Annotated in this window: 49 protein-coding genes and 1 tRNA gene (1 of these 50 running past the window's edge); 17 read left to right on the top strand and 33 right to left on the bottom strand. The window is 63.9% G+C overall.

The annotated features are described in order from the left end of the window. The 3 genes in view from ACH107_RS00250 to ACH107_RS00240 are tightly spaced (at most 11 nt apart) and all read left to right on the top strand, a layout consistent with a single transcriptional unit that may run on beyond the window. Positions 1-1,275, top strand: the 3' portion of a protein-coding gene (locus ACH107_RS00250) for an amino acid ABC transporter permease (protein WP_412504162.1). 27 nt of this gene lie to the left of the window's left edge; only the last 1,275 of its 1,302 coding nucleotides appear in the window; its start codon lies off the left edge, out of view; its stop codon occupies positions 1,273-1,275. A 1-nt stretch (position 1,276) separates the two neighbouring features. Next, the gene (locus ACH107_RS00245; RefSeq protein WP_310691105.1) at positions 1,277-2,593 is read left to right on the top strand and encodes an amino acid ABC transporter permease; all 1,317 of its coding nucleotides are present in this window, start codon (positions 1,277-1,279) and stop codon (positions 2,591-2,593) included. 11 nt (positions 2,594-2,604) lie between these two features. Then, positions 2,605-3,396, top strand: a complete 792-nt coding sequence (locus ACH107_RS00240; protein WP_310691106.1) for an amino acid ABC transporter ATP-binding protein — start codon at positions 2,605-2,607, stop codon at positions 3,394-3,396. 24 nt (positions 3,397-3,420) lie between these two features. Here ACH107_RS00240 and ACH107_RS00235 read toward each other — a convergent pair whose 3' ends face one another. From ACH107_RS00235 to rpmH, 9 genes are all read right to left on the bottom strand, one after another. Beyond that, positions 3,421-3,927: a SixA phosphatase family protein gene (locus ACH107_RS00235; RefSeq protein WP_412504161.1), complete on the bottom strand. Its 507-nt coding sequence runs from the start codon at positions 3,925-3,927 to the stop codon at positions 3,421-3,423. Next, positions 3,924-4,553, bottom strand: coding sequence for a ferredoxin (locus tag ACH107_RS00230; protein WP_412504160.1), 630 nt, complete (start codon positions 4,551-4,553; stop codon positions 3,924-3,926). Before ACH107_RS00230 ends, ACH107_RS00235 begins: the two co-directional genes overlap by 4 nt. Beyond that, positions 4,550-5,416, bottom strand: coding sequence for an acetylglutamate kinase (gene argB, locus ACH107_RS00225; RefSeq protein WP_412504159.1), 867 nt, complete (start codon positions 5,414-5,416; stop codon positions 4,550-4,552). Before argB ends, ACH107_RS00230 begins: the two co-directional genes overlap by 4 nt. 7 nt (positions 5,417-5,423) lie before the next feature. After that, complete coding sequence (gene yihA / locus ACH107_RS00220; protein ID WP_412504169.1) at positions 5,424-6,074, bottom strand: ribosome biogenesis GTP-binding protein YihA/YsxC; 651 nt, start codon at positions 6,072-6,074, stop codon at positions 5,424-5,426. Positions 6,075-6,138: 64 nt separating this feature from the next. Beyond that, the gene (yidC, locus tag ACH107_RS00215; protein WP_412504158.1) at positions 6,139-7,998 is read right to left on the bottom strand and encodes a membrane protein insertase YidC; all 1,860 of its coding nucleotides are present in this window, start codon (positions 7,996-7,998) and stop codon (positions 6,139-6,141) included. A gap of 115 nt (positions 7,999-8,113) precedes the next feature. Next, entirely contained in the window at positions 8,114-9,637 is a 1,524-nt protein-coding gene (locus tag ACH107_RS00210) for a putative bifunctional diguanylate cyclase/phosphodiesterase (RefSeq protein ID WP_412504157.1), read from the bottom strand. Positions 9,638-9,943: 306 nt separating this feature from the next. Beyond that, positions 9,944-10,165: a membrane protein insertion efficiency factor YidD gene (yidD, locus tag ACH107_RS00205; RefSeq protein WP_412504156.1), complete on the bottom strand. Its 222-nt coding sequence runs from the start codon at positions 10,163-10,165 to the stop codon at positions 9,944-9,946. Beyond that, entirely contained in the window at positions 10,162-10,545 is a 384-nt protein-coding gene (gene rnpA / locus ACH107_RS00200) for a ribonuclease P protein component (RefSeq protein ID WP_412504155.1), read from the bottom strand. The genes yidD and rnpA overlap by 4 nt, the downstream gene beginning before the upstream one ends. A gap of 28 nt (positions 10,546-10,573) precedes the next feature. Further along, on the bottom strand, positions 10,574-10,708 hold the full coding sequence (gene rpmH, locus ACH107_RS00195) for a 50S ribosomal protein L34 (RefSeq protein ID WP_310691114.1): 135 nt from the start codon (positions 10,706-10,708) through the stop codon (positions 10,574-10,576). 298 nt (positions 10,709-11,006) lie between these two features. On the opposite strand from rpmH, the gene ACH107_RS00190 reads away from it, so the two are divergent. The 5 genes from ACH107_RS00190 to ACH107_RS00170 all read left to right on the top strand — a co-directional run bounded on the left by ACH107_RS00190 (position 11,007) and on the right by ACH107_RS00170 (position 15,315). After that, entirely contained in the window at positions 11,007-11,729 is a 723-nt protein-coding gene (locus ACH107_RS00190; RefSeq protein WP_310702814.1) for a TVP38/TMEM64 family protein, read from the top strand. Between the two features lie 3 nt (positions 11,730-11,732). Continuing rightward, entirely contained in the window at positions 11,733-13,115 is a 1,383-nt protein-coding gene (locus tag ACH107_RS00185; protein ID WP_412504154.1) for a dihydrolipoyl dehydrogenase family protein, read from the top strand. Positions 13,116-13,133: 18 nt separating this feature from the next. Continuing rightward, positions 13,134-14,528 carry a HAMP domain-containing sensor histidine kinase gene (locus tag ACH107_RS00180; RefSeq protein ID WP_310691124.1) on the top strand — a complete coding sequence of 465 codons (1,395 nt, stop codon included), beginning with the start codon at positions 13,134-13,136 and terminating at the stop codon, positions 14,526-14,528. Between the two features lie 98 nt (positions 14,529-14,626). Then, positions 14,627-14,703, top strand: a tRNA-Arg gene (locus ACH107_RS00175). A 219-nt stretch (positions 14,704-14,922) separates the two neighbouring features. After that, positions 14,923-15,315: a hypothetical protein gene (locus ACH107_RS00170; protein ID WP_412504153.1), complete on the top strand. Its 393-nt coding sequence runs from the start codon at positions 14,923-14,925 to the stop codon at positions 15,313-15,315. 333 nt (positions 15,316-15,648) lie between these two features. On the opposite strand, the gene ACH107_RS00165 is transcribed toward ACH107_RS00170, so the two are convergent. After that, positions 15,649-15,930 (bottom strand): hypothetical protein, encoded by a 282-nt coding sequence (locus ACH107_RS00165; RefSeq protein WP_412504152.1) that lies wholly within the window; start codon positions 15,928-15,930, stop codon positions 15,649-15,651. A 478-nt stretch (positions 15,931-16,408) separates the two neighbouring features. On the opposite strand from ACH107_RS00165, the gene ACH107_RS00160 reads away from it, so the two are divergent. The 3 genes from ACH107_RS00160 (at position 16,409) to ACH107_RS00150 (ending at position 22,955) form a co-directional block, all read left to right on the top strand. Next, complete coding sequence (locus tag ACH107_RS00160) at positions 16,409-20,959, top strand: autotransporter outer membrane beta-barrel domain-containing protein (protein ID WP_412504151.1); 4,551 nt, start codon at positions 16,409-16,411, stop codon at positions 20,957-20,959. Between the two features lie 148 nt (positions 20,960-21,107). Beyond that, positions 21,108-22,283 carry a TIGR03032 family protein gene (locus ACH107_RS00155; RefSeq protein ID WP_412504150.1) on the top strand — a complete coding sequence of 392 codons (1,176 nt, stop codon included), beginning with the start codon at positions 21,108-21,110 and terminating at the stop codon, positions 22,281-22,283. A 66-nt stretch (positions 22,284-22,349) separates the two neighbouring features. Then, positions 22,350-22,955 (top strand): peptidoglycan-binding domain-containing protein, encoded by a 606-nt coding sequence (locus ACH107_RS00150; RefSeq protein ID WP_412504149.1) that lies wholly within the window; start codon positions 22,350-22,352, stop codon positions 22,953-22,955. A gap of 521 nt (positions 22,956-23,476) precedes the next feature. Here the strand turns inward: ACH107_RS00150 and ACH107_RS00145 are convergent. The 3 genes from ACH107_RS00145 to ACH107_RS00135 form a co-directional block, all read right to left on the bottom strand. Continuing rightward, on the bottom strand, positions 23,477-26,203 hold the full coding sequence (locus ACH107_RS00145; RefSeq protein ID WP_412504148.1) for a DUF5906 domain-containing protein: 2,727 nt from the start codon (positions 26,201-26,203) through the stop codon (positions 23,477-23,479). Between the two features lie 165 nt (positions 26,204-26,368). Then, the gene (locus ACH107_RS00140; protein ID WP_412504147.1) at positions 26,369-26,647 is read right to left on the bottom strand and encodes a helix-turn-helix transcriptional regulator; all 279 of its coding nucleotides are present in this window, start codon (positions 26,645-26,647) and stop codon (positions 26,369-26,371) included. Positions 26,648-26,893: 246 nt separating this feature from the next. Further along, a complete protein-coding gene (locus ACH107_RS00135; protein WP_412504146.1) occupies positions 26,894-28,171 on the bottom strand; it encodes a tyrosine-type recombinase/integrase in 1,278 nt (425 codons plus the stop codon). 953 nt (positions 28,172-29,124) lie between these two features. Between ACH107_RS00135 and ACH107_RS00130 the strand changes: the two genes are divergently transcribed. After that, the gene (locus ACH107_RS00130; protein ID WP_412504145.1) at positions 29,125-29,790 is read left to right on the top strand and encodes a response regulator transcription factor; all 666 of its coding nucleotides are present in this window, start codon (positions 29,125-29,127) and stop codon (positions 29,788-29,790) included. A 121-nt stretch (positions 29,791-29,911) separates the two neighbouring features. Here ACH107_RS00130 and ACH107_RS00125 read toward each other — a convergent pair whose 3' ends face one another. The 3 genes from ACH107_RS00125 to ACH107_RS00115 all read right to left on the bottom strand — a co-directional run bounded on the left by ACH107_RS00125 (position 29,912) and on the right by ACH107_RS00115 (position 33,602). Next, a complete protein-coding gene (locus tag ACH107_RS00125; RefSeq protein ID WP_310703064.1) occupies positions 29,912-30,367 on the bottom strand; it encodes a hypothetical protein in 456 nt (151 codons plus the stop codon). Between the two features lie 142 nt (positions 30,368-30,509). Next, positions 30,510-33,053: an ATP-binding protein gene (locus ACH107_RS00120; protein ID WP_412504144.1), complete on the bottom strand. Its 2,544-nt coding sequence runs from the start codon at positions 33,051-33,053 to the stop codon at positions 30,510-30,512. A gap of 18 nt (positions 33,054-33,071) precedes the next feature. Beyond that, positions 33,072-33,602, bottom strand: a complete 531-nt coding sequence (locus tag ACH107_RS00115) for an oxidoreductase (protein ID WP_412504143.1) — start codon at positions 33,600-33,602, stop codon at positions 33,072-33,074. Between ACH107_RS00115 and ACH107_RS00110 the strand changes: the two genes are divergently transcribed. After that, a complete protein-coding gene (locus ACH107_RS00110) occupies positions 33,601-33,873 on the top strand; it encodes a hypothetical protein (RefSeq protein WP_310691121.1) in 273 nt (90 codons plus the stop codon). The genes ACH107_RS00115 and ACH107_RS00110 overlap by 2 nt on opposite strands. A 529-nt stretch (positions 33,874-34,402) precedes the next feature. Here ACH107_RS00110 and ACH107_RS00105 read toward each other — a convergent pair. From ACH107_RS00105 to ACH107_RS00045, 13 genes are all read right to left on the bottom strand, one after another. Beyond that, positions 34,403-35,428, bottom strand: a complete 1,026-nt coding sequence (locus tag ACH107_RS00105; RefSeq protein WP_412504168.1) for a LarC family nickel insertion protein — start codon at positions 35,426-35,428, stop codon at positions 34,403-34,405. 170 nt (positions 35,429-35,598) lie between these two features. Continuing rightward, positions 35,599-35,841, bottom strand: coding sequence for a hypothetical protein (locus ACH107_RS00100; protein WP_412504142.1), 243 nt, complete (start codon positions 35,839-35,841; stop codon positions 35,599-35,601). Between the two features lie 94 nt (positions 35,842-35,935). Beyond that, entirely contained in the window at positions 35,936-37,213 is a 1,278-nt protein-coding gene (locus ACH107_RS00095; RefSeq protein ID WP_412504141.1) for a hypothetical protein, read from the bottom strand. Positions 37,214-37,282: 69 nt separating this feature from the next. After that, positions 37,283-38,044: a hypothetical protein gene (locus tag ACH107_RS00090; protein WP_412504140.1), complete on the bottom strand. Its 762-nt coding sequence runs from the start codon at positions 38,042-38,044 to the stop codon at positions 37,283-37,285. Positions 38,045-38,337: 293 nt separating this feature from the next. After that, positions 38,338-40,239, bottom strand: coding sequence for a beta-galactosidase (locus tag ACH107_RS00085; RefSeq protein WP_412504139.1), 1,902 nt, complete (start codon positions 40,237-40,239; stop codon positions 38,338-38,340). A 23-nt stretch (positions 40,240-40,262) separates the two neighbouring features. Continuing rightward, complete coding sequence (locus tag ACH107_RS00080) at positions 40,263-40,868, bottom strand: 2-dehydro-3-deoxy-6-phosphogalactonate aldolase (RefSeq protein ID WP_412504138.1); 606 nt, start codon at positions 40,866-40,868, stop codon at positions 40,263-40,265. Then, on the bottom strand, positions 40,865-41,773 hold the full coding sequence (locus ACH107_RS00075; RefSeq protein ID WP_412504137.1) for a 2-dehydro-3-deoxygalactonokinase: 909 nt from the start codon (positions 41,771-41,773) through the stop codon (positions 40,865-40,867). Before ACH107_RS00075 ends, ACH107_RS00080 begins: the two co-directional genes overlap by 4 nt. 20 nt (positions 41,774-41,793) lie before the next feature. After that, positions 41,794-42,561, bottom strand: coding sequence for an SDR family NAD(P)-dependent oxidoreductase (locus ACH107_RS00070; protein WP_412504136.1), 768 nt, complete (start codon positions 42,559-42,561; stop codon positions 41,794-41,796). After that, positions 42,561-44,276, bottom strand: coding sequence for an IlvD/Edd family dehydratase (locus ACH107_RS00065; protein WP_310691761.1), 1,716 nt, complete (start codon positions 44,274-44,276; stop codon positions 42,561-42,563). Before ACH107_RS00065 ends, ACH107_RS00070 begins: the two co-directional genes overlap by 1 nt. A 22-nt stretch (positions 44,277-44,298) precedes the next feature. Beyond that, on the bottom strand, positions 44,299-45,642 hold the full coding sequence (locus ACH107_RS00060; RefSeq protein ID WP_412504135.1) for an alpha-glucosidase/alpha-galactosidase: 1,344 nt from the start codon (positions 45,640-45,642) through the stop codon (positions 44,299-44,301). Next, the gene (locus tag ACH107_RS00055) at positions 45,639-46,487 is read right to left on the bottom strand and encodes a carbohydrate ABC transporter permease (protein ID WP_310691763.1); all 849 of its coding nucleotides are present in this window, start codon (positions 46,485-46,487) and stop codon (positions 45,639-45,641) included. Before ACH107_RS00055 ends, ACH107_RS00060 begins: the two co-directional genes overlap by 4 nt. Before the next feature lie 17 nt (positions 46,488-46,504). Further along, entirely contained in the window at positions 46,505-47,431 is a 927-nt protein-coding gene (locus tag ACH107_RS00050) for a carbohydrate ABC transporter permease (protein ID WP_412504134.1), read from the bottom strand. Positions 47,432-47,553: 122 nt separating this feature from the next. Next, positions 47,554-48,783 (bottom strand): ABC transporter substrate-binding protein, encoded by a 1,230-nt coding sequence (locus ACH107_RS00045; protein ID WP_412504167.1) that lies wholly within the window; start codon positions 48,781-48,783, stop codon positions 47,554-47,556. 177 nt (positions 48,784-48,960) lie between these two features. Here ACH107_RS00045 and ACH107_RS00040 point away from each other — a divergent pair, with 177 nt between their 5' ends. From ACH107_RS00040 to ACH107_RS00030, 3 genes are all read left to right on the top strand, one after another. Next, entirely contained in the window at positions 48,961-49,752 is a 792-nt protein-coding gene (locus ACH107_RS00040) for an IclR family transcriptional regulator (protein ID WP_412504133.1), read from the top strand. A 21-nt stretch (positions 49,753-49,773) separates the two neighbouring features. Continuing rightward, complete coding sequence (locus ACH107_RS00035) at positions 49,774-50,835, top strand: ABC transporter ATP-binding protein (RefSeq protein ID WP_412504132.1); 1,062 nt, start codon at positions 49,774-49,776, stop codon at positions 50,833-50,835. Positions 50,836-50,987: 152 nt separating this feature from the next. Beyond that, positions 50,988-51,212 carry a hypothetical protein gene (locus ACH107_RS00030; protein ID WP_310691767.1) on the top strand — a complete coding sequence of 75 codons (225 nt, stop codon included), beginning with the start codon at positions 50,988-50,990 and terminating at the stop codon, positions 51,210-51,212. 69 nt (positions 51,213-51,281) lie between these two features. On the opposite strand, the gene ACH107_RS00025 is transcribed toward ACH107_RS00030, so the two are convergent. The 3 genes from ACH107_RS00025 to ACH107_RS00015 all read right to left on the bottom strand — a co-directional run bounded on the left by ACH107_RS00025 (position 51,282) and on the right by ACH107_RS00015 (position 55,789). Next, positions 51,282-53,570, bottom strand: coding sequence for a glycosyl hydrolase family 28-related protein (locus ACH107_RS00025; protein WP_412504131.1), 2,289 nt, complete (start codon positions 53,568-53,570; stop codon positions 51,282-51,284). Positions 53,571-53,694: 124 nt separating this feature from the next. Beyond that, a complete protein-coding gene (locus tag ACH107_RS00020; RefSeq protein ID WP_412504130.1) occupies positions 53,695-54,090 on the bottom strand; it encodes a DUF4864 domain-containing protein in 396 nt (131 codons plus the stop codon). Between the two features lie 58 nt (positions 54,091-54,148). Then, positions 54,149-55,789 (bottom strand): lysine--tRNA ligase, encoded by a 1,641-nt coding sequence (locus ACH107_RS00015; RefSeq protein WP_412504129.1) that lies wholly within the window; start codon positions 55,787-55,789, stop codon positions 54,149-54,151. A gap of 116 nt (positions 55,790-55,905) precedes the next feature. Here ACH107_RS00015 and ACH107_RS00010 point away from each other — a divergent pair, with 116 nt between their 5' ends. Continuing rightward, positions 55,906-56,322: a tellurite resistance TerB family protein gene (locus ACH107_RS00010; protein WP_310692183.1), complete on the top strand. Its 417-nt coding sequence runs from the start codon at positions 55,906-55,908 to the stop codon at positions 56,320-56,322. Between the two features lie 62 nt (positions 56,323-56,384). Here ACH107_RS00010 and dacB read toward each other — a convergent pair. Continuing rightward, a partial coding sequence (gene dacB, locus ACH107_RS00005) for a D-alanyl-D-alanine carboxypeptidase/D-alanyl-D-alanine-endopeptidase (RefSeq protein WP_412504128.1) occupies positions 56,385-57,671 on the bottom strand: 1,287 nt, incomplete at its 5' end.

Raw genomic sequence — 57,671 nt, 5'->3', positions numbered from 1 at the left:
GAGCCCTTTCAGCTCCGCCAGCTTATCTACGACACCCGGTATCGCTCGATTACCATCCAGGTCATTGCCTTGGTGCTGTTGGTCGCGGCGCTTTGGTGGCTGGTCAATAACACCGTCCAGAACCTCGAAACCCTGGGCAAGGATTTCGATTTTGGGTTCCTGACCCAGCCGGCCGGCTATGACATCAACCAACGCCTGATCGACTACGACAGCCAAAGCACGCATGGCCGCGCCGCCATGGTCGGCATCCTCAATACCCTGCTGGTCGCGCTGCTGGGGTGCACCCTGGCGACGATCGTGGGCGTTCTGGCCGGCGTGTTGCGGCTGTCCAAGAACTGGCTGGTCAGTAACCTGACGGCCGTTTACGTCGAGGGGTTCCGCAACGTTCCCCTGCTGCTGTGGATCATCCTGATCTTCGCGATCATGACCGAAAGCACTCCCGAGCCACGGGACTTCCGCGGCGATGATGCGGCGGCCTCCATGATCATGGGCGAGAGCGTTGCCGTGACAAACCGCGGCGTCTACATCCCGCGCGTCGGCTTCGAGAATTCGCTGGGGGCGGCCGGGGCCGACTGGCGGGCCGAGACCGCCACCCTGGAAGAGGGTGCTGAGACCACACCGCCACCGTCGGCGACCTGGGACTGGCTGATCGTGTTCGGTGTTCTTTTGGCCTCGATCCTGGGCGCGCGCTGGAACACGCGCCGCGCCGACGCCATCCTGGAGGCAACGGGCGACCGCCCGGCCATATGGTATGTCAACCTCGGTATCATCGTCCTGCCCACGCTCGCGGTTCTCTTGGCGTTGGGGGCGACCGTCGTGGCACCCGCCTTCCGCGGGTTCAACTTTGCCGAAGGGGTCCACCTGCGCAACTCGCTGATCGCGCTCTGGCTGGCGCTTGCCCTCTATACCGGGGCCTTCATCGCCGAGATCGTCCGCGCCGGCATCCTGTCGGTCAGCAAGGGCCAGACCGAGGCCGCCAGCGCGCTGGGCCTGCGCCCCGGGCGGATCATGAACCTGGTTGTCCTGCCGCAGGCGCTGCGGGTCATCATCCCGCCGCTTATCTCGCAGTACCTGAACCTGACCAAGAACAGTTCGCTCGCCATCGCCGTGGGCTACATGGACGTGCGCTCGACGCTGGGCGGGATCACCATCAACCAGACCGGTCGAGAGCTGGAGGGCATGCTGCTGCTGGGCCTGTTCTACCTGGTGCTGTCGCTGGTCATCTCGGCGCTGATGAATGTCTACAACAATGCCGTGAAGCTGAAGGAGCGGTGACATGAGCGAAGTCCACGCCGAAACGACCCGCTTCGTGCGCACCGAAATGGTGGCCCAGCAGGCCCCGCCGATCACCGAAAAGGGTGCCGTCAAATGGGTGCGCGAGAACCTCTTTTCGGGGTGGCTCAACGTGCTTCTGACGGTTGTGTCGCTGTTCGTCATCTACGCGGTGCTGTCGGCGCTGCTGCCCTGGTTCGCCAATTCGGTCTGGACCGCCGACAGCCTGGACGGATGCCGTGAGGTGCTGGCCGAAAAGGGGCTTTCGGGCCATGGCGGCGCCTGTTTCTCGGTCATCACGGAGCGCTGGAACCAGCTGATCTTCGGCTTCTACCCGCCCGAGCTCTACTGGCGTCCGATCCTGGCCTTCGTCGTTTTCCTGCTGGGCATCGCGCCGGTGCTGTTCCAGGGCACGCCACGCCGGGCGCTTTGGGGATCGATCGCCGCGCCTTTCATCGTCTACTGGCTCATCTGGGGCGGCAGCCTCTGGGGGCCCATCCTGACGGCCGCCGGCTTCGGCGTCGGCGCGGCGAGCTTCATCCTTGCCGCGCGTCTTGCGGGCAACATCCCCGGCGTGCTTGCTGCCATACTGCTGCCGGTCCTGTACTGGATGTTTCTTGTCGGTCCACTGGTCTCCGGTTTTGCCGCGATCCTGCCGCTGGAGATCACCAAGATCGAGTCCAACGACATCGGCGGCTTCATGCTGGCGCTGATCATCGGCATCTCGGGGATCATCCTGTCGCTGCCGCTGGGGATCCTGCTTGCGCTGGGGCGCCAGTCGCACCTGTTCATCATCACCAAGGTCTCGGTCGCCTTCATCGAGGTCATCCGCGGCGTGCCGCTGATCGTCTGGCTGTTCACGGCCTCGCTGCTGCTGAATTACTTCCTGCCGCCGGGCACCGATTTCGACCTGATGCTGCGGGTCATCATCATGGTCACCCTCTTCGCCTCGGCCTATATCGCCGAGGTGGTGCGCGGTGGCCTCGCCGCCCTGCCTAAGGGCCAGTACGAGGCCGCCGACGCGCTGGGGCTGGACTATGCCAAGTCCATGCGCCTGATCATCCTGCCGCAGGCGCTCAAGATATCGATCCCGGGGATCGTCAATACCTTCATCGGCCTTTTCAAGGACACGACGCTGGTGGTTTTCATCGGCCTGCTGGACCCGATCGGCCTGACCAATGCGATCCGCTCTACGACCGCTTGGAACGGCATCTACTGGGAGCTGTTCATTTTCATCGGCCTGATGTTCTTCATCTTCTGCTACAGCATGGGGCGCTACTCCATCTATCTCGAAAAGAAGCTCCAGCGTGAGCATCGTTAAGGAAACCTGACATGACCGACATTGTTACCGACCGCGAGATCGATCGCAGCCAGATGCAGGTCTCTGACGAGGTCGCGATCCAGATCAGTGACATGAACAAGTGGTTCGGCGCGTTCCACGTGCTGCGCGACATCAACCTGACCGTCTATCGCGGCGAGCGGATCGTGGTCTGCGGGCCCTCGGGCTCGGGCAAGTCGACGCTGATCCGCTGCATCAACCGGCTGGAGGAACACCAGGCCGGGCAGATTGTCGTGGACGGCACGGAACTGTCCAACGACCTCAAGAACATCGACAGGATCCGCTCCGAGGTCGGGATGTGCTTTCAGCACTTCAACCTGTTCCCGCACCTTACGATCCTGGAAAACTGCACGCTGGCGCCGCTCTGGGTGCGCAAGACGCCCAAGAAAGAGGCCGAGGAGGTGGCGATGCACTACCTCGAAAAGGTCAAGATCCCCGAACAGGCCGACAAGTACCCTGGCCAGCTGTCGGGTGGCCAGCAGCAGCGGGTGGCCATTGCCCGGTCGCTGTGCATGCGCCCGCAGATCATGCTTTTTGACGAGCCGACCTCGGCGCTTGACCCCGAGATGATCAAGGAAGTGCTCGACACGATGATCGAGCTGGCCCAGGAGGGCATGACCATGATCTGCGTCACCCACGAGATGGGCTTTGCACGGCAGGTGGCCAACCGGGTGATCTTCATGGACCAGGGCCAGATCGTGGAACAGAACGAACCCGAAGAGTTCTTCAACAATCCGCAAAGCGACCGGACCAAGCTGTTCCTGAGCCAGATCCTGGGGCACTGACAGACAACCGGGCTGGGGTGCGGGTCAGCCCGTGAGGTCGCGCGGGACAATGACATCGACAACACGACCGGAGCCGGGGGCGACCTCGGGCCAGCCACCGCTATCGAAGTCTATCACGGTCGTGGCGCCGGTGGGGTATCGGTGAAAATCCGGATGCGCGGGCGGCTCAGCGGCCATGGCTGCGGCAAAGTCCCCGAGCCCCGGATTATGGGCCACCAGCGCGACGCGCGGGACGGTAGCAGTGCGCAGGGCCTCCAGCAGGATTTGTGGTGGCGCGTGGTAGAGGGCTGGCAGATATCTGACGGGCACCAGATCCCGCCAGGCCGACTGCATGAGGTCCACCGTTTCCGTCGTCCGCGCGCTGTCGGAGCTGAGAATCGCATCGGGACGATACCCCTTGTCGCGCAGCCAGGCACCAATGGCCCGCGCCGATTGGCGCCCCCGTGCGTTGAGCACCCGTGCATGATCCTCCGCCCGCGAGTCGTCCCAACTGGACTTGGCGTGGCGGATCAGGATCAGGCGGCGTTTCACAGGAAGGCCTCCATGTGAAAGGCCGATTGACGGGCATCGCGCGGGAAGGACTGGCTGACAGGACAGGCGGCCCGCACGGCGCAGCCGCCACTCATGCAGTCGGCCCCGCTGCGCAGGTAATCCTTGCAGACGGCCACGTCATAGCCCTCTGGCGTCAGGGCCGAGACGGGGCAGGCGGTGCGGCAGGGCTGGTCGGCGCAGCTGTCGCAGGGCTTGGCCATGGCCGGTGGCAGCGCCAGAACGGTCTCGAACACCAGTGCACCGCGGAAGGACACCCAAAGGCCCTGTTCGCCGTGCACCAGAAAATTGACCGGCGAGGGCCAGATGCGGCCGGTGCGCGTGGCCCAGGTCAGGAAGGGATGAAAAGGTGGCGGGCCGAAGGGGAAAAGCGGCTGGGCGCCCACGACCTGAGCGATGCGGCGCACGACGCGGCGCGACCAGCGATCAAGCGGGTCGGCCTGCCCGTCGCGCATTTCCGGGGATTGCGTGAAGTGGTGCCAGAAGTCCGGGCCCGGCCCCAGCAACATCAGCGTGCGCCCCAGCCCTTCGCCCGCATCGGGATGAAAGCCGCCCAGAACACTCAGCCGGGCCGCGCCCGCTGCTGCCTGAACCTCGGACAGGCTCACCGCGGCGTGCGGATCAGCGAACCCGCCCCGTGGTCTGTGAACAACTCGAGCAGCACCGCGTTGGGTGCACGCCCGTCCAGGATCACCACCGCATGCACGCCCCCCGCGATGGCGCCAAGCGCCGTCTGGGTCTTGGGGATCATGCCGCCCGCGATCACGCCGTCTTCGGTCAGTGTGCGGATCTGGTCGGGCGAAAGCTCGGTCAAGAGGTGGCCCTCTGCGTCCTTGACGCCCTCGACATCCGTCAGCAGCAGCAGCCGGTCGGCCTTGAGCGCGGCGGCCACCGCCCCGGCGGCGGTGTCGCCGTTGATGTTGAGCGTCTCGCCATTGCGGCCCGCGCCCAGTGGCGCGATCACCGGAATAGTGCGGGCCTCGAACAGGGTGTGCAGCAGGCCTGGATCGACCTCGGCCGGGGTGCCCACCAGGCCAAGCTCGGGCGCGTCCTGGTCGCAGGTGATCAGGTGGGCGTCCTTGCCGGACAGGCCCACGGCACGGCCGCCTTGCTGGTTGATGGCATGCGTAATCCATTTGCTGACCGTGCCGGCCAGCACCATCTCGACCACCTCGACGACCTTGGCGTCGGTGACGCGCTTGCCGCCGACGAAGTCGCTGACGATGCCCAGCCGATCGAGCATCTCGTTGATCATCGGCCCGCCGCCATGGACGATCACCGGGTTCACGCCGACCTGCTGCATCAGCACCACGTCGCGGGCGAAATCCTCCATCGCCGCCTGGCTGGACATGGCGTGCCCACCCAGCTTGATGACAACGATCGCCCCGGCATAGCGCTGCATGTAGGGCAGCGCCTGGTTGAGGGTCTTGGCTGTGGCGATCCAGTCGCGGTTCATATCCGGTGTCTTCATGTTGGGGTCAGTCTATTCCAGCAATGATGCTGCGCAAGACGTCGATCCCGAGGCCCTTGTCCGACGAGGTCAGGACCAGTTCCGGAAATGCGGCGGGATGCGTGGTAAGCCGCTCGCGCACCTGGGTCAGCACGCGCCCCAGGTCCTTTTCCTTGACCTTGTCCGTCTTGGTCATGATGCACTGGAATGTCACGGCGGCCTGGTCGAGCAGGCTCATGATCTCCTCATCCACAGGCTTGATCCCGTGGCGGCTGTCCACCAGAACGAAGGCCCGGCGCAGGGTCTGGCGGCCGGCGAGATAGTGCCGGAGCAGCGCCTGCCATTTCTCGACGACCGTGACCGGCGCATTGGCGAAGCCATATCCGGGCAGGTCCACCAGGTAGTGGCTGCTGCCCAGCTCGAAATAGTTGATCTCCTGGGTGCGCCCGGGCGTGTTCGAGGCGCGCGCCAGCCCCTTGCGCCCGGTCAGGGCATTGATCAGGCTTGACTTCCCCACGTTCGAGCGCCCGGCAAAACAGACCTCGGGGCGGTCGGGTGTGGGCAACCCGGACATGGCGACTACACCCTTGAGGAACTCTGTCTGACCTGCGAAGAGCTTGCGGCCAGCCTCACGGCGGGCGTCTGTCTCGATCTCGGCAATGGGGAAGGGCAGGTGCATCACAGTGCCCCGCCGGTGCTGTGCCGGCGACATGGGGCTGGCCCCTGCGGCGCCTGCGATGACATCACTTTTCCTCCGATGCCCCGTCCCCCTTTTTTCGGAACGAGCCTATGATGTTGCCGACCAGGTCGGGCTTGTAGCCCTGGCTGCGCATGATCGTGTATTGCTGCAGGAAGGTGATCACGTTGTTGGAAATCCAGTAGAGCACCAGCCCGCTGGCAAAGCCGCCCAGCATGAACATGAAGACCCAGGGCATCCAGGCGAAGATCATCTTCTGCGTCGGGTCCGTGGGCGCAGGGTTCAGCTTCTGCTGAAGGTACATCGAGATGCCCAGCAGGATCGGCAGGATACCCAGGCTGAAGATGAAGAAGATCGAACCGGGCTCCGGCGTGGACCAGGGCAGCAGGCCGAAGAGGTTCAGGATCGACGAGGGGTCGGGCGCCGAAAGGTCCCTGATCCAGCCGAACCATGGGGCGTGGCGCAGTTCGATCGTGACGAAAATCACCTTGTAGAGCGAGAAGAAGATCGGGATCTGCAGCAGGATCGGCAAGCACCCCGAGGCCGGATTGACCTTGTTCGTCTTGTAGAGCTCCATCATGCCCTTCTGCATCTCTTCGCGGTTGTCGCCCGCGCGCTCCTTGAGCTTTTCCATCTCGGGCTGAAGCTCGCGCATCTTGGCCATCGAGACATAGGATTTGAAGGCAAGCGGGAAGAGAACGGCCTTGATGAGAAGGGTCAGGCCGATGATTGACCAGCCCATGTTGCCGATCAACTCGTTCAGCCAGTGCAGCACGGCGAAGATCGGCTTTGTCAGGAAGAAGAACCAGCCCCAGTCGATGGAGTCTATGAAGCCCTCGATCCCGGCCTGTTCATAGTCCCGGATCGTGCCCCATTCTTTGGCGCCGGCAAAGAGCTGGGTTTCCGCCGATAGCGTCTCGCCCGCCGCGACGGTCTGTTGGGCGTAGATCGTCTCGGTCTGGTAGACGCCGCTTTCAGGGTTGTCGTCGTCCACACCCGCGGCCCGGGCGACCGAGCGGAATTCCGTGCCGGGCTCGGGGATCAGTGTGGTCATCCAGTATTTGTCGGTGAAGCCGACCCAGCCATTCTCGGCGACCTCGACGCGGCTCTCGTCCGCGGTCAGGTCGGGCATCTTGCCGTAGCTGGTTTCCTCCAGCGTGCCGTCCGACATGCGCACGACGCCCTCGTGCAGGATAAAGAAGCCGATGGTCTCGGGCTCGCCGTGGCGGGCGACGAGGCCGTAGGGGCGCATGGCGACATCCGCCTCGCTGGCATTCTCGACCGACTGGCGGATCGTGAACATGTAGTCCTCGTCCACCGAAATGGTCTTGCGGAAGGTCAACCCGGCGTCATTGCTCCAGGCCAGGGTGACCGGGTCGCCGGGGGCCAGTGTCGAGCCGCTCTCGACCGACCAGATCGTGTCGGGGCCGGGCACCTGGCCCTGCTCGACGCCAACCGTGGCGATCCAGCCATGCAGGGCGTAATACGGGTCGGCGCTGCCCACCGGGGACAACAGGCGCACCAGGTCGGAGTCCTCGGCCAGGTCCTCGCGATAGTCCGAAAGCGACAGGTCGTCGATCCGCCCGCCCTTGAGCGAGATCGAGCCGGTCAGGCGCGGGGTGGCGATCTCGACCCGCTCGGCCTCGGCCAGGCCGGCGTCGACCGTCTGGCCCGAGGCCTGTCCGGTGCCTTGGGCCGGGGTGTCGGCGACCGAGGGGGCGGCGGTCTCGTCGTCGCTGGCGGTTGCGCGCGCAGATTCGGGGGCGGACTCGGGTGCGGTGATCTCGCCATCGGCGTCGGTGATGCCGGGGGACTGTTCCGGCGGTGGGAACAGCAGGAACCAGACAAGGATCACGACAAAGCTGAGCGCCGTCGCGAGAATGAGGTTCTTGTTCTGATCGTCCATCGAAACCGCCCGGAATTGCTGATCTTGGGTCAGGGGCGTTCAACAGGTCGGGGGGGCAAAGGTCAAGCGATTTTGCCCCCGATCAGGGCCCGATGCCGCCTTGCGCAACTGGGCCTCAGGCGCTTTTGCGGCGCAGGGTCACCGGCGGGGCAGGGGCGGTGGCTTGTCCGGCCAGCCAGGTGTCCGCCTCCTCCAGCGGCATCGGCCGGGCGAAAAGAAAGCCCTGGGCATATTCGCACCCCAGCTGCGTCAGCTTGGCCTGTTCGCCCGGGGTTTCCACGCCCTCGGCCAGGGTCTGCAGATGCAGCCGGTCGGCCATGGTCAGGATCGCGGCGATCATGTCCTGTTGCTCCGGGTCCGCGTCGGCACGCCCGATGAAGCTGCGGTCGATCTTGATGCGGTTGATCGACAGCTTGCGGATATTGGAGATCGAGGCGTAGCCGGTGCCGAAGTCGTCCAGGTCGATGCCACAGCCCAGCCGGGACAACCCGGCCAGGTTGCGCGCGACCTGGTCGTCGCCACAGCGGGCCACGACCGTTTCCAGCACCTCGATCACCAGGCGATGGGGGACGATGCCGCGCGCTTCCAGGGTCATCGCCAGCTGGTCGACCAACTGTGGCGCGCGCAGGTCCTCGGTCGAGAAGTTGACGCCGACCTGGGGCACTTGGTGGCCGAGGTCATCCCAGCGGCGCAGCGCGTCCAGTGCGCTGGACACCATCAACTGTCCCAGATGCTCCATGCGGCCTGTCTCCCGCAGGATTGGCAGGAACTCGGCGGGTGAGATCAGGCCCAGCCTGGGGTGATGCCAGCGGGTGAGCGTCTCGAACCCGGCGAGGCGGCCCGAGCGTAGCTCGAATTGGGGCTGGAAAAACGGGCGGATCTGGCCCGATGTCAGGCCGGTTTCGATATCACGCGTCAGCTCGCAACGCGCGGCGATCCGCTTGCGCATCCCGTCCGAATAGGACCGGATCGCCGCCGGGGCGTTGCGTCGGGCCTCGACGAGGGCGCAGGTCGCCGCCTGCATCAGGTCATGCGGGTCGGATGACCCGATCCTGTCGGACAGGGCAAAGCCGACCGAGGCCGTGGCCTGGATCGCCCCGCAGGAGGACCGGAACGGTGTTGAAAGCGCCTGCTGCAGCCGCGTGGCACACTGCAGCGCTGTCTCGAGCGTGCGCGCATCGACGCCCGTCGCGGCGACCGCGAAGCGCGACCCGTCGAGGTGCGCGGTCAGGTTCCCCGGGGCCAGCAGATCGACAAGGCGATCGGCACAGTGGCGCAAAAAAGCCTCGATCACGGGGCGGGCGTGCCGTTCCTCCAGCTGATGGAAGTCGTCGATCTCGGCCAGGATCACGAGGACCGGCGTGGTCGACGCCAGGGCCGCGGGCCGGCGCATCCGGGCCAGCAGCCCTGCCCGCGTGTGCAACCGGGTGATCGGGGCGTCGCGTCGCGCCAGCGCGGGCAGGGTCCCGGCGCGCCACGCGGCGGCCCCGGTAGCCACAAAGGCGAGACCGGCGACCATGGCCGCGGCGCCACTGGCCCCAGCGCCCACCAGGGTACCGGCCACGGCCGTTGCCAGGCCCGGCGCCAGGAGCCGCGCCCGCGTGCTTGAAAGATGGAACGCCCCGGCCCCCTTGGTCATTCCTGTCGTTCCTCTGACGCGCCCGAACTCGGGCAGGTTCGGGGGCAGACTGGGGCAGCCCCTTGCAAGGACCGTTAATGGCGCTTTGGAAAATCGCTATAATTTTCATGACCCCCCACGCGCCGGCCCGGCGAAATCGGGAAACCGCTGGGCCAGCAGACGGGACAGGCCCCCCTTCATCAGCGCCCGGTACGCTCATGCGGCCATTCCGGCACATTCACCGCGCACAAGGTCTGTCGCGCCTCGGGCACCTGGTCCTTTGCCATGGAATGGGAGTCTTGCGGTGCGACGCGGTGCGGCCGGAAATCAGTCCGGCACGTTGTCCACGCCATGCCCGCCCCAGGGGTGGCAGCGCCCGATGCGCCGCATGGCCAGCCAGCTGCCCTTGAGCGCGCCATGTTTCTCGAGCGCCTCCATGGCGTAGGCGGAACAGGTCGGCTGATAGCGGCAGCCATGCCCGACCCAGGGACTGAAGATCAGCCGATAGGCCCGAACGGGCAATGAGACGATATAGGCGGGTGGTGTCATGAATGCACCTCGGCCAGGGCCTTTCCGAGATCGTCGCGCAGGCGCCTGAAATCAAGCGTCGCGGTGGCCTCGCGCCGTCCGATCAGGACGTAGTCCCAGCCGGGGCGGGCCTGGTCCGGCAATTCGAGCCGGGCGATCTCGCGCAGGCGGCGCTTGGCGCGGTTTCGGGCCACGGCATTGCCGACCTTCTTCGAGCAGGTAAAACCGACGCGGGCCGGGCCATCATCGCCCCGGTCGCGGGCCTGCAGCACGAACCCCTTGGAATGGGCCACGCGGGCCCGGGCTGCGGCCAGAAAATCGGCGCGTTTCTTGAGGCCGTTCACACGAAGGGAAACCGCCGCAGCGTGGGCCGGGGCGGTTGTCTTATTGTCAGAGGTCATGATGACCCCGTCCCGACCTGGCGGCCGGTCAGGCGCTCAGGTTCTTGCGGCCGCGGGCGCGGCGCGCGTTCAGGATCTTGCGGCCGGCCTTGGTGGCCATACGGGCGCGGAAACCATGACGGTTCTTGCGAACACGGTTGGACGGCTGATACGTGCGCTTCATCGCGACAACTCCGGTCTTGGGGGCGAGTCCCGTAAGGGTGTCGAGCCCCGGTCACATCTCGAAGCCCATCGTTTAGAGCCCGCCCGCCCACCTGTCAACGCGGCAGCCGGGGGTTTTCTGCAACAAACCCGGCGTGACCGGCCCGGGATGTTACAGATCGGGGTGCCGGCCGACGGATTTCCAACGAAACCTTCACCGCCCATCAAGGCGGCGTGACCCCCCTATCGCGCGCCGCGCCGCTGCGCCATCTATACCCCACGCTTGTTCCCGGCCAGAGAGGATGCCCGACGTGCGCGACATGACAGAGACACCAAGCCGCCCCTGGCTGAAACGCCTGCCGATCCTGGTCATCTTCGCGGTGGCCGCGCTGGGCGCCGTCTACCTGCGCGACTACCTGAGCTTTCAGGCGCTGGCCGAGAACCGCGAAGCTCTGATCGCCTTCCGCGACGCGAACTACTTGGTGACGGCGGGGGTCTTCGTCCTGCTCTACGCGCTCATCGTCGCCTTTTCGCTGCCCGGGGCCACGGTCATGACCCTGACCGGCGGGTTCCTCTTTGCCATCTTTCCCGGCGCCTTGTTCAATGTCACCGGTGCCACCATCGGGGCGGTTGGCATCTTCCAGGCCGCGCGCTGGGGCTTTGGCGAGCAATTGGGCCGCAAGCTCGAGGGCGCGGAAGGCACCGTCAAGAAGATCAAGGACGGCATCGACCAGAACCAGTGGTCGATGCTGTTCCTGATCCGCCTGGTGCCGGCGGTGCCGTTCTTCCTGGCCAACCTGATCCCCTCGTTCCTGGAGGTGCCGCTGCGCCGCTTCGTGGTTTCGACCTTCCTCGGCATCATTCCCGGCGCGGTGGTCTATACCTCGGTGGGGGCGGGGCTGGGCGAGGTTTTCTCGCGCGGCGAGACGCCGAACCTGGGCATCATTTTTGAGTCGCAGATTCTGCTTCCGATCCTCGGGCTTTGTGCGCTGGCGCTGTTGCCTGTTATCCTCAAGGCCCTGCGCGGCAAGAAGGGGCTTTGATTCATGACCCGTATCAAGACTGACCTGTGCATCATCGGCGGCGGTTCGGGCGGGCTGTCCATCGCGGCCGGCGCGGCCCAGATGGGCGCTGACGTTGTCCTGCTGGAAGGCCACAAGATGGGCGGCGACTGCCTCAACTATGGCTGCGTGCCCTCCAAGGCGCTCCTGTCCGAGGGCAAGCGGGCCAAGGCGGGTCAGGAGGTCGCCTTCAAGGTCGCCAAGGACCACGTGGCAAATGTCATCGCCACCATCGAACCGCACGACAGCGTCGAACGTTTCGAAGGGCTGGGGGTGAAGGTGATACAGGACTATGGTCGCTTCATCTCGCCGACCGAGGTGCAGGCAGGCGACACGGTGATCGCCGCGCGCCGCTTCGTCGTCGCGACGGGGTCTTCCCCTCTCGTGCCCCCCATAGACGGGATCGCGGATGTCACCGTCCACACCAACGAGACGATCTTCGAGTTGCGCGAACGGCCCGAACACCTGCTGGTGATCGGCGGCGGCCCCATCGGCATGGAGATGGCGCAGGCGCATCGGCGGCTGGGCTCCAGGGTCACGGTGATCGAGGGTGCCAAGGCGCTGGGCAAGGACGACCCCGAGCTTGCCGCCATTGTGCTGGACAAGCTGCGCGCCGAGGGGATCAAGACTGTCGAGGGCGCGCAGGCCAGCAAGGTCTCCGAAACCGATGGCCTGATCACTGTGAAGACCGAAAAGGGCGAATTCACCGGCTCGCATCTGCTGGTGGCCGTGGGCCGCAAGGTCAATGTTTCGGGGCTGGACCTCGACACCGGTGGCATTGATTGGGACAAGTCCGGGGTCAAGGTGGGCGACACGCTGCGCTCGACCTCCAACCGTCGGGTCTACGCGGTGGGCGACGCGGCCGGGGGGCTGCAGTTCACTCATGTCGCGGGCTATCATGCGGGCGTCGTGATCCGCTCGGCGCTGCTGGGGCTGCCTGCCAGGCAAAAGACCCATCACATCCCCTGGACCACCTATACCGATCCCGAGCTTGCCCAGGTGGGCCTGACCGAGGCGCAGGCGCGCGCGGCCCACGGCGCCAAGCTTGAGGTGGCCGAGGCCGAATTCGCCAGCAACGACCGTGCCGTGGCCGAGGGCCGCACGGCCGGCCGGATCAAGGTCATGGTGGTCAAGGGGCGGCCCGTGGGCGCGAGCATCGTCGGGCCCATGGCTGGCGAACTGATCGCCATGTGGGCCATGGCCATCGCCAACAACCTCAAGATGTCGGCGATTTCCAGCACGGTTCTGCCCTATCCCACCTTCAGCGAGATTAACAAACGCGCCGCGGGCAATTACTTTGGCCCCAGGCTCTTCGAGAACGACACGGTGAAACGGCTGGTCCGGCTTGTGCAAAAGTTTCTGCCGTAGTCTGGTGCAGGCATGCGGCTGTTGAACACACTTTCGGGGCGGTTCCTGATCCTGACCACCATCTTCGTGATGCTGGCAGAGGTCTTGATCTTCGTGCCGTCGGTGGCGCGTTTTCGCGAGGATTACCTCCTCACCCGGCTGGAGCGGGCTCAGATCGCCTCGCTCGCGCTGTTGGCCGACGACATGATCAGCGAAGACCTGGAAGAGGAGCTGCTAACCAATGCGGGCGTGTTCAACGTGGTGCTGCGGCGCGACGAGGTGCGGCAACTCGCGCTCAGCTCGCCCATTCCGGCGCCGATCCACGCCACCTACGACATGCGCGATCCCGCCGCCTGGGTGCTGATTCGCGATGCCATGGTCCGGCTCTGGGACGCCGAAGGCCGGATCATACGGGTGCTTGGCAACCCAGTGCGCGGCGGCGGGCAGCTGATCGAGGTCACCATGGAGACCGCGCCATTGCGTGCGGCCATGATCGACTACGGATTGCGTATTCTGCTGCTCTCGGCGGTGATCTCGATCGTGACAGCAACGCTGCTGTTTCTCGCCGTGCGGGTTCTGCTGGTCAAGCCGATCAAGGGCGTGGTGCGCAACATGCAGCACTACGCCCAGGCCCCCGAGGATGCGCGCTCGGTCATCACGCCCAATTCCTCGGTGGTCGAACTGCGCGAGGCCGAGGAGTCGCTGGCCAGCCTGCAGACTCAGCTGACCGGGGCGCTCAAGCAGAAGGAACGGCTGGCGCAGCTTGGCGGCGGAGTATCAAAGATCAGCCACGATTTGCGCAACATCCTGACCTCGGCGCAGCTGTTCACCGACCGGCTGGAAAATTCCGAGGACCCCACCGTGCGCCGCCTCGCGCCCAAGCTCGTGGGCTCGATCAGCCGGGCGGTGAATCTGTGCGAATCCACCCTGGCCTTCGGGCGGGTGGACGAACCGGCGCCGCGGCTGTCGCGGCTGACGCTGGGCGATATCGTCGAGGACGTGCTCGACGGCGAGCGGCTGGCCGAGACGGAGGCCGAGATTTCCTTTTCCGCCGACATTCCCGTGGGCATGCAAGTGCGGGCGGATGGCGAACAGCTCTACCGCGTGCTCAGCAACCTGGTGCGCAACGCCCGCCAGGCTATCGCCGCCAACGGCCAGCCCGGCGAGATCAACATCCGCGCCGGCGAGGACGAAGAGGCCTGGTGGATCCACGTCTCCGACACCGGCCCGGGCCTGCCGCAGAAGGCGCGCGAACACCTGTTCGAGGCCTTCCAGGGCGGCGCGCGGCGCGGCGGCTCGGGCCTCGGCCTGGCCATCGCCGCCGAACTTGTGCGCGGCCACGGCGGCCGGCTGGAGCTGCGCCACACCGATGAGACCGGCACGGCCTTCGCCATCTGCCTGCCCAAGGCCGAAGCCGCGCTGGATGCCGGATGACCCGCGCCCTCTTGCGAGACGCGACAGAAAACTTGGCCTTTGTGCATTTGCCCCCCTTGCGTCGCCCGCCCGACACGTCTAATTCCCCGGTCAATAGTGGACCGATAGCTCAGCTGGATAGAGTACCTGACTACGAATCAGGGGGTCGGGGGTTCGAATCCTCCTCGGTCCGCCACAACATCAATAAAAACAATGACTTAGAGTCAGATTTCAAATCTAGCCCCTTAATAGCCCCTCAGGATTCTTTGCTTGGGAGCCTATCTGCAGGTGCTGGGAGCACCGGGCCCCTCACCAGGGTCTCGCGCCAAGGGAACCGTTGGAGTATAATCTGGGTATGACCCAGAGAGCTGAGCAACCACCCCGACCGGAGCCGGAGCGCCTGCGCGCGAGACCGTTGAGCAGAGAGGCATTTCACCAGGCGGCCGCCAAGGCGGCGCAGCTGACCGTCAAGCAGCGTGCCAAAGGCCGCAAGCGGGCGGCGCTTGGCAACTACCCGGAGCGGGCCTCACGCGAGCAGCTGTTGGAGGGGTATCAAAACGCTCCTAGGTGCACGGCTGAAAAACGCGACGGAACGCGCTGCCGCTTGCCGGTCGTGCGCGGATCGGATCGCTGCGTTCATCACGAAGGCATTCAGCGCAACCCGAGCTGTCCGGCGGCAGGCCGGTGGTATCTGCAGGGAAAGCTCAAGCCACCACGGGGGCGCTTCAAAACGCACCCGAGCGCATTACGTGCGGCGCTTGACCGGGACGCCGGCAAAGACCCCGGAGGTGGCCACGGGGGCGACTGACGCCACGGGGGTTGTATCCAAGAGACTGCAGGCTGAGTGCACTATAGGCTAGCCATGCCTAGGGCCCTTGGCCAAGCTGTCAGCCAAGCGGGAAAAGCGACTGAGCTGAATGAACTGGTCGCAGGCTGTGGCCATTTGCCCATGCTACCCCCCGGACACCCCCGACCTGCGGTGAGAAAACCTTGTATGACCGCGCGACCAAATTTTCGGATACAGACCTTATTACGCGACGAGAAACGATGAGCTGTATGGCGTGGCCTGCGTACAGCTCAGCGAGGTTGGATCAGCGCATGGCCAAGCTGTAGGTCTGCCATTGGTCAAGATCGCGAACGCTCAATGCTTGACCTCCAACCCCCGCTTCATCTTCCACGCAACGTCATCCTCCAACAGCGCCTTGGCCTCTATAGGCCCAAGGTCCGCCAGGGTCTGCTGCATGACTGGCACCACCTCTTCCGGCAGCAATGCTTCCAGCTTGTTGGTGATGGCCATGTAGTTCTGAAGCAGCTCGCGCAGCATAATGGCGGCCGGCACCTGTTCGCCATGCTCGAAATCCTTGAGGTGCCACTTGTCGCACTCGACCCGCTCGAGGCTGCCCAAATCCACAAGCTTCTTCATTTTACGCGTGACCGTGGCACGGTTCAGCTCGGTATAGGCCGCCACCTCGTTGGTCGAGGTGTAGAAGCCGCGTTCGCTAGCGATCTCGACGGGGGTCGCCTCGGAACACCTCGGTCAGCCCCTTCTGTTCCACCAGCTGGAACAGATCGCGCCTTTGTATGCATTACATCCGGCAAAGCCGATCAGCGCCATCTTCGGGTAACTGCATAAGTTGTGCGGCAGTATCTTTAGTGTTCCGCAAGTGATTTTGGCCATCCCTAACGGCGGTCAGGTCCATGATGCGGGGATAGGGTCGTGAGCATTTTGGGCCATATTTAATTGCACATAGGTCACGAAGCAATCGATGTAATCACCCCAAGCCAACTGACCACGTTTGCTTTGCACGCTTAGGACTTGGCTACTTTGCTTTTCCTACAGAATCTGGCAAGCACGTTCCAAATATTTGTCCAAATATTTGTGATAATTTCCGGAGAAAGTTATGAGCCAGAGCAGGAAAAACTCGCGCAGCGCCAGTATTGTCCCCCTCTACGCCGCGCAGCCCCGGCGCACCCAAGCCCGCCGCCGGGCCGGTGCGCTGCTGATGGGCACCACCCTCAGCGCCGTCATCGGGCTGAGCTATGGGCGCGGCGTTTATGCGCAGACAGTGCTGTCTGGTAGCCAAACCGACACGCAAACTCTGTATGGCCCCGATGAGTTCGTCACGGAGGACGGATTTTCGGTGGATACGTCTGATAGCACCGGAGATGCAATTACCATCACGACCGGCGGTGGAGAAAAAGGGGACACAACGTTTACCGATAATTACGCCAGCATGATTAATGGAGCCGGTGATGGAATCTCTGCGGAACATAGCGGCACCGGTGAGCTGCGCCTCACAACTACAGGGGACGTTGCAGGGGGCAACTACGGAGTACAGTCCATCAACAACACTATAAGCGGCGCGCTGAGTATTGCGGCTAGTGGCTCGTTGAGGGGCGGAAAAAGAGGTATCCACGCCATTAATGCCGGCGGCGCACTGACGATCTCGCTTAGTGGCTCTGTGACAGGCGAGAGCTATATTGGCATCTTTGCAAGTAACGCTGGTGCTGAGCTCGTCGTGGAAGCGAACAAAGTCACAGGGGGCACCCGCGGCATGCTCCTCGTCAACAACGGCAGTGGCGCGCTAACCATCACGACGAGTGGGGCTGTGACAGGCGAGACCAATGACGGCATCTTGGCGAACAACTCACAGAACTCCACTGACCTTACCATCGAAGTCGACAATGTCACCGGTGGGAGCTCCGGCATTGACGCCGACAACGACGGCAGTGGCGCGCTGAGCATCACGGCCAGTGGCGCAGTGACGGGTGAGACCAGCGACGGCATCTATGCGCATAACTCACAGAACTCCACTGAGCTTACCATCGAAGTCAACAACGTCACCGGTGGCGACTACGGCATCCGCGCCGCCAACGACGGCAGCGGCGCACTGAGCATCACGGCCAGTGGCGCAGTGACGGGGGGCGGGACCAAAGACGGCATCGACGCGTTTAACTCACAGAACTCCACTGACCTTACCATCGAAGTCGACAACGTCACCGGTGGGAACCACGGCATCCGCGCCGCCAACGACGGCAGTGGCGCGCTGAGCATCACGGCCAGTGGCGCGGTGACAGGCGAGACCAAAGACGGCATCGCCGCGTTTAACTCACAGAACTCCACTGACCTTACCATCGAAGTCAACAACGTCACCGGTGGCGACTACGGCATCTACGCCGACAACGACGGCAGTGGTGCGCTAAGCATCACGGCCAGCGGCGCGGTCACCGGTGGCGACTACGGCATCTACGCCGACAACGAAGGCGGTGGCGCGCTGAGCATAATGGCCAGTGGCGCGGTGATGGGTGAGACCAGCGACGGCATCTATGCGTACAACTCGCAGGACTCCACTGGGCTTACCATCGAAGTGAACAAGGTCACCGGTGGCGACTTCGGCATCTTCGCCGACAACGACGGCAGTGGCGCACTGAGCATCACGGCCAGTGGCGCAGTGACGGGGGGCGGGACCTTTGACGGCATCGACGCGCGCAACTCACAGAACTCCACTGACCTTACCATCGAAGTCGACAACGTCACCGGTGGGAACTACGGCATCTTCGCCGATAACCAAGGCAGCAGCGCGCTGAGCATAATGGCCGGTGGCGCGGTGATGGGTGAGACCAGCGACGGCATCCAAGCGTTCAACTCACAAAACTCCACTGGGCTTACCATCGAAGTCAACAACGTCACGGGTAGCGACGAAGGCATCTTCGCCTACAACGCCGGCAGTGGCGCACTGAGCATCATGGCCAGTGGCTCGGTGACGGCTGGTGAGACCGATTACGGCATCGACGCTTTCAACTCACAGAACTCCACTGGGCTTACCATCGCAGTCAACAACGTCACCGGTGGGAGCTACGGCATCGAGGCCGACAATGAAGGCAGCGGCGCGCTGAGCATCATGGCCAGTGGCGCGGTGATGGGTGAGACCAGCGACGGCATCTATGCGTACAACTCGCAGGACTCCACTGACCTTACCATCGAAGTCGACAACGTCACCGGTGGGAGCTCCGGCATTGACGCCGACAACGACGGCAGTGGCGCGCTGAGCATCACCACGACCGGGACCGTAATCGGGACGTCCGACGTCGGGATTTATGCGAACAACTCCATCAACTCGACGCAAGACCTGACCATTGCTGCGAATGACGATGTGACGGGTGGAACGAATGCTATTGCCGCAAAAAATTATGGCACTGGGGACCTCACTATCGAGGCTAGTGGAAGTGTCAGCACCAATGGTGCTGATTATGAAGCAATCTTTGCTGAAACAGGTGTAGGCGCAGGTGATTTATCAATTACGGTTGGCGGTAATGTATCAAATACGGCGCAAGATGGTGTATTTGGCGGAGGCATTTACGCCAAGACAGTGGATAGTGATACTAGCATAACCCTTGAACCGAACGCTTTGGTTTCATCGAGTTCCGGTTTTGGGATTATTGGGCTTTCTGAAGCCGGTTCTATTACAATCACAGCAACAGACAGCTCAATTGAGGGCGGGATCGTCGGTGTTTTTGGTGCAATATTTAACACAAGTTATGGCGGACCTGTGCCAGGCGTTTCTGATGAAGCAATAAACGCAAGTTATGGCGGACCTGCGCCAGGCGAAGATGACGATATTAATATCTCAGTTGCAGATGTCACTGGTGGCTTGGGGGTATATGCCGCGAACTTCGGTCCAGGGTCGGTGAACATCACAGCAACAGGTGACATTACGGGGACCGAGTACGCGGGAATTGCTGCTATTAGTGGTAAAGATGTCACCATCACAATCGCCGAAAGCGGCAGCGTCTCGGTCTCCGGCACGGATGCGGAGACGGGTGTCGCGATTGCGGCCTTTGCCCCCAACGGCGCGGTGATCGTGAACAACTTCGGCACGGTAACGGGCTCGGTGGACCTGACCAACTCCAACACCTTCACGAACGCAGGCACCTGGAAACTGGCGGGCACGACGAGTAACTTCAACACGACCGGCGACAGCCTTGTGGCGAACGAGGGCCTGATCATCGCGGCGAGCGATGATGAAGCGGACGAGACGCCTTGGCTGAACAACCTCGACACCTTCCGCAACAACGCGGGCGGCACGGTCCGTCTGACCGACGGGGGTGCGGGCGACGTGTTCGAGATCGGCAACGGCGGCGGTCAGGCGTCGGCCAACTTCGTCGCCAATGGCGGCACAGTCGAGCTGGACGTGGTGCTGGGCGGTGATGGCTCTGCCGCAGACCGGCTGGACATCAGCGGCGACGTGATCCTCGACGGGGCTCCCACGGCTCTGGCGATCAATTCGGTTGGTGGCGGCGCAGGCGGCGAGACGACGACTGGTATCGAAGTGGTGACGGTTGGTGGTGCATCCGATACAGGCGCCTTTGTCCTGGCCGCTCCTGTTGAAGTCGGTGCTATCGCCTATGACCTGTCATTGGGCCAGTGCGATGATACCGCCAACGACAACTGGTACCTGTGCAACAATGGCACCATCGGCACCACCGGTGCCGTCTTTGAGGCCATGCCGGGCGTCGTGCTCAACAGCTTTGCCCGCACCGAGACGCTGCAGCAGCGCTTGGGCGCGCGGGTGCAAGGCGGAACTGGCCCGACGCTCAGCACCCAAGGCGATGCTGACCTGCCTGTGGCACAATCGGTTGGCCCGTGGATGCGCACCTGGGGCGACTTTGCCGATATCACACCGGACAATTCCTCGGCAGGCACGTCCTTGGAAGCCGACAGCTGGGGTCTGGAAGCCGGGATTGGCACGATCCTGGGGGATCATGCGGGGGGCAACTTGGTCGGTGGCGTGAACCTACGCTACGGGGCCACCTATGCTGACCTGAGCAACCCGGTGGGCACCGCCTCGCTCAACGCCGAAGGCTTTGGCATGGCCGCGTCCCTGACCTGGTTCGGCAATGACGGGTTCTATGTGGACGGTAATGCCGCCGTGGACTTCGTCTCTATCGACGCCACCTCCCAAGGTGGTGGTGAGCTGCTCAATGACCATGACGATGTGGTCTATTCCGCAAGCACCGAGGTTGGCAAACGCATCGAGCTGCAGGGCGGCACCACGCTGGTCCCTCAAGCGCAACTGTCCTGGGGCAAGATGCGCGATGGCAGCCTCACCGATAACCTTGGCAACGTGGTGAGCTTTGCAGACCGTGAGACCCTGACCTCGCGGGTTGGCCTGACCGTGGAGCAAGACGTGACCGGTTCGAGCTGGGGCGCTGGCAAGGTCTTCGGCTTCGGCAAGGTGCTGCACGATCTGGAAGGCAGCCGCACAGCCACTGTGGCGGGCACCGATGTGACGCAAAGCGGTACTGGCGACTGGTTGGAGCTTGGCGGCGGCTTCTCGCTGCAGCCGACCGAGAACAGCAATGTCTTTGGCCAAGTCTCCTACCGTGAAGCCTTCAACGGCGTGGACGGTGACGCGATTGCCGTTTCCGCAGGCTGGCGGATGCAGTGGTAACGCGGGCCCACATCCGATAGAGACCAAACCTGCAAGGCGGCGATCATCGCCGTCTTGCGTATTTCAGGGCCGGACACGCAGCTGGCCCATGCCGTAAAGACCCCACCTCACGCAGCGGCCACCCTAACAGTCGCCAGAAAGACCGAAGATGAGCAAGAAGACGACCGCCACACCGGCCAAAAGCGCCAAGGGCAAAGCCAAAGCAAACGGCGCAGAGCCAACGCCGCAGACCGCCCCACAGGCTGAGCAGCCTAATACCGGGCAAGCGGCGGTGTCCTACAGCATGTCGCCGGGATTGGTGCCACGCATGGCCAAGGCGCAGTTCTCGATTGCCTTCTCGTCCTATCAGTCGGGCCTGCTCTACATGCTGGGCGTCCAGCCGGGCGGCGGCGCGCATCTGCATCAGTCGGCCCAACCCAAGCCGATGGGGCTCAGCATCAACAGCAACGGTCAGCTGACCATGACGGGGGCCTTCCACGTCATCCGCTTCGAGAATGTGCTCGCCCCCCATGAGCGGGTGAACAACATGTTCGACGCCTGCTTCGTCCCGCGTCGCACGCATTTCACCGGGGCGCTGGACGCCCATGACATTGGCCTCGACGCCGAGGGCGAGCCGGTCTTCGTGAACACGCGGTTCAACTGCATCGCCAACACCGACGCCCGCCACAGCTTCAAGCCCGTCTGGCAGCCGCCGTTCATCAGCGCACTGGTCAATGAAGACCGCTGCCACCTGAACGGGCTGGCCATGGATGGCGACGCGCCCGCCTATGCCACGGCTGTCAGCCGGTCAGATACCATCGACGGCTGGCGGGATCGCCGCGCGGATGGCGGCGTGGTGATCGACATTCGCAAGAACGAGATCGTCTGCGAGGGGCTGTCGATGCCCCACTCACCCCGACTGCATAACGGCGAGCTCTGGGTGCTGAACTCCGGCACGGGCGAGCTGGGCGTGGTGGCCGGGCTGGACAAGGGCAAGGGCACATTCGAGCCACGCGCCTTCTGCCCCGGCTTCCTGCGCGGCCTGTCCTTCCATGGCAACTTCGCCTTCGTGGGCCTGTCCAAACCGCGCTACAAGCGGTTCGAGGGCTTGGAGCTGGATGAGCGGCTGAAGAAGGCTGATAGCGAGCCCTGGTGCGGGGTGCAGATCATCGACCTCTCCAACGGCAGCTGCGTGGACTGGTTCCGCATCGATGGCCATGTGGGCGAGCTCTACGATGTGGAAGTGCTGCCTGGTATGAGCTACCCGATGTCGCTGAGCCTCACCTCACCAGAGCTGGCCGACCTGATCACCTACGAGGGGATGAACCCCACACCTGGGGCGTAGCGAACGCGCAACGGTGCAGACCACCCCTCAGCTGACCAAGACCACCTGACCAGAAGAGAGACCCACATGACCCGCAGACGACATGCCCTTGCCCTGACCGCAATGCTGGCCACCACCGGCACCACGGGGGGCGCGCAGGATGCGCAGGGCTTTGTGGTGCGTGGCATGGGCTCCTTGAGCTGTCAGATACTGGTGGACGCTCTGGAAGGGGAGCAGAGCAATGACGCAGCAGCGCGGCTGGTGGCGTGGCTGTCGGGTTACGCAAGCCATGCCAACCGGGCAGACGGAACTGTGAGGGACGTGCTGCCCTATTCCAACGTCAATGAACTGGCCACGGTGGTCGCACGGGTTTGCGCCAGCAACACGGAGGCGCAGGTAGAGGCGGTCACAGCCTCGGTGCTCGCCACGCTGGCCCCGCTTGCTGTAACCGAGCAAGACGAATTAACTGAGCTCAACAGGGGCGAAGCCGTTGTGCGGATCCGCCCTTCGGTGCTGCAAGCCATCCAAGAGCGCCTGATCGCGCGTGAGCTGTTGCCAGCGGGCAGTGCAGACGGGGTTTACGGCGAGCAAACAGCAGAGGCGCTGGCCAGTTTCCAAGAGCAGGCGAACCTGCCGACCACAGGGCTGCCGGATGCTTGGACGGTGTTTGTGCTGCAGGCGGCGGGGACCTAGCGGAGCTGACCGGCTGGGATGCCGAGCGCCAGGGGTCCGCACTGTTTTGTTGGCCAAGCCGCGCTGTGCGGGTCAGCTTACCCTAAGCCGCACGTCCCTTGGCCTGGGCCGGACAGCTCGTTGAGCTGAATGCGCTGTGCGTTTGAACCCCTGGATGCTGCGGGCGCATGGGCAGGCACCTTCTCCTTTTCCGGATGTGAGTGTGGGAGTGTGATGTGCGAGTAAAAATACTTTACCCTCACATCTTTTTGTCGTTTTATATCAGCATTTTACGGGGTCTTGTGAGTGTGGGAGTGTAAAATACCTAAAGCATGGGGAATGAAAGTATACGTCTTATATTACTTACCATACGGCAACCTGCGGAATTTACACTCCCACACTCACATCACCCGTAAAAAATGCGTAAGTATCTGTTTTTATTGTTAAAAAAGTGTGAGGGTAGAAGTGCCTCTACTCGCACATACCCTCACACTACTCGCACATGCCAAGCCGGTGCGGCTTGGCCACGCCTCCATGCAGCGTCAGGTCCGGTCGTCAAATGCCTTCCAACACGCCTCGTAACTCCCGCGCCACTCGGCAGTGCTCTTGTTTGACCATTCCTCTTGCCAGGCTTTCAGCGCTCGGTCTCGCTCCAACGGAGTCACGTCGGCGTCCAGTTCGTTCAGGATGGTTGGAAACGCTACAATCGTCACCTGCGACTCGGCCGTGCCCTTCGCACCAGTGCAGACGCGGACTTTTTTCTTCGTGACCGTTCCCAGCTCTTCGAGGGCTTTTGCCACGGTTCTTGGCGCTGAGAGCGCATTTAGCACATTGGGAGCAGGCTGTTGCCAAGTGCTCTTACATACGTTCACGATTTCCGCCTGCGAGGTGATGTCCGCAAACCGATCATTTTGCCAGCAGTCATAGATGTGCGCCGCCAGTGGAGAAAAGCTTTCGCTGATGATCTCTGCCTTGGCATTGCTTTTAGGCGGTTGCCCCAGTACGGCGTCCCACCGTGCTTTATCAGCCCACACGGCGGCGAGCCGTGCAGCAAAGGCTTCTGCCATCTGCTTATCCCAAGCTTTTGTGTAGCCCTTATCTTTCAGCTCACCGAGCTGATGACACACCTTCTGCGCCTTCGCCTTCAAGTCTTTGGACATGCCTTCGCAGGCCACAACTGCGATCCGGCGGTCATCGTGATCGAGGTTAAGGTCATGGGCCGTGCTGTTGGATGACAGCTGCCACGCCGACAGATTGGCCGCCGTCTCCTTGGGCTTGGTCTTGATATTAAGGTTCAGCTCATCCGGCGTCTTCGCCATGTAGGTTTTCATGGTGTTATAGGCCGAGTGACCTGCCTTGGTTTTGCCACCAGATAGAACGTAGAGCTCATCCACGGTGATAAAACGCGCTTTCAAGAAGTCTTGGAACCCGTTGGAAAGCGCATCAGCGGAAACGTCTTGCCGGTTTTTTGACCCAACAAAGCGCGCGATGATCTCAGCGAGCAGGGATTTACCAATGCCCTGACCTCCCGTGATCAGGTAATGATGCCCTGGCTTCACCGACGGCGCGCCGACAACGACGGCCGCCCAATCAAGATACAGGTTCCAAAACTCTTCCCAATTATTGTCCATTGGCGCCATGCACTCGAACAGCACGCGTGCAAGCTGGCCAAACAACGATTTGGCCAAGGGGTCATCATCTGCGACCAGCTTACCCTGCCGGGTTGATATAACCGCATTTTTGGTTACTTCGGGGCAGCGCCACTGGTTGAGTACCAGCCGCCTGTAGCTATCATAATAGAGTTCCGGCGCCCCCGGAAAGTATCCGAAGGTATCCACCCTCAGGATGCCGGGTTGCGCTGCGAGATAGTCGTGCAACGGCTGGGTCTTGGTGATGGGGGGATCCGTATCCTTTTTGCCTGGCACGGTGTAGTCCAACTCGGATGCACCCCCGAACTGCGCCTTGAGTACGCCTGCTGCAGCATGCCATCCACGCCCACCTTGAGGCACAAGCGCTGCACGCTCGTAGAGCGTCCCGTCTTCCACGCGGAACACCATACCGGACAGAGCGTCCGTCAACGAACCAAATTCATGCAGCTTGGGACGAGTGGCCGTCGGCCAATTTACACCCACGCCCAGCGGATCAGCATCAATATCGTCGCGCGAGGGAATGTTGCTGAGGGACACAATCTCTTCATTGGTTCCACCGCCCTCAATGCCCTGCTGAGCCAAGACCTCGTCAACAGAACAGCCCGGCGTCTTTTCCAGTGCCGCATAAACATCACGCGCGGCTACATAGGCTGCTTTCCGATCACCAGTCTCATGACCATACTGCACGACCAGACCGCGCAGCTCCTTGAGCGCGCTTGCAGACTCGGTGAAGGACGACCAACGCTTTTCCACCCAGGCATCATCATTGTCGGCACCCCAGGAACCGCCCTGAGCCCACTCACGCCAAATCTCCAAGCCAAACTCAGCACCGCCGGTTGAGCCCCAGATCGCTGCGCAAACCTTGACGGCGTCGTCGTAATCCTCGAAGTCGTTGGCTGGCAGCGCCGCGACCAGCTCGCGCACACGCTTTTCATCCCACGTCTGGTTGGCCGGGTCCAAATCCGCAGGGCTCGCGGCTTTCTTGTGCCTGCGTGCGCCAACCTGACCCGAACTGCTCGACTTGCGCTCCAGCGTCGGGAAGGCGGCAATCAATAGCGCCTCCAGCTCATCGAGGATCAGCTTGCGGTGATCGGCCCCGCCGATCTCCGGCAGCGTGGCCAAATCCCTTGGCCCGCCTTCGATGAAGTAACTCCCGCCCTCTGGCGTGTCGTGGGTGCCGATCACCTTTACCTGCTGCCCGTCGCCCAGGAACTCCAGCTTGAAGGTCTCACCCGTATCGGAAAACCGGTATGCGCGGGATTGCTTGGGCGCAGGCTCCTCGGTGCGGAAGATGGCCGCGAACCGATAGACGCCCTTGGCATCCCGCCGCCGGTCCAAATACCCTTCAAGATTTTTCTGGCGGAAAAAGTCCCGCACCTTTTCCCCGACCTCTTGGTTGTCGCAGTCCACGTCCAACGTCGGGAAACGCGCGCATTTCAGCCCGGCGTCCTGGCCTTTCTTGGCCCATTCCCGCAGCGTGACAATGCTGAGCTGCTTGTTCTGCCAGTCGTCATAGTGCGGGCCTTTGTGGCCAGCCTTAAGCATGACCAGGTCTTCACCCGTTGCTTCTGCAGTATTGATCCAGGCGTCCCAATCTTCTATACTACCCATGCGTGTCATGGTGTCGCTCCAAGATGATTTGCGATACGGGCGTACACCAATATCGCTGTTGTGTAGTGAGCTAATCACTGTCGGATAAGTCTAAAAGCCTATGCGCTTCGCTTCGGGTTACGCATGCTTTAGACATTCATGGGCGGCGGGTCCTCCGGGAGCCGCCGCTACCCTCTACGCAGCCCGGCTTTCCTCGATGCGGTCTTCGATCCACTGGTGGACTTCGTGCTCCAACCAGACCGACAAACGCCCAAGCTTCACAGGGGCCGGAAATACCCCGTTGCGAATGTCGCGATAGATCGTCGAGCGCGCCAAGCCGCAAAGCGCTATCACTTCAGGCAAACGTATAAGCCGACTTGTTTCAGGGCGCTGAGAGACCCCATCGCTGGAATGTTCAATGATATCCGAAGGGAGTGTCCGCGGTGTTGCGGCACCGGGAGAACGCGGTTTCATGCTGCTGTCCCATAGAATTTGGGTTACTTTTGAACCCAAGCGTTTTCCGTACACGTCGAGTAAGCCGGCGCTCGTGCACGATCTTTAGAACAACGGCCAAAGCGTGACACTTTGACATGAGCGTTGCCAAGGTGGTTGGCAATGTCACCTTGATTTCTGTCTACATATTGCCAGCTAGAACCACAGGCTGTCAACATGTAGCGCCATTAGAGATGTGAAAGCCCTGTAAAAATATCGCGGCTATCGCTATGCCGTCTTGCTTGTATGCATCGTTACCACGTTTTGCGCCCCCGTGGTGGCGTCTTGGCCGTCCAAGTGAGACGCCCAGGCTTCCATCATCGGACGGCGACGCTCAACCGCAGAAACCCGCATGTAAGCCCGCTCTACAGCCCCCAGCTGGTGCGCCAGCTGCTCTTCAATCAGTTCACGCGCAAACTCCGTACAGGTGGCGGCCCAGCCTTTGAACGTGGCCCGCAATCCATGCACGGTGTACTGGCCATAGTTCATGCGCTTGAGCTGCATGATCGCAGCCATCTCCGACAGCGACTTACCTTTGCGTGGACCGGGAAACAGCCAGTCCTCCGGCACAACATCGCGCCCATGCCGCCGTTTGGCTTCCTCCAAAATCACCGCCATGCGTTCCGTGATCGGCACCACATGATCGCGCCGCATCTTCATACGCTCGGCCGGGATCGTCCACACCATCCGGTTCAGGTCAAGTTCCGCCCAGGTCGCAAAACGGGCCTCCCCCGTTCGGCAGGCCGACAGCACAATCCATTCAAGCATCAAAGCCGCAGTGCTCTCCGCCTGCCGGGTGCGCAGCTCCGCAATGAACGGTGCGATTTCATCATGTGGGATACTGGCGTGGTGCCCACGGGTCAGTTTGCGCGGCGCAGGCAGGGTCGCATCAAATTGCCGCCATGCAGCTGGGTTATCCGCATGAAAGTAACCATTCTGCGTGGCATGGCTAAACAGCCGCTCCAAACGCTCTCGGCTGCGCGTGGCTGTGACGCTTTTCGTGGTCCAGATCGGGCGCAACACGGCCAACACATCATCACGTGTCACCTTGGCCAAGGGCAGCGCGCGCAAACTCGCAGCATGTTTGCGAAACGTCGCTTCCCACTGCTGGATATGCGCTGCGTTGCTGAAGTTGGGCAGAACCGTTGGCAGGAAAATCTCGTCCGCGTAGCGGCCAAACGTCATCTCTTCGGCTTGAGCCGCTTGCGCCTCCGCTTTGGCGGCCTCTGCAGCCTGCTGGGCCTCCTCGATAGGGTCGAGCCCCGCTGCTACCATGTCACGCGCTGCCGCGGCTTTCTTGCGCGCCTGCGCCAAGGTTGTGGCCGGAAAGGACCCAAGACCCATTTCCCGTTGGTTCATCTTTGGCCCAGGTCTGTAGCGCAGCACCCACCGCGTGTTGCCCTTGGCCCCGCATCGCAGCGTCAGCCCGCCGCCGTCACTGAGCGTGGTGCCAGGCTTAACGCTTTCGACCTGCTTCACCGTCAGAAGGTGCAGTCCCTTTACCATGACCTCACCCCCCGCATTGCCTCAACATTCATGTTCGCCCCGCTGTCTGACCAAATCCCAGCCCCTCAATAGCCCCTCAAAAACCGTGGCTGTCAGAAGTCAGTAGCAGACAGGCATGGACAACGCAAACATCTAAGTAACTGTTTTAATGTATATTTCGTGTATATGATGTTTTGAGATGGACAGTCCTGGACGTGGGTTTACCGGCTCCTCGGTCCGCCACTTCAAACGCTTACGATTTAATGTGTCGTTTGTTTTTCGGTTTGTCGAAATAACGCACCCGTTTTTGCCCCTAAGCGCAGCACTTACCCGCCGATGTCACTGGAGCAGGACGGGGATGTGTCGGTGAAGAGGCGAGGGTCCCGCCCGTGAATGGCGCCGCGTCAGCTTGGTGCTTGATCGGCGGATCGTCATCTCTGGCTGGAATGTCGCGGGGCTTCCTTCCAATGCCGGGTTGGGCAACGTGTCATCACGCATTGCCGACGATTTCCCCTCGATTCGGGCTCCGACAGACCCATCCGGCTGCAATTGTCGGCAACTTTGGTGGCCAATGGACGCCCTCCCATCGGTTGGACGGGATACTGGGCACGTCGAGTGACTGCTTGCATCTTCGGGTCAGGGGGCGTGTGGACTGGGTTTGCACATCCCGCAACGTGTCGCCAGTCTTCGTCGGGCCTCGCGGCACAGAGACGGTCCAGGGTATTGCGCGACCGCATCTGTGACCGACTTATGGGACCCTCCTCGTGCCAAAAGTATGTGAAAGATGGCGCTTTAAGTATCGGGGGCTTGCCGAGACACGGCAGATCGCTACTTTACACGCGGGTAGGGTGCGGTATCCACCGCCAGCGGGTGAGGTGGCGAATGACACAGGAATTGACACTGTCGTGGTCGCGCGTCCCGATCAAGGTCTTGGATCAGGGCCGTACAAAAAGATGGCGGTGGACCAAGGTCACATGACGAAAGACACCTACAAGCAGAATGAGAGCGACCGAAGCCCGACGCAGGGCATTAACGTTCTGATTGCCGACGACCACCGGATGATCGCTGAAGCGTTGCGCAGTACGCTTCTGGCGCACGGGGGTTTCCGGGTTAGCCTGACCGAATCTCTTGACGGGACACTCGGCGCGCTGCGGCCCAACCGGAATGACGCAGTTCTGGTCCTGCTCGATATTACGATGCCTGGCATGCAGGGGCTGCGCTCGGTCAAACAGGTGATCGACGCGGTGCCCAAAGGCTCGGTTGTGCTGTTCTCGGGCACCAGCGACGCAGATTTCGTCTGGCGGGCCATCGACCTGGGGGCGAAAGGGTTCATTTCCAAATCGCAGCAGCTACGCAGCCTGCCCACGACCCTGCAACTTATACATGATGGCAATGAATTCGTTCCCATGTCGCTGTCGCGCCGTGACGAGGCGACCCCGGTGGCGGATGCCTCACTGAGCGAGACGGACCTCTACATCCTCAGGGCTGTGGCCGAGGGAAAAACGAACAAGGAAATCGCGCTCGAGATCAGCCGAAGCGAAGTGGCCGTCAAGATGAAAATGCGCGCAATTTGCCAGCGGCTTGACGCGCGCAACAGGGCCCACGCTGTCATCGTGGCCTCGCGGGCGAATCTGTTGTAACGGCGCCCCAGCCCTGCGACGAGCATTGTCGCCGCCCATCGACCTGAACGTGGAGCCAATCGTCCTTTTCGCACACCACTCTTGAAGGGACGCGCCACCGTTCTGCGTGACCCGTCGTGTGTTACTCTGCCGCCACCTTTGCCGCGCCGGAGGACGTTGCGTCAAGGTGCGCGCACCATTCAAGATTGTTGACCGGCGCCTGAAGCAAGGCGATTTCCAGCGACGTGTGCAGCACCGGCACCCGCAGGGATACGTCGCCAAGCATCTTGCGGTGCGTGCCGAACTCGTTCGTCGTGAAATCAGCGGACAGCAGGATGGTGGGCCTGTCGCGATAGAGCCGCCGCAAACGTTGCAGCGACGGGATCTGTGCGTTTACGCTCGCATGGCTGTCGAGGTCGATCATGACGAAGTTGATGCCGGGGTCGGCCGCCAGTGCATTTTCGAGTGCCGCGTAGTCCTGAATGGCGGTCAGTTCCGCCTCGTTTTGCTCGAGCGCGTCTTGCAGGCCGGCCACAAGGGAGGATCGCTTGCTGAGCAGGATGCAGCGAGCATCCGGACCGTCGTAAATGCTGAACATCGTAGCTGCACCCTCTGTGTACTGAACTTGGTGTAGTGTGCCATGGCCAGCGCCGGACTGCGCGCAAACTATAGGGTCATCCGGGCACCCATAGGATAGAGCGCAATCCTTTCGTGGTCGTCGGCAGGAAGCCGTCGTCTGCTCAGGATGACGGGGCCGCGTCAACCGCTTGGACGATGAACCGGTTGATCTCGGTTGCGACCACGATGGCCATGCCGTGGAGGCCTTCGCGATCGCCTGCGTCACAGACGCGTTCCAGCTCAAGCAGGGCCTGGCCAAGCCGCCGGTGTCCCGTGACCAGCAATGCGCCGCCAGCATGATGGGCTTTGCGGGCGAGGGCGCCCAACTCTTCCGCGTCGGCGGCCTGCGCATCGGCCGGCATCACAGCCCGCACATCCTGCAGATCGCGCACGGCCCGGGCCAATATGCCGGGGTCATTCACCGTGTCGCCATCGTCGGACGGCGCTTCGCTGTCGTCCGGGAACAGAGCACGTTCCGCCATGGCCTCCGCCATCACGGCCTCGAGCCGGGCGCTGTCGAGGGGCTTGAAAAGGAATGCGTCTATGCCGCCGGCGGCGATGCTGTCCTTGTCCGCCTCCGACAGCGTCGCCTTGGCGGTCGCCGCGACGATGCAGGCGTTGCCGGAGACGCCCGCATGCCGCAGACACCGCGCGACCGTTTCGCCGGACAGACCTGGCATGTTCAGATCGGTCAGGATCAGGTCGAAGGGGGTGTCGGTGGCGCTTTGAAGCCCTTTCACCCCGTCGTCCGCGGTCGTGACATGGCAGCCCAGCGAAACGAGCATGCCTTCCAGCAACTGACGGTTGGTCGCGTGATCCTCGATCAGCAGGACCGTTGTCCCCCGGATCGCCCCGTTGTCCGAGGTTGAGCGGGCCTCCGGCACCTCTTGCTCGTCAGGCACGGGTGGCGCATCCAGGGCCGACTCATTCTCCGACAGGGGGATGACCGCCTTGAACACCGATCCCTCACCGAGGGTGCTGTTCAGGAAAATCCGGCCGCCGAGGTTGTCCAGCGCCCTAGTCACGATCCCCAGCCCCAGTCCCGTGCCCGGGCTGGCCTGCACGCGAAACCCCGAGACATGGTCGGCGAAGATATGTTCCGCCTCGGTCTCGCTGAGGCCCGCTCCGGTATCGGCGACCTCGAGCACAAGTTCACGGTGGCCGGTCGTGTGGCTTTGAGAGGCGCGGATCGTCACCGTGCCGCCCTCGGTGGCCTTGATCGCGTTCGAGACCAGGTTGTGCACGACGCGAAACAAGTCGCGCGGCATCCCGTGCAGCATCGCCGGCACGGTCCAGTCGAATACCAACCTGTTCGCACGGGCCGCGGCGAGGGGCTGCATCTGCAGAAAGACCGAATGCGCCACCGCGCGGCCCTCGAATGTCTCGGGCGCGGTGCGGCCCGCCTCCACACTGTTCCGGGCGACCTCGAGCACGTCTTCAACTTGCTGCAGGGCGGTCTGCGCAGCTGCGCGGACCTTGGGCAGATACTGCCGACTGGCTCCCGGCCCATCGACCTTTTCGGCCATGTCCGCCGCGACGACGATACTGTGCAATGGCGTGCGCATTTCGTGGCTCATCGTTGCCAGAAACCGTTGCTTGGCGGCGGCATCGCTCCGGGCCTGGGCCAGGGCGTGCCGGGTTCTGCGCCGCGCGCGCCGTTCCCGGGACAGATCGCGGACAAAGCCGACAAGGACCTTCTGACGCGCCTGGTCGCGGACACGCACCACGTTCAGTTCGGCTGGAAAGAGCGTCCCGTCACCTCGGCGCGCGACGATCGGCATGTGGCGCATTTCGCTGTTCGCATCATCGGTCTGCTCAAGCAGCGCGTGCAGTCGATTCGCCATGGCGGCGCGCCCGTGTCGGGGCGACATTTCCGCCATGACGTCGCGGTCCAGCAATGTCGCGCGGTCCTGACCGAAAATCCGTTCCGCCGTGCGATTGACGTCGGCGACCCTCAAGGTTCGGTCCACCACGATGATGCCATCGCTCGAAACCTCGAGCACCTTTGCGAGGTAGCCCGTCAGGTCGCGTTCCGAGGCGTTCTTCTTGCCCAGGGACCGCCAGAGGTAAACAAGAATGCCACCCAGCACCAGCAAGAGCAGAATGAGAACGGAGAGTGTCAGGAACGACGTCCGCAGAGAGGCGTGAACCTCTTCGCGCTGGACTTCCTGATCCTCGATCGCGGCCAGCATCGCGTCCAGTGCGAATGCGCGGATCGAGGGGCGTGCGGCGCTGATCTCGGCCAGCAGGTCGCGCAACTCGGGGACCGTGACAAAGCGGCCGTCGTCGATCCGGACGGTCAGGCCGTCCCGCATATCCTGCAGGTCTCGCATTGCCTCCGCGACGGAGTCCTGGCGCGCGAACATCCCGTAACGTTCGGCGACAGTATCAACCCGCGCGTAGAAGATGTTGAACCGTTCGAGGATCTCGGCTTGCGCCGCGGCAGGCAGGCGCCCCTTGGCCTGAAGCTCGATCAGGCCGTCCTGAACGGCCATCTCGAACCGGTTGTAAGCGACCTCGACCTGGGCGAAATTCCACGCGTCACTGTCGGAGCGGGCCATGGCGAAGTGGTCTATCTTTCTCGATAGCTGCTGGCCCAGCCCCACCAGCAGGGCAAAGGCCAGGACGAGCGCAAGGCCCGCACCGATCCGCTGCAATGTCACCATGGTCCGCTGGCCCCTCGATCAGGCGCCGGACTCCGAAGGGGTGCCGGGGGCCTCCAGCACGATGTCCGTCAATTGCCAGACCGAACGGCCGTAATGCAACTCGGTGTTGTATTCGGGACCCTTGTCGAAGGGAAACATCACCCAAAGTGGCCCTTTCTCGCGAATCGAGTAGGGCGCACCATCGATCCTGTTGGCGATGATTGGATACTCTTCCCCGATCATCTCGGGCTCCAGGGTCGCTGCATAGTCGTTGGCCGCGATGAGCTTGACCGGAACGGTCGGTTCTGCTCCGCTCTCGACCAGAACGTCGTGAAGCGATGGCCCGGAAAACTGGTGGTCTTGCTTTGTCCAGAGCGTCGAGGTGACGAAGGATTGCTGATCCATCGCCATCAGGTCGGCATCGGTCAGTTCAATCGGGTCGGCCGTCTCGGAAACCTGGACCGTCAGCACCACGGGGGCATTGTCGGCCGACACCGGGTCCGACCACGACAACACAATCGTGCCGAGAAGTGCCAGAACGAAGGGGATTGCCAAGGATTTTTGTGACATGACGCTTTTCCTTAGAAGTTCTTTGGTTGATGGTACGCGCCGGGCCCTGCATCGGGGACACCCGGCCATGGTGTCACCTAGCAAGGTCCTCGCGATGGCAGAACAAATCTTTCGTTTCGCCCTCAAACCGATGGTCATGACAAAAGGCAAGCAAAAAGGACAGGCCATCTTGCCGACCTGTCCTTTCGTCGTGGTCTGTTCCGTTCGCCTGGCGCGCGTTCACGCAGGTCACAGAAACCAATGCATGACTGAAAATCTTTCGAGCCGTTGAGGCGTGATGGCGAATGAATGACGGTACGGTGGCGTTCTTCGGAGCGTTCGCTGACGCGAAGGGGGGTCGTTGACACGCTCCGCGCACCACTTTGCAGTATCGGCACCTTGTCCGGCCAGGCCGCTCTTCCCCAACAGGACCGTTCTGGCCGGACATCCGTGCGATAACCGATCACGTTGCCGTCGCATGCCGCCGGTCGGTGTGCGCAGGTGATCGTTCGCCGCGTTCGTGCGACCGCAAGTACGGCCATGGTGACACCGCAGCATCGCTCTTGGCGACCGCGCCCAGACGGTCGATCGTTGGTCATTGAGATCAAACCCATTGCGGCCGCCTTCCGGTGGGCCTTCGGGGGCGAATAGATCGTCTGTTTCGCACCGTGCTCAGCGGCGAGGCCGGCTGCCAGCTCAGCAAAGATGTGCGTGTCGCTCCACGGAGCGTACAGCACTCTTGCGCGGAGCCTGTGCCGAGGGGTGGCGGACATCAAGCCGTGGGGGCGAAACGGTCATATTCCGCCGTCGTCGGCAAGGCGTCAGTCCTGAATCCCTCGCCGAAGGGCCTCCCGGCGGCCTGCGCCTTCTATGTCGGCCAGATCATTCGATTCCACCTTTGACGTATTGGCCCCATCTGGACGAACGACCGTCTTGATACGATAGGAACGGCCCTCATGATCCGTGGTTGCGTTGTGCCGCGGCAGGATCGTGCGCAACTCGCAGGACATGCGCAGGCCGATCGTCGTCGTTTCCCGGAAACAGATCTGCGTCACCTCTTCGAGGCGGCCCGGCCGGCAAAGAACCTCGATCCGTGCCGTCATGCGTGATTTCTTGCCCAGTGCGCTGATCTGAAGGACATCGACAACGCCCTCGGTCGCGCGGATGTTGTCCAGGCCGACGGCGAGATCCTCCGGGGTCTGATCGTCCACGGCAAAGCTGATGACGCCGATCCGATCGTGCTCGGACCCCTGCGCAGACCAGACGACCAGGCGGAGCGCATTCGCTATTGCAGGCAACGCCCGCTGGCCCAACCCGTATCCTCCGCCCTGCGACGCCCATTGTCCTGCGGGTAGGTGCCCTGACGGAGCGAGGTGCGCATAGATCGCCGCCCCCGTGGGTGTTACGCGTTCTCCGGGTTGGCCATCGTCCACCATGGGCGCGCCGGATAGCAGTTCTAAAGTTGCGGGCGCCGGTACGGGAAGCGGACCGTGCTCGGTCTGCACGCGGCCGCTGCCCACGGGGAGAGCCGAGGCGCTGGCCGTCGCCACGCCCGCGCGCTCGAGCAGAAAGCCTGCAAGCAGGATATCGGCGATCGAATCCCAATCGGCCACTTCGTGGAAATGGACCTCGGCCAGATCGATTCCATGCACGCGGGCCTCGGCCATCCCCAGCCGCGCGAGGATATCAAGCGCGCGCCGCCGCGTGCCCTCGTCAGGTGCGGCCTCGACCAGCGTCTGGCGAAAGTCCGCGTAATGCCGCGGTGCGGCCTCGGCCCCCGGGAAATCGAACACCACCCGAGCGCCGCGCAACCCCTTGTCATGCGCCGCCTCCAGCCGCAGCCCGATCCCGGGCCCGATGCCGGCCGCCAGTTCTCGCGCCGGTTCGAGCTGACAACCTCATGGGCGTACGTGCGCACCGTTGCGTGGGTCGATCCACGGCACGACTCCTTTCGACGATCGGCAGATTGTCTTCCAAATCCCGCTCTTCCGGATTGGGCGGTCCGTCGAAGAATATATCAAACTGCGACGCTGAAGCCATGGCTTTTCGCAGCTTCGACGATGCTGCCGACCACTTTCGCCACTCGGTGCGCGCTCGCCATCGTACTGGCCCCTGCCACACGCGCAGGGCCAGCCGACGCGGATGCGCGCGCGCGCGACATGGTTATCGCAACCGCTGCGCCCGGCGCGCAGGATTTCCGGCCATGTTTCGCGGCCTGATCACCCTGATGGTCAACTATCGCAATTTCGGCCAGGCGCATCGTGCCATCCTGCGCCCGCGGAGGCAGGATGGTCCCCCGCGACCCATCCCCTTTGAACACGAGGCGCGGCGGGTCCAATGATCCGCGAACATCGTCACCAGCCCGGCGGCCGTCCCATGTCGAGGTCGCCATAGGAAAAGGCGATCACTCTTCCATCGTCGAGCGGCAGGCGAACGACACGGCGCCGCGCATCATAAAGAATGGTGCCCGAATAGGTCAAGGAATCCGCGCCGTCCTGCAAGCGCACGCGCAGACTTGCGCAGCCCGACTGGGCATCGGGGCAGGGCGTGTCCAGATCGAACGCCGCGTCGTCCTCCATGCCCAGCCGGGCACGATTTGACAGCATCCGCTGCCACCCGAGCGCCTCGACCAGGTATCGCGGCATCCGTGCCATGTAGAGGCTTTCATCGACTTCGCCCGGATCGAACAAGTCCATCGGTCCGGCCTCTTCCGGACCGCCACGCATCATCTCGCCCATATAACTGGGAAATTCGACCCAGCCCCGTCCGCCGGGATCCAGCATCGCCATGCGATCCGTACCGATATAGGTCGCGCCCGGCCCTGGATGGTTGTATTCGGTGAAATCGCCGTCCGGCGTATGCGTCATGGTAAAGTCTTCGGGCGACACGGTCATGCGCACCCTGCAGGTTTCTGGCGCGGCGGGCGGGTCCACGTTCACCGTCTGCGGCTGGCGGTCTCGTGGCGGCCGCACGACCGGGCCAAGTTCCTCCCACGCTTGCGCCATGGCCGCGGCCCGGCTCGCCGGTCCTGATCCGTTGGTGCGGCCGATGACCGACCGTTCGATCAGGTTTGTCCGGATGTCGAACAGGTCGACCTGAACCAGGGTCAGCTCGGCCTGTTCGGGGCTGAGGACGCTGACCTTGAGGTGGCGCGCGGCCTGCGTGCCCCGCGGCACCGGCGAGAGCGGCGCACAGGGATCGAACACGTCGGTCCTGGTCTCCGCGTCGGTGTCTTCGAGGACCGAAAGCGGCAGAACGTGCCCGTCGTCGTCCAGCAAAGCATAGACCTCCGCATGGCGGGCATCGGCGCCCGCGGGCGTGTCGCCTGGCCCCGTTCCTGGCAGAGTACGCGGCGCGTGCAGGTAGTCCCCGGCCATCGCCTTGGGCAGCCCAATTGTGTCGGCGACAAGCCCGACGACCTCTTCGCGCAGCGCGGGATCGATTTGAAAGGGTGCATCTGTGCCGCCGCCGGCGGCCTGGGCAAGATGCAAGGCCCCGCACCCGGGCGCGGGGCAGGACGGCGATGCGTTCTGCGCCGCACCGGGCGTGCCCGCCTCAAGGGCCGTATCGGGCAGGTCGGTGACTGCTGTGACCTGCAACGCGGCGGCAATGGAAAGGGAGTAAAAAAGCATTCGGGATGTCTCCGTCGTCTTGTCTGGTCAAATCCTGACGTGTGCCTGGCGACCTGCCCGCCGCGCGGTTCAGTCGCCACGGCCCTGCAAGCCAAGGCCGAACCGGAGCGTCACCGGCATGGCCTCGACCCGCGTCTGCGGCAGGGTGACCTCGAGATCGACGGCATCGCGCGGCCCGGCGATCACCAGGTTCGCCCGCGGGTCGGCGGGCTCGGGCGCGGCGCCGCCGGTCAAGGCCTCGACACCCGTCAGACTGCCTTCGCGCATCGCGCACACGAGTTTGAGCGGTTCATCCTCCGGCCGTTCGCGGCGCTCGTCGCGGCAGGTCATGCGCGCGCCCTCGACATCCACTTCCACGCCCCATCCCGGAACCTCAGAGAAATCGACATCCTCGATCAGAACACTCCGCGTACCGTCGTCCATGACGTCGATATCCAGGTCCATCCCGATCTCGAGCCGCGTTGCATCCGGATGCGGAAGACCTGGCAAGATCAGCGGCACACGAATCCATCCCTTTTCGGGGTTATGGGTGATTTGGTGGCGCATGAAATAGCCCTCTTCCTCGAAATTCCGATCAAAGGGACCTGCACCGGCCATAAGATTCTTGCCCGTATCGTCGCTTGCGCGCGTCACGCGTGCGCTCTCCGCAAGCCCCGAAATCCCGGGGTGCTCGATCGCCAGTTCAATCGCCGTGTAGGGATCGGCCAGATCGGCAGAGGGGGCCGGATCGGTCAGGCGCAGGACTTCCAGATAGACTTTGGGCTCGCCCGCCGCCTGCACAGGCAGCGCCAGGACAACCGCCGTGATCAAGGGGTGCATACAATGTTTCATGGGTCATTCCCGCATAATCCAAATCCACATCCGGCCTTCTGGGGCCGCGTTTGCGATGCCGACAAGTCGATCCTCTGCCGAACGCCAGCCCCGCGACACAGGCAAACTGGTGCCACGGTGGCCCGCCTCGCGCCCCGTCCAAATGAAGGGGCGCGGGGCCGTGTTCAGCCGCCGCGTCGTGGCGGGGCCGAGATCGGGCGTAGCGCGGTGCAGGGCGCGCACCGGCTGCCATTGGCGCGGGCAAACACGGGCCACAGGTAACCGGCCACCGCGCCGCCCCAAGACGGGGCCGCTCAGAGGGTCTGCCGCAGCACCCCTGCGGGGGGCAGATCCCCGGCCTCGGTCGGTACCGTTTTATCGGTGTAGTTGAACCAGAACCGCTCGGTGTCCGTGTCGCGGATGCGGACGCCCTCGGGCATGGGCCGCACGGCCAGCCCCGCGCGATCGGCGATATCATTGACCAGCCTGTCAAACCCGGCCCCGTCGAGCCAGCCTGCCAGATAGGTCAGCGACCCGAAGCGTTGCGCCACGGCCTGGCCTGTCGCGGTTTCCAGAATGGTCGCGCCCGTGCCCTCGATCTCGTCGAGATAGCCCAAGATGGCCCCGCTCCCGGCCAGGGGCAGCGGCATGTCGGGGCGCATGGACTCAACTCGGGCGACCCGCAGGTCGATCCCCGGCAGATCGGGCGGCAAGGCCGCCGGGATGGCCATGTCGCGGGTGCGCGCTCCGGCGCGGGGGCCGAGCACCACCTGAGCGTCACTGGCCAGAAGCGCCGCCTTGAGGTCCTCGGGCAGGATCATCAGACCCGGCGCGAAGATGGCCTTGTATCCCGTCAGCGCCGCGGCCTTTGGGCGGACGATGTCCACCGACAGCCCGGCCCGGCGCAGGGCGCGGTAGCAGTCGAACGCCAGCCCGAAGCCGGACAGCCCGGCACCGTGCGGTTGCACCTCCCAGGCCCAGTCGGACTCGTAGTCGAAGATCAAGGCCACGGGGGCCTTCACAGGCTGCACCTCCGGCGCTTCGGCGATCTCGGCAGCGACCTGTTGGGCCTCCTCCATGGCGGGGGCCTCGGCGCTGTCGGGCCGCAGCAGGCCTGCGTGCATCTGTTCCTGGGCAAAGGGGGCCTGGCGCCAACGAAAATAACAGATCGCCTCGGCCCCGTGGGCAAAGGCCTCCCACGTCCAGAGGCGCACCATGCCCGGCAGCGGGGCGGGATTGTAGGGTGCCCAGTTCACCGGGCCGGGCTGCTGTTCCATCACCCACCAGCGGCCCCGCCCCACGGCGCGGTAGAGGTCGTGATGGAAGGCCTGGAAATCCGGGTCGCCCTGGCGGTTGTAGCGGCGCTTGTGCGCATCCTCGGCCCCGACGACATTTTCCAGGAAGCCAAGCGGGTAGCTGTCCCAGGACGCGATATCGAGATCATCGCCCACCTTGTAGTGATCGAAATCCGTGACCCGCCCCATGTAGTTGTGGGCGATCGGTGCCTTTGACTGCGCCCGCAGGATATCCACCTGCACCTTGTTGAAGCGCACCACCTGATCCGAACTGAACCGGCGGAAGTCCAGCGCATGCGACGGGTTGGGTTCCGTCACGGTCAGGTTGGGCAGATCCACATCGTCGAAACTGGCATAGTCCATGGACCAGAAGACGTTGCCCCAGGCGCGGTTCAGCGCCTCGGGCGATTGATAGCGCTGCGCCAGCCAGTCGCGGAATGCCGATCGGGCCGCCTCGGAATAGGACAGGATGGTATCGTGGCAGCCGTATTCATTGTCGGTCTGCCAGGCCGCGACATGGGGGTTGGAACGATAGCGTTCGGCCATGAGCGTGACGATCCGGCGGCATTCGTCAAGATAGCCCGCGTGGCTGAAGCAGTAGTGCCGACGTGAGCCGAACCTGCGCGGACGCCCCTCGGCATCGACGGCCAGCATGTCGGGATGCTTGTCCACCACCCAGCGCGGCGGCGTGGCAGTGGGCGTGCCAAGGACCACCTTCAATCCCGCTTGCCCCAGCACCTCGATGGCACGGTCCAGCCAGTCCCAGTGCAGATCGCCCGGCGCGGGCTCGATCCGGCCCCAGGCGAATTCCCCGATCCGCACCCAGGTCAGCCCCAGCTCGGCCATGCGGGCGGCATCGTCCTGCCAGACCTCCTCGGGCCAGTGTTCGGGATAGTAGCAAGTGCCAAGCGTGCGCTGCATGGGGCCTCGGGGGGTATCGGGTTTCAGGAACGGGTTGCGTCGTAGGCGGCGACGGCCTCTGCCGCCAGATCGCCCACGCGAGCGGCATCAAATCCAGGCTTGTAGAGGGTCGTGCCCAGCCCGAAGCCGGTGATCCCGGCCGCACGCCACGCGGCAAAGTCGGCCGGTCCGACGCCGCCCACCGCATATGTGGCGGCCGCATCGGGCAGCACCGCCGAAAGGGCCTTGAACCCGTCGAGCCCCAGCTTGAAGGCCGGAAAGAATTTCAGGCCGTCCGCGCCGTGGCGCAGGGCGGTGAAGCACTCGGTCGCGGTAAAGACCCCGGGAAAGGACGCCATGCCCTGGGCCTTGGTCGCGGCGATGACCTCGGGGTTGGTATCCGGCGACACCACCATCCCCGCGCCGATCCCGGCCAGCCGCGCAACCGCCTGGGTGTCCAGGACCGTCCCCGCCCCGATTGTCGCGCTGTCGCCGGCATGGGCGATCATGCGCGCGATGCTGTCGTAAGGGTCCGGCGAGTTCAGCGGCACCTCGATGCGGGAAATGCCGGCTGCGATCAGCGCCTCGGTGATCGGCACGGCTTCGTGCGGTTGCACGCCGCGCAGGATGGCGATGATGTCTCGGGTCATTGGGCGGCCTCGCGCAGGGTGTCATGGGCCGCGCGCAGCCCGCGCAGGGCCATGCCCTCGCCGGCCACGGTGGCAACGCTGGCACCTTGGGCGGCCAATGCGGCATGATAGGCCCCGGCGATCCCGCCCGCGCCGACCACGCGGATATCCTGGCCCAGCCAGTAGGGCCGCGCCCCGGCCAGTTCCATGCCGATCAACAGCCCGGAAAGCCGGGCGCGGGAGGGTCCCGGCCCGGTGCCTTCCAGCAGCGCTCCGGCACGGATGGAAAAGAGCTCGGCCGCCACGGTGGCGGGCCGCGAGATGGCATCCTCGACCGCCGTCGCAAAGGCCCCGGCATCCCAGTCGCCTCCGGTCACTGAATGGCGCAGCACAGAGGCCTGTTCGAGCAGCGCGAAGATCTCGCCCGTCATGAAGGTGCGGCAGCTCACGACCTCGCCGGCGCTGATGTGCGCCCATTTCGTGTGCGTGCCCGGCAGGCAGAGCACCCCGTCGAAGCCGGGCGTGTCGGCAAGAAACCCGGCGATCTGGGTTTCCTCGCCGCGCATCACGTCCGGCGGCGAGACCTGCTTGATCCCGGGCACGATGAAGACGGAAAGACGCGCATCGGCAGTCTCGACCGGGACGGCCGATACGATCGACGGCGGCGCGCAGGGCACCGCCGCATAGGGGGCCTCGGCCCAGCCCTGCCGTGAGCCGGCCATGCCGCAAACGATCACCGGCACCGTGCCGCCCCGGGGCAGCGCGTCACCAACCAGCGCCAGCAGCGCCGGTTCGAACTGGCCGCTCGACAGGTTGCCCATGCCCCGGTCGGACTGGCGCTGATCCAGCACCGCGCCGTCCGGCCCCATGATCCAGACCCGCAGGTGCGACGTGCCCCAGTCCACGGCAAGCCATTCCGGTGTCATGTCACCCTCCGCGTCACGCATTACCCCGTCACCACGACGCCACCGTCAACCACCATGGCCTGTCCGGTCATCATGCGGCTGGACTGAGAGGCCAGGAAAAGCGTGGCTTCCACGATGTCCTGCGGTTTCAGATGCTCCTTGAGGCACTGCCGGTCCATATGGGCGGCCAGCGCCTCGGGCTCGGCCCAAAGCTCGAGCTGCTTGTCGGTCAGCACCCAGCCCGGCGCCAGCGCGTTCACGCGGATGGCGTCGGGGCCATATTCCCGGGCCAGGCTGCGGGTCATGCCGTTGATGCCGGAATTTGCCGTGGTGTAGAGCGGATAGCCCGCGTTGCCCATCATGTAGCTGACCGAGCTGAAGTTGACGATGGACCCGCCGCCCATGGCCTTCATGCCCGGCAGGACCGCCTGGCAGGCAAAGAAATAGGCCTTGAGGTTGATCGCCATCATCCAGTCCCAGAAGGCTTCGTCGACCTCGTCGGCGGTGTGGCGCTGATCGTTGGCGGCGTTGTTGATCAGGGCGCGGATCGGGCCGTTCGCCGTGGCCGCCTTTTCCATCGCGGCCTTGAGCGCGGGGATGTCGGTGATGTCACACTGCACGAACAGCGGGCGGTTGCCGGTATCCCGTTCCATCCGGTCGACGAATTCACTGGCGTCCGAACGGCCCACAAAAGAGACCTTCGCCCCTTGCCGCAGGAAACCCTCGGTCAGGGCCGCGCCAATGCCGGACCCGCCGCCGGTGATGAAGACGGAGGCGCCGTCGAGGTCGTGAAAGGTGGCGGTGTTCATCAGTGGCTCTCTCTTGTCACGGGGCGGGTGTCCTTGCCCACGAGGAAGTCCAGGTCCGCGCCCCGGTCGGCCTGCAGCACGTGGTCGATGTAGAGTTTCGCATAGCCGCGGGTGTAATCGGGCAGGTCGGGCTGCCAGTTCGCGCGGCGGGTCTCGAGTTCTGCCTCCTCGACAAGCAGGTCGAGCCGCCCGGTGCCGGCCGAGACCCGGATGCGGTCGCCCGTCTGCACCAGCGCCAGGGTGCCGCCGGCCTGCGCCTCGGGCGAGACATGCAGGATGACGGTGCCATAGGCGGTGCCGGACATGCGCGCGTCGGAAATGCGGATCATGTCGCGCACCCCCTGCTGCACCAGCTTTTTCGGGATCGGCATGTTGCCCACCTCGGGCATGCCCGGATAACCTTTCGGCCCGCAGCCCTTGAGCACGAGGATCGTCTCCGGCGTCACCGGCAGGTCGTCGCGGTCGATATTGGCCTTCATGTCCTCGATGTTTTCAAACACGAACGCCTCGCCCTCGTGTTCCAGCAGGGCATCCGTGGCTGCCGAGGGTTTCACGATGGCCCCCTCGGGCGCGAGGTTGCCGCGCAGAACCCGCAGACCGGCGGCGGGTTTGACCGGGGCCTCGTAGGGCCGGATGACGTCGGTGTTGTAGCACTCGGCCCCCTGCGCATAGGCGCCGATATCGCCCCCCAGCACGGTTTTCGCGCGCTTCAGGTGCCCCTGTTCGGCCAGCGCGCGCAGCACCACCGGCACCCCGCCGGCATAGCAGAAATCCTCCATCAGGTATTGCCCCGAGGGCATGCAGTTCACCAGCAGGGGGATCTCGCTGCCCTGTTCGAAATCCTCAAGCGTCAGGTCCACGCCGACGCGCCCGGCCAGCGCCAGCAGGTGCACCACTGCGTTGGTGGACCCGCCCACGGCGGCATTGGCCAGCACCGCGTTGAGGAACGCGTCCTTGGTCAGCACGTCCGAGGGCCTGATATCCTCGTCCACCATTTCCACGATGCGCTTGCCGGTCAGATGCGCCAGCGCCATGCGCCGCGCGTCCACCGCCGGCAGCGCGGCATTGGTGGGCAGCGACAGGCCCATGGCCTCGACCAGCGACGCCATGGTGCTTGCCGTGCCCATGGTCATGCAGACCCCCTTGGAGCGCGACATGCCGCTTTCGGCGGCCATGAAATCCTGCAGGGTCATCTCGCCCGCGCGCACCGCTTCCGAAAATTTCCAGACATCCGTGCCGGACCCGATGTCCTTGCCCTTCCATTTGCCATTCAGCATCGGCCCCGAGGAGACGACGATCGAGGGCAGATCGACGCTTGCCGCGCCCATCAACTGCCCCGGCGTTGTCTTGTCACAGCCGCCCAGCAGAACCACCCCGTCGATGCCATAGGCGCGAATCGATTCCTCGACGTCCATGGCCAGCAGGTTGCGGAACAACATCGCCGTAGGCTTCATCTGGGTCTCGCCCAGCGACATGACGGGGAATTCCACCGGGAAACCGCCGGCCTCCCAGACGCCGCGTTTGACGCCCTCGGCCAGCTCGCGCAGGCCGCTGTTGCAGGGGGTCAGTTCCGACCAGGTGTTGCAAATACCGATGATGGGCCGCCCGTCGAAGGCATGGTCCGGGAACCCTTGGTTCTTCATCCAGGATCGGTGAATGAACCCGTCGCGGTCGAGCTTGCCATACCAGGCGGCGCTGCGTCTTGTCTTGGTCATGGGTCCTTGTCCGTTCTGGCCCTCAGGCCGCTTTCTTCACTTGCGCCCAGGCGGGCAACCCGGCGTGATGGGCCGCCAGCAGATCATCGACCAACGCCCTGATCTGGCGCAGGTCCAGTTCGGCGGCGGTGTGCGGGTCCATCATGGCGGCGTGGTAGATGTGTTCCGGCGCCTCGTCCACAAGCGCGCGGACGGTCAATTCCTGCACGTTGATCTGGGTCCGCATCAGGGCGACCAGTTGCGGCGGAATGTCCGACACCACGGAGGGCTGCACGCCGTTGGCGTCCACGAGGCAGGGCGTTTCCACCGCCGCGCCCGGGGGCAGTTGCGGGATCTGGCCGCGGTTGGGCAGGTTGCCATAGGCGGTGAAAGGCTGATCCGTGACCACCGCATTTATCATCTCGGCCGCGAATTCGTGGCTTTTGGGAACCGCCATGCTGGCCTGTTGGGCCAGGTCGGCCGCTTGCGCCTTCCACTCGGCCACCTGTTCGACGCAGCGCTTTGGGTATTCGTCCAGCGGAATGCCGAAATGCTCGATCAGATCCTCGCGGCCGGCCTTGATGAACCACGGCACGTATTCGGCAAAGTGCTCGCTGCTTTCGGTGCAGAAATACCCCAACTGGTCCATTACCTCGTAGCGGACCGTATTGGGGCAGCGCGGCATCAAGAGCGGCGCCTTGGGCAGCCGTCCGGCGCGGTACCCCTCGCGCAGACGGGGATAGAGTGAGACACCCTGTGCATCCTCCAGCCGGAGGAAGAAGGCGACATGGTTCACCCCGCCGACGCGGTAGCGGATATCGCCCTCGGCCATTCCCAGATCGTGGGCCAGTTCCTGCACGGTATTCTGCACCGAATGACACAGCCCCACCTGCCGGATATGCGGGTAGGCTTCGGCCAACGCCCAGGTGTTGATCGCCATGGGATTGACGTATTGCATCAGCAGCGCGTCGGGGCAGACCGCAGTCATGTCCTCGGCCACGCGCCAGAGGTGCGGCACGGTGCGCAGCCCCCGCATGATGCCGCCAACGCCCAGCGTATCGGCAATGGTCTGGCGCAGACCGTAGGCCTTGGGCACCTCGAAATCGGTGATCGTCGCAGGATCGTAGCCGCCGATCTGGAAAGCGGTCACGACGAAGTCGGCCCCCGCCAGTGCGCGGCGCTGATCGGTATGGGTGGTCACGGTCGCGCCGCTGCCCATGGTGGCGATCATGCGGCGCGCCAGGTGTTCGGACTCGGCAAGGCGGGCCTCGTCGATATCCATGAGCACAATCTCGGCGTCACGCAGCGCTTCGAAGTGCAGCATGTCGCCGACGATGTTGCGCATGAAGATCGTTGACCCTGCGCCGATGAAGGTGAGTTTGGTCATTTGACGGCTCCGAGTGTGAGGCCTGCGATGAAGTGGCGCTGCATCAGGAAGAACATCAGCACCGGCGGCAGGGCCGCGACGAGGCTGCCCGCGCTCATCAGGTGATACTGCGCCACGAACTGGCTGTTGAAACTGGTGATCCCGGCGGTGACGGGCTGCGCATCCGGTCCCTGGGTCAGGACCACGGCCCAGAAGTAGTCGTTCCAGATGAAGGTAAAGACAAGGACCGACAGCGCGGCAATGGCGGGCTTCATCAGCGGCAGCACGATATACCAGAAGATGCGCCATTCCTTCACGCCCTCGACCCGCGCCGCCTCGATCAACTCATAGGGCAGCGCGCGGATGAAGTTGCGCATGAAGAGCGTGCAGAACCCGGTCTGGAAGGCGATGTGGAACAGCACCAGCCCCATCTTGGTATCGTAGAGCCCAACATCCACCGTCAGGTCGCGCACCGGCACCATGAGGATCTGGAAGGGTACGAAGTTGCCCGCGATGAACATGAAGAAGATCAGCAAGTTGCCCCGGAACCGGTAGATGCCCAGCGCGAAACCGGTCATGCACGACAGCGCCACCGCGCCGATCACCGTAGGCACGGTGATCAGCACCGAGTTCCACAGGTAGCGCGGCATGTCGCTCTCGAAAAAGACCATGCCGTAGTTGGTGAACAACTCGAAGGACGAGGGCACCCCCCAGTAATTGCCGTTGGAAAAGTCCACCCCCGGCCGGACCGAGAACAGCGCCACCGCGATCAGCGGCAGCAGCCAGAGGATCAGCGCCAGGGGCACCAGAGATTGATAGGTGATCTGCGCCGCGCGCGACCGTTTTTCGATGGGTGTCGGAAACATGTCTTGCCCTTTCCCCTTCAGTGTCGCGCGGCGCGTTCGTCACGCCACATCGTCCAAAGGAAGTAGCTGATGAAGACCAGCATGATCAGGAACAGGATCACCGCGATGGCCGAGCCATAGCCCATGCGGAACCCGTATTCCGACAGCGCCTTCTCGAACATGTAGAACGACAGCACGCGGGTGGAGCCGAAGGGCCCGCCATTGGTCATGACCGAGATCAGGTCGAAGGACCGCAGCGCGCCGATGATCGTTACGACGAAGGCGATGAAGGTCGCGGGCCGAAGCTGCGGCAGGATCACGTGCCAGAGCATCCGCACACCCTTGGCCCCGTCCAGCCGCGCGGCCTCGATCTGTTCGGGGTCCACGGCATTCAGCCCGGTCAGGTACAGGATCATGCAATAGGCCGTCTGCGGCCACAGCCCGGCGGCGATGATGCCATAGGTCGCAAGGTCGGGATTGCCGAGGATGTTCACTTCGCTCCCGAACCAGCCCAGAACCACGTTCATCAAGCCGACGTTGGGCAGGTAGAACCAGGAAAAGACCAGTCCGACAACGACCTGGCTGATGACGAAGGGGAAGAAGAATAGCGACTTGTAGATCCGGATACCGGCGATGGTCTGATTGAGGAACAGCGCGATGAACAGCCCGCCGGGAATTGCCAGCAGGTAGAGCACGAGCCATTTGACGTTGTTCCACAACGAAACCTCGAAATTCCGGTCCGCCATCAACTCGCGGTAATTTTGCATGCCGACGAATTCGCCCTGTTCGGACAGGCTGCCAAGACCGTTCCACTCGAAGGTCGAGATGTAGAAACTCTGCAAGATCGGCGAGATCACATAGACCGCGAAGAATGCCACGCCGGGCAGCAGGAACATCAGCGGCGTGATGATCATCCGGTGGCGCTGCAGCCAGGTCTGGGTCGGCGGATCGGTGGGCAAGGTCATGGCGTCTCCTCTGGGCACGGCAACTTGGCCGCGGGCAACACATGCGAAAACCCTCTGGCGGGCTTGCGGATGGGATGCGGGTGGCGCGGGGCCCCTGTCGCGGGGCCCCGGCCGGTATCGGATCAGTCGTAGATGCGCTGACGGGCGCTTTCCATACGCACCAGGATGTCATCCAGGTTGTCAGGGAAAACCATGAACTCCTGCAGGCCTTCCATGCCGATCGAAGCCATCTCGGCCGGGAAATCCCGGTCGAAGAACTGGGTGATCCCGCCTGTGGCGTTCTCCGACAGCATGGTGAAGCCCTGCTGGAGGAACTTGTCATCCGCAACCGAGGACTGGGCGTTGACTGGCAGCTGCCCCAGCGCGTCGGGGCCGTTGATGCGGGTCTGGACGTCCGGGGATGTCACGAATTTCAGGAATTCGCGGGCAGCCTCGACGTTTTGCGCGCCCGAGGCGACGTGGAAGGTGTCGGTCGGCGCGTCCTCAGCCAAATCGACATCGGGATTGATCGCGGGAAACTGGTAGAAATCGAGTTGATCGTCACCCAGCCCGGCATCGCGCAGCTGCGGCACCGCAAAGTTGCCCATCAGGTAGGCCGCGGCCTCGCCGCCCACCATGAAGGGCAGCGCCTCCTGCCAGCTGTAGGTCTGGTGGTCGTCGATGAAGGCGCCCATGTCGATCAGGGTCCGCCAGTTCTCGAAGGTCTGACGAACGCCTTCGTCCTCGGTCCAGGACAACTCGCCGCGGGCCAGTGCCATGTGATGGTCGAAGCCGTTGGTGCGCATGTTCAGGTAGTCGAACCAGCCGCCGGCGGTCCAGAGGAACTTGGTGCCGATGGTGTAGCACTTGCGCCCGGACTCGAGGACCGCCTCGCAGTTGGCGATTTCCTGTTCAAAGGTCTCGGGTTCCTCAAGCCCCAGTTCGTCGAAGATATCCGCGCGGTAATACATGCCCCACTGGTAGTAAGTGTAGGGCACGCCCCATTGCTTGTCGTCCATGGTCATCGCGCCCTTGACGGACTCGAGCCCTTCGAAGTCGCCGGCATCCCACCAGTCGGTGATGTCCATGAACAGGCCGGACTCCACGTAGGGCCCCATCCGGTTGGCGGCATACCAGTTCACCACGTCCGGCGGATTGGCCGACAGCGCGTTGCGGATCTGGCTCTTCCAGGCTTCGCGGTCGACGATATCCAGCTCGACCGTCAGGTCCGGGTGCATCTCGTCGAAATCGGCCGCCAAGCCCTCCATGACCTCGCGCGGGGCGGGGTTCGACATGTCCGAGATGATGCGAAGGGTGCCTTCGAGATCGGCATGCGCCTCGGCGAAGACGGGGCCGGAAAGGCCGGTGGTCATCGTCAGCGCAACGGCTGCCGAAGTGATTTTCTTGAGCATTGGTGTCCTCCCATAATGCAGCGCCGGAATATTCCAAATAATGGAACTCAATTCCAACTATTGAAACTATGCGGGATTCGGGTTAGGAAAGTCAACAGCCGGATCGGGACGACCGGGCAAGGGAGGACAGGGGCGCAGATGAACCGGCAGACGACGAATGGCGGCCATGCGGATGGCACGGTCGGCAAGGCGCTTGACGTGATGGATCGCGTCGCCGCAAAGGGCCGCCCCGCCCGCTTTGCCGAGCTTCTGGCCGAATCCGATCACCCGAAGGCGACACTCTACCGGCTGCTTCAGACGCTCACCAGCCAGGGAATGCTGGTCTATGACGAGACCCGGCAGACCTATGCCCCGGGTCTGCGCCTGGTCCGTCTTGCCCATGCGGCCTGGCAGCAAAGCTCGCTCGCGCCCATTGCACGGCCCTACGTGGATGCCCTTTCCGAACAGGTGGGCGAGACCATCCATCTCGCGCAGATGGACGAGGGCCAGGTGCTCTACGTGGACAAGCGCAACGCGCGCCGCCCGGTCGAGATGTTTTCCGAGGCGGGCAAGATCGGCCCCGGCTACTGCACCGGGGTGGGCAAGGCCATGCTGGCCTTTCTGCCGCCCGACGAGCGCGAGAAGGCGGTGAACATGCAGTCCTTCTTTGCCCACACGGCCCGGACCCTGACAATGCCGGAGGCCCTGACGCAGGACCTCGCCGCGATCCGCGCCGCGGGCGTCTCGTTCGACCGCGAGGAGCACGAGCAGGGCATCATCTGCATCGCCGCTCCGATCCTGTCGTCGGCGGGCCGCGTCATGGGGGCCCTGTCGATCACCGCCTCGACCCAACGCAACACGCTGGACGGGCTGGCACAGCTGCGCCCGGCCCTGACCGAAACCGCCCAGAAGATCGCCGGGGCTGCCGAGAACTGGCAGTTTCCGGACTGACCGCCCAAGGAGGAGACCCCGATGACTGGCGTAACCCTGACACAGGCCGTCAAGAAATACGGCCCCACGCAAGTGATCCATGACATCGACCTGACCGTTGAGGACGGCGAATTCTGCGTCTTTGTCGGCCCCTCGGGCTGCGGCAAGTCCACCCTTCTGCGGATGATCGCGGGGTTGGAGGAAACAACCTCGGGCAAGATCCACATTGGCCCGCGCGACGTCACGCGCGTGGACGCCGCCGACCGCGGCGTGGCCATGGTCTTTCAGACCTACGCGCTCTATCCGCATATGTCGGTCGAGGAAAACATGGGCTTTGGCCTTCGCATGACCGGCCACCCCAAGGCCGAAATCCGCGAGAAGGTGGCCGAGGCGAGCCGCATCCTGAAACTGGACGATTATCTCGACCGCAAGCCCAAGGCCCTGTCCGGCGGCCAGCGCCAGCGCGTCGCCATCGGCCGCGCCATCGTGCGCGGCCCCGAGGTGTTCCTGTTCGACGAACCGCTGTCCAACCTCGACGCCGAGTTGCGCGTGGACATGCGCGTCGAGATTGCCCGGCTGCACAAGGACATCGGCGCCACGATGATCTACGTCACGCACGACCAGGTCGAGGCCATGACGCTGGCCGACAAGATCGTCGTGCTGCGCGCGGGACGCGTGGAGCAGGTCGGCAGCCCGATGCAGCTTTACGAGGACCCGGACAACAAGTTCGTCGCCGGCTTCATCGGCTCGCCGTCGATGAATTTCATCGAAGGGGTGGTCGAGGGCGACGGCCTGCGGGTCCCGTCACTCGGAAACCGCCTGATCGAGGCGCCCGTCGCGCTTCCGGCCGAGGGCAAGCCGGTGCACCTGGGGCTGCGCCCGCAGCACCTGAAGATCACGCCGGGCGAAAGCGAGATCAGGCTGGATATCCGCGAGCGTCTGGGCGGCGTGTCCTACGACTACCTGATCCCGCCGGGCGGCGAGAGGATCATCGTGGAAAGCCGCGACAACGCGCCGATGACAGAGGGCATCACCGTTACGCTGGATTTCGAGACGGCCGACGCGATGTTCTTCGATGGCGAGACGGGCGCGCGTCTGCGCTGACCCTCGCGGCCGTCGGCATTGCAGGGGCCATCCCTGCTCCGGCTTGCAGTCAGCGCATGGCGAGAATGCGCAAACATGCGTGGCGCGCAGGGCGGTCAGAGCCTATAGCTTGACGGGGGAGGAACCCGAGCAAACGCCATACGGAGGTTCCCATGGCCGACATGACCGACACATCCTTTGCCACCCCGCGCCCGCGTCACATGCTGCGCAGCCTCGCCCGCGCCTTCTGGACGGCTGCCGAGGCGCATGGGTCGCGCGCAGGCCGCCGCCGCCAGATCGAGGCGTTGCAGGCCAAGTCCGATGCCGACCTCGCAGAGATGGGCATCGCGCGCGATCGCATCGCGCACCACGTCTTCAAGGATCTCTACTACATCTGACCGGCACGCCGGTCGGACGCGAAAGAGGCCCGCCGCCCGGCGGGCCTTTTCCGTTGCAGGGGCCGGACCTCAGGCCGGGTTGTCCATCCGCACGCAGAAACGGATCTTGCCCTTGACCGGCTCGGGCCAAACGACCCGGAACTGGTGCGTGTTGGCCCCATTGACCGGGTCGATATAGGGCTGGTGGAACACCGGCCGACCGGAGGTGTCGGTGATCGCCTGCACCGGCTCGACGCTTTCGACCGTGCGGGTCCAGCCGCCGAAGGGCAGGAACGACCCCGTGTCCACGATCCAGACGCTGTCGGCAGTCTGCTGGACATGGACGTCGCTGTAGGGGTTCCGGACCTGTTGTGCGATGCCGTTGAAGGCATTGCCGGAGAAGGTGATGTTGCGCATGGTATTGTAGTCCATGCCGGCATAGGTCGTGTCGATATGTTCGACCCGGTCGATGTTGCCGCTGTAGGTGCGAAACACGTTGCCCGTGACCGCCAGCCCCTGGATCGAATGGTTCTGCCCGTAGGGTTTGAAAACGATCCAGCTGAACCAGGGGGCCACGTCGGAACACACGAAAATATTGCCGGTGATGGTCAGCCCGCCGAAGGTGTATTCGTTCTGCGCGTCGGGGTGGGCGTCGTGTTCGTTTGTCACCTCGATGAAGCTGTTGTCGCAGTAGTTCGCCGTGATCGATGAGACGCTGTTGTGCGAGGTCAGCACGATCCCCGCCTGCCGCACGCCCTGTGAGTCGTCGTCGCCCAGGTACCAGTGATTGCCGGTGATCAGGTTGCCGTTGCCGCCCAGAAGACCGAAGTGCCGGAACCGCGCCGCGCGATTGTTGCGGACCGTCGCGTCGTTGTGGTTGATGTTGAAGCACAGCGTCCTGCGCCGGGTCAGCGGCAGCGACTGTTCGTTCGAATTGAAGATGCAGCCGAAGATATCCAGCCCGTTGCAGCCCTTGCCGGGGCTGGTGATGGCGCGGTCCTTCGGCTTGTTGAATTGGCAATTGCGCACCCGCATGGAATGGCCGTCCGGGGCCAGGATCATGCACGACGCGTTGCCGCGGCAGTGAAAGTCGATGTCTTCCAGCTCCAGCGCCGAAAGCCGCTCGAAGCCGGTGAAATCGAGCAGATACTTGAAGCGGGTGAAGGTAAACTCCTGCGTGCCTTCGGCGTCGAACAGAGACGAGGACAGCGTGACCTCTTGGCTGGCCACGTCCACGTCCTTGACGTAGACCTCGCGGCCCACCCCGTTGCCGCTGACCAGCGATCCGACCGGGATCGAGGTGGCATTGGCGACATTGGTGAGCGTCCGCGCGCGGCTGATCGAATAGCTGGCCTGCGCCGTGACAACCTCGGTATCCCAGGCCGCGCCCGGGTCGGGCTGCAACTGGCCGTTTCGGATCACGCTGCGCACCTCGAAGGCGGACTTGTTGACCACCGCGGCAAAGCCATCGATCGGTTCCGACAGGTTGATGCGCCGCCCACCGAGATCCAGCGACTCGTGATCCGAGAAGTTCAGCAGCGCCTGGAACGCTTTTCTGAAGGCCAGTTCCTCGTCGCCGAAGGCATCGGCATAGGTGGAAAAGTCGAAGTTCTTCTGCAGGACCAGCCGGTGCTCGGCCGCCATGGTCACCGTTCCCTCGAAACGGATCTGGTTCTGGATGGTGACGTTGTCGCCCAGGAAATAGGACCCCGCCGAGACCAGCACCTCGCGCCCGGCGGCATTGCTGTCGGCAGCCTCGAAGGCATCGTGGTCATCGGTGACGCCGTCACCCACGGCACCGTAGTCGCGCACGTCGACGACACCCATCATGTCGCGCAGGAAGGCCCGCGTGACATCCTCGACCCGGATGTCATCCACCCGGACCAGCCCGCCGTTGGGTCCGGTCAGGTCCAGGCCGATATGGGCCGAGCCGGCCTTTGACCAGACCATGTCGACCCCGCCGCGCGGGCCGGTACCCAGGATGGCGCTGATCTCGACCACCTCGCCATAATTGGTCAGCGTGGTTTCGGGGCCTTCTTTGGTCACCCCGCTCAGAACCGAACCGTCCGGCCAGAGCGGAAAGCCGGCAATCCGAACCGAAGGCAGCGCGCCCGAGACCGCCCTGACCCTTGCCGTCACCCGCAGGTAGCAGCCCGGCAGGATCGGCGTCTCGCCCATGTAGCGCAGCTTTTGAACCGCGTTGGTCTTGGCGATCTCGATGCAACCGCCGAAGTCCTGGTCGGCGGGAACGAAGACGCCGCTACCCGACCCGGCATATGTGTCCGAGCCGGGCGTGCCGTCCCCGCTGGACCAGACATCCAGCCCGTCCGCGAAGGCCGGTGGCATCAGCACCAGCCCGTCGGTAATCACCTTGTTCATGTTTCCCCTTTCCCGGCCGCGCCGATCGAAACCCTGTGGCTGGGCAAAGGGGTAGGGCAGGGGCGTAAACATGGGTTTGGCCCACCGTGACGGTGTCAGCCCCGGCGACGCAACGGCGGGCCGCTCAGACGCCCACGTCCGGGGCCGGCAGTTCCACCACGCCGTCGATCTGCCAGCCGTTTTCCGTCTGCACCATGCGGTAGTCCATCAGGTAGACCCCGCCGGCCTCGTCCCTGATCCGGATCTTCTGCCAGAGCGCGCCGTCGATTTCGCGCAATTCCAGGAACCGCGTCTCGGCATTGTTCCAGACCATCGGATAGCCACGCCGGACCATCATGCCGAAGGTGCGCGGATTGCCGAACATCCCCTTGATCATCGGACTGGCAAATTCGAAGGCCGCGGCAGGGTCCCCGGCCTGGAAGGCCTGCATCTGGCCCTCGATCACCGATTGAATTTCGGCCTCCTGTGCGGCCGCGGGTGCGGCGACCAGCAGGAAAACGGCAGTCAGCAGGCGTCGCATGGGGAACCCTCCGGTTTGTCCGATCCATGGTAGATACGGACGAACCGGGGATTTGGTTTCACGCGGCCAGGTCGCCGCGCAGGGCGCTTTCGATCAGGGCAACGGTTTCTTCGATCCCGTAGAGGGCGATGAACCCACCGAACCGCGGCCCCTGGCTGGCCCCCAGAAGCACCTCATAGAGCGTGGCGAACCAGGCGCGAAGCGGCTCGAACCCGTGCGTCTTGCCGATGGCGAAAACGATGGACTGCAGGAATTCGTCGTCGTGCCAGTCCACCGTCGGCAGGGGGGTGTCCTTGCCCTCCTGCGCGTTCTTGCGGGCGATGACGTCCAGCGCGCGGGCCTCGTCGCGCAGGCAGGCAATCAGCTCTTCCAATGCGGCGCGTTCGGCCTCATCCGGCAGGCGGAACCGGCGCGTCGGCTTGACGAAGTCGTTGTAATAGCGGATCGCGAAGCCCGCCGCCTGGTCCAGGTCGGGGTTGGCCTCGGGGCTTGCCTCGGGCGCATAGCGCTGGATGAAGCCCCAGAGCTTGTCCTTGTCCTCGGCGCTCGACACGGCGGCCAGGTTCAGCAGCATTGAGAAGGGCACCACCATGGTCGAGACGGGCACCTTGTCGCCGTGAATGTGAAACACCGGGTTGTTGACCCGCTGGGCCGTGTCCTGCGTGGCATAGACCCGCAGCTGCTGGTGGTATTCATCGACCATCTTGGGGATCACGTCGAAATGCATCCGCTTGGCCGTCTTGGGCTTGAGATACATGAAATATGACAGGCTCTCGGTGCTGGCATAGGACAGCCATTCATCCATCGAGATGCCGTTACCCGAGGATTTGGAGATCTTCTGGCCGTTCTCGTCGAGGAACAGCTCGTAGGTGAAATGGTTGGGCTTCTGTCCGCCCAGAACCTCACAGATGCGGTCGTAGATCGCCGTGTTGGTGGCATGTTCCTTGCCGTACATCTCGAAATCCACGCCCAGCGCCGCCCAGCGCGCGCCGAAATCGGGCTTCCATTGCAGCTTCACGTTGCCGCCCGTCACCGGCAGGGTCCATTCGCGGCCCGCCTCGTCGTCGAAGGTGATGGTATGGTCGGCGGCGTTCACCTCTTTCATGGGCACGTAAAGAACGCGCCCGGTTTCCGGATGGATCGGCAAGAAAATGGAATAGGTCTGCTGGCGTTCCTCGCGCAGGGACTTGAGCATCACCTTCATCACGTCGTCATAGCGTTCGACCGCACGGCGCAGCACCGCGTCGAACCGGCCGGATTGGTAGAAGTCCCGCGCCGAGTAGAACTCGTATTCGAAGCCGAAGGTATCGAGGAACCGCCGCAGCATGGCATTGTTGTGGTCCCCGAAACTGTCATGGGTGCCAAAGGGATCGGGTACCGCGGTCAGCGGCATGTGCAGATGCTCGGCCATCATGTCCTGTTGCGGCACATTGCCGGGCACCTTGCGCATCCCGTCCAGATCGTCGGAAAAGCAGATCAGGCGGGTGGGGATATCCGATATCGCCTCGAAGGCACGGCGCACCATGGTGGTGCGCAGCACCTCGCCGAAGGTGCCGATATGCGGCAGCCCGCTGGGGCCATAGCCCGTCTCGAACACCACCTCGGACTTGCCCGCGGCCTGCACGCGTTTGAGCAGCGCGCGCGCCTCTTCAAAGGGCCAGGCTTTCGCAGTCATCGCGGCGTCGCGCAGATCGGACATGTCTTGGCTTTCCTGTGGGATGGGATCGGCCCGATGTGGCCGACGCGCCATGCGTCCTATTGCAGTGCCGCGAAAGCGTCAATAAAGCGGGGCCATCGCACAGAGGAGATCGCCCCATGGCCCCCGCCCCCCTGACCGCCCAGGACGCCCTTGTTGCTATCATGGTTGCGGTGTCGGCCAGTGACGAGGATATCCGCACCGCCGAATTGGTCAAGATCACCAGCACCGTCAATCATCTGCCTGTCTTCGGGGACTACGACGCCGACAAGATCAGCAAGGTCTCGGCGGTGGTCTTTGACCTGTTCAGCCAGGAGGACGGCCTCGATGCCCTGTTTGGCCTGGTCCGCGATGCCCTGCCGGAGCATCTTTACGAGACGGCCTATGCCTTGGCCTGCGACGTGGCCGCCGCCGATGGCGACATCCCGCAGTCCGAATTGCGCTTGCTCGAGGAAATCCGCTATGAATTCAACCTCGACCGGCTGCACGCCGCCGCGATCGAGCGCGGCGCGCGGGCGCGGCACTTGACGCTCTAACCCGCTTATGTCAGCCCCCAGCGTTGCAGGATCTGCTGTTGCAGGGTGCGTGACCGGCGATTCTAGGCGCGCGCGCCCTCGGGCACCTCGTTGCCCGCCGCCTGGCCCGCCGCCCGGAGATCCAGGTTCGCGGTGAAGATGGCAAAGGCCAGGTCGCGCCCGTCAGGCGTGGTGACTATGCCCGCAAGGGTGCTCACGAAATTCAATGTGCCGGTCTTGGCGGCCACCGTGACCGGGTGATCCGGGATGCGCCGGCGCCGGTCGCCCCGCATCGGGATGGGCTTGAGCAGCGGGCGCAGGTCGCCCCCGGCGCCGTCGGCCAGGATCACCTGCACCATGTCGGCGGCACTGATCCGGCTGGCATCGGACAGCCCGGAATGGTCCGCCAGCCGTGCGCCGTTTCCATAGGTCCGCCGCAACCAGGTCGACATCGCGGCGGCGGATGTATGCATCCCGACCGGGCGGCCCAGCCGCGCCCGCGTGGCCACCAGCCCGCAGACCTCGGCGGTCAGGTTCGTGGAATATTTCATCATGTCAGCCAGGATCACCCGCAGCGTGGCGCTGTCGTGACGGGCCAGTTCAGTCGCCTTTTGCAGTCTTTCGATCTCGATCGGGCCGGGCAGGCGCAGCCCCTGCGCCCGCGCGAGGGTGCGAAAGACATCCCCCGCATAAAGCGCGGGCCGCCGCACCGGCAGCCAGCGCGCCCCGCCCTCGCCCAGGGCCGCGCGCGCCACGGTCCAGTCGTCCGGGCCTTCGTAGGCATAGACCGGGTGCGACCGGGCCGAGACCCGCACCCGCGACATGCCGACATCCGGGCGATAGCGCGCGGTGCGTGCGTCCAGCGTGATCTCGTAGTCGCGCCCCTTGCGCGCCCATTCGAAATGCACCCGGTTGAAGTTCAGGTTCAACCCGCTGACGGCCGGGTTGTAGCCGAGGTGGTCCATCTGGCCTGGCTCGATCTCCTCGATATGCGGCAGCGCGCCGCCCCAGCATAGGAACCGCCCGGTGATCCCGGTGATCCCCTGTGCGGCGAGCGCGCCGGCAAGCTCGGCAAGGTGATCGGTGGTCAGGGTCGGATCGCCCCCACCGGCCAGGATCAGGTCGCCCGCGACCAGTCCATCACGGACCGGGCCGGTGGCCAGAACCCGCGTCGTGAAACGGTGATCGCCGCCCAGCACCTCCAGCGCATAGAGCGAGGTCAGGGCCTTGGTGACGCTGGCCGGCGGCAGTGCCGCCTCCGATGCCGCCGAGGCGATCGGCGCGCCGGTCTCCAGGTCGCGGATCTCGACCCCCGCGACGCCGCCCTGCCCAAGGCCTGCGCGGGCGATGACCTCCTCAAGCCCCGGGCG

Source organism: Roseovarius halophilus (ex Wu et al. 2025) (assembly GCF_047086965.1).
The sequence above is the reverse complement of the archived record's forward strand: the minus strand, read 5'-3'. Positions and strand labels throughout refer to the sequence as shown.

What these genes read in the sequence shown, in the direction of transcription:
- ACH107_RS00115 (WP_412504143.1), bottom strand. Translation starts at nt 33,602, where the DNA reads ATGTCACAAAAATCCTTGGCAATCCCCTTCGTTCTGGCACTTCTCGGC.
- ACH107_RS00210 (WP_412504157.1), bottom strand. Translation starts at nt 9,637, where the DNA reads ATGACCAAGGGGGCCGGGGCGTTCCATCTTTCAAGCACGCGGGCGCGG.
- ACH107_RS00135 (WP_412504146.1), bottom strand. Translation starts at nt 28,171, where the DNA reads ATGGTAAAGGGACTGCACCTTCTGACGGTGAAGCAGGTCGAAAGCGTT.
- ACH107_RS00075 (WP_412504137.1), bottom strand. Translation starts at nt 41,773, where the DNA reads ATGACACCGGAATGGCTTGCCGTGGACTGGGGCACGTCGCACCTGCGG.
- ACH107_RS00155 (WP_412504150.1), top strand. Translation starts at nt 21,108, where the DNA reads ATGAGCAAGAAGACGACCGCCACACCGGCCAAAAGCGCCAAGGGCAAA.
- ACH107_RS00080 (WP_412504138.1), bottom strand. Translation starts at nt 40,868, where the DNA reads ATGACCCGAGACATCATCGCCATCCTGCGCGGCGTGCAACCGCACGAA.
- ACH107_RS00045 (WP_412504167.1), bottom strand. Translation starts at nt 48,783, where the DNA reads ATGACCACCGGCCTTTCCGGCCCCGTCTTCGCCGAGGCGCATGCCGAT.
- ACH107_RS00030 (WP_310691767.1), top strand. Translation starts at nt 50,988, where the DNA reads ATGGCCGACATGACCGACACATCCTTTGCCACCCCGCGCCCGCGTCAC.
- ACH107_RS00130 (WP_412504145.1), top strand. Translation starts at nt 29,125, where the DNA reads ATGACGAAAGACACCTACAAGCAGAATGAGAGCGACCGAAGCCCGACG.
- ACH107_RS00060 (WP_412504135.1), bottom strand. Translation starts at nt 45,642, where the DNA reads ATGACCAAACTCACCTTCATCGGCGCAGGGTCAACGATCTTCATGCGC.
- ACH107_RS00040 (WP_412504133.1), top strand. Translation starts at nt 48,961, where the DNA reads ATGAACCGGCAGACGACGAATGGCGGCCATGCGGATGGCACGGTCGGC.
- ACH107_RS00100 (WP_412504142.1), bottom strand. Translation starts at nt 35,841, where the DNA reads ATGCGCCTGGCCGAAATTGCGATAGTTGACCATCAGGGTGATCAGGCC.
- ACH107_RS00145 (WP_412504148.1), bottom strand. Translation starts at nt 26,203, where the DNA reads ATGACACGCATGGGTAGTATAGAAGATTGGGACGCCTGGATCAATACT.
- ACH107_RS00020 (WP_412504130.1), bottom strand. Translation starts at nt 54,090, where the DNA reads ATGCGACGCCTGCTGACTGCCGTTTTCCTGCTGGTCGCCGCACCCGCG.
- ACH107_RS00025 (WP_412504131.1), bottom strand. Translation starts at nt 53,570, where the DNA reads ATGAACAAGGTGATTACCGACGGGCTGGTGCTGATGCCACCGGCCTTC.
- ACH107_RS00125 (WP_310703064.1), bottom strand. Translation starts at nt 30,367, where the DNA reads ATGTTCAGCATTTACGACGGTCCGGATGCTCGCTGCATCCTGCTCAGC.
- ACH107_RS00095 (WP_412504141.1), bottom strand. Translation starts at nt 37,213, where the DNA reads ATGCTTTTTTACTCCCTTTCCATTGCCGCCGCGTTGCAGGTCACAGCA.
- ACH107_RS00165 (WP_412504152.1), bottom strand. Translation starts at nt 15,930, where the DNA reads ATGAAGAAGCTTGTGGATTTGGGCAGCCTCGAGCGGGTCGAGTGCGAC.
- ACH107_RS00010 (WP_310692183.1), top strand. Translation starts at nt 55,906, where the DNA reads ATGGCCCCCGCCCCCCTGACCGCCCAGGACGCCCTTGTTGCTATCATG.
- ACH107_RS00140 (WP_412504147.1), bottom strand. Translation starts at nt 26,647, where the DNA reads ATGAAACCGCGTTCTCCCGGTGCCGCAACACCGCGGACACTCCCTTCG.
- ACH107_RS00190 (WP_310702814.1), top strand. Translation starts at nt 11,007, where the DNA reads ATGACAGAGACACCAAGCCGCCCCTGGCTGAAACGCCTGCCGATCCTG.
- ACH107_RS00070 (WP_412504136.1), bottom strand. Translation starts at nt 42,561, where the DNA reads ATGAACACCGCCACCTTTCACGACCTCGACGGCGCCTCCGTCTTCATC.
- rnpA (WP_412504155.1), bottom strand. Translation starts at nt 10,545, where the DNA reads ATGACCTCTGACAATAAGACAACCGCCCCGGCCCACGCTGCGGCGGTT.
- ACH107_RS00245 (WP_310691105.1), top strand. Translation starts at nt 1,277, where the DNA reads ATGAGCGAAGTCCACGCCGAAACGACCCGCTTCGTGCGCACCGAAATG.
- ACH107_RS00065 (WP_310691761.1), bottom strand. Translation starts at nt 44,276, where the DNA reads ATGACCAAGACAAGACGCAGCGCCGCCTGGTATGGCAAGCTCGACCGC.
- ACH107_RS00160 (WP_412504151.1), top strand. Translation starts at nt 16,409, where the DNA reads ATGAGCCAGAGCAGGAAAAACTCGCGCAGCGCCAGTATTGTCCCCCTC.
- ACH107_RS00050 (WP_412504134.1), bottom strand. Translation starts at nt 47,431, where the DNA reads ATGACCTTGCCCACCGATCCGCCGACCCAGACCTGGCTGCAGCGCCAC.
- ACH107_RS00055 (WP_310691763.1), bottom strand. Translation starts at nt 46,487, where the DNA reads ATGTTTCCGACACCCATCGAAAAACGGTCGCGCGCGGCGCAGATCACC.
- ACH107_RS00015 (WP_412504129.1), bottom strand. Translation starts at nt 55,789, where the DNA reads ATGTCCGATCTGCGCGACGCCGCGATGACTGCGAAAGCCTGGCCCTTT.
- ACH107_RS00035 (WP_412504132.1), top strand. Translation starts at nt 49,774, where the DNA reads ATGACTGGCGTAACCCTGACACAGGCCGTCAAGAAATACGGCCCCACG.
- rpmH (WP_310691114.1), bottom strand. Translation starts at nt 10,708, where the DNA reads ATGAAGCGCACGTATCAGCCGTCCAACCGTGTTCGCAAGAACCGTCAT.
- argB (WP_412504159.1), bottom strand. Translation starts at nt 5,416, where the DNA reads ATGAAGACACCGGATATGAACCGCGACTGGATCGCCACAGCCAAGACC.
- ACH107_RS00090 (WP_412504140.1), bottom strand. Translation starts at nt 38,044, where the DNA reads ATGAAACATTGTATGCACCCCTTGATCACGGCGGTTGTCCTGGCGCTG.
- ACH107_RS00240 (WP_310691106.1), top strand. Translation starts at nt 2,605, where the DNA reads ATGACCGACATTGTTACCGACCGCGAGATCGATCGCAGCCAGATGCAG.
- ACH107_RS00185 (WP_412504154.1), top strand. Translation starts at nt 11,733, where the DNA reads ATGACCCGTATCAAGACTGACCTGTGCATCATCGGCGGCGGTTCGGGC.
- ACH107_RS00085 (WP_412504139.1), bottom strand. Translation starts at nt 40,239, where the DNA reads ATGCAGCGCACGCTTGGCACTTGCTACTATCCCGAACACTGGCCCGAG.
- yidC (WP_412504158.1), bottom strand. Translation starts at nt 7,998, where the DNA reads ATGGACGATCAGAACAAGAACCTCATTCTCGCGACGGCGCTCAGCTTT.
- yihA (WP_412504169.1), bottom strand. Translation starts at nt 6,074, where the DNA reads ATGCACCTGCCCTTCCCCATTGCCGAGATCGAGACAGACGCCCGCCGT.
- ACH107_RS00150 (WP_412504149.1), top strand. Translation starts at nt 22,350, where the DNA reads ATGACCCGCAGACGACATGCCCTTGCCCTGACCGCAATGCTGGCCACC.
- ACH107_RS00110 (WP_310691121.1), top strand. Translation starts at nt 33,601, where the DNA reads ATGACGCTTTTCCTTAGAAGTTCTTTGGTTGATGGTACGCGCCGGGCC.
- ACH107_RS00120 (WP_412504144.1), bottom strand. Translation starts at nt 33,053, where the DNA reads ATGGTGACATTGCAGCGGATCGGTGCGGGCCTTGCGCTCGTCCTGGCC.
- yidD (WP_412504156.1), bottom strand. Translation starts at nt 10,165, where the DNA reads ATGACACCACCCGCCTATATCGTCTCATTGCCCGTTCGGGCCTATCGG.